Source organism: Actinoplanes sp. NPDC023714, assembly GCF_040639855.1.
Lineage (GTDB): Bacteria > Actinomycetota > Actinomycetes > Mycobacteriales > Micromonosporaceae > Actinoplanes.
In genome coordinates this window covers 33,942-91,612 of sequence record NZ_JBFAAR010000004.1, presented here as the reverse complement: position 1 = coordinate 91,612, position 57,671 = coordinate 33,942, and the positions used below count along the sequence as shown (strand labels likewise).

The following is a 57,671-nucleotide window of genomic DNA, read 5'->3' as shown; positions in this document are numbered from 1 at the left end:
GCCGATCATGAGAGCGACTGCTTCGGCGGCCGCCTGAATCGCGGTCTGATCTTCCGGACCGAACGGGCGAGGCGGTACTTCGACGCCTCCCGCTCCAGCTCGGCGGCCTGCGAATGGATGAGTTCGAGCTGCATCTCCGGGTTGGTGAACGGGATCATCGGGTGCTCCTCGACGCGGGAAGGACGCTGGGAAACCGGAACACCCATGACTCTTCGCGCGAAGGTACCGGCCCCACATGGGTCCGCCGCCCGATTCCCGGCCCCCACCCTCCTTACGAAAGGACTCCCGAGGTGCCCAGGACGCCGTAAGGTACCTGAGCACCACTACACTTTGCGGCTATGGCAAAGCCCCAGGAGAAGGTGTCGTTTCGCGAGCGCCTGAAGCAGATCGGCCAGGTGTTCTCGTTCACGGCGAAGCAGGACAAGTGGTTCGTCCCGCTGGTCATCGGAGCGGTCGCGATCCCGATCGCGCTGACCGTGCTCGTGGTGCTCCTCTCCGGGTCCTGGGTGTGGATCCCGGTCGGCGTCCTGCTGACGCTGCTGGCCGTGCTCATCGTGCTCAACCTGCGCTCGAACACCGCGATGATGAACGTCGCGGAGGGCCAGCCCGGCGCCGCGGCCTCGCTCATGGAGAACATGCGCGGTGACTGGCGGGTCCGCCCGGCCGCGAGCTCCACGACCCAGTTCGACATGGTCCACGTGGTGATCGGCCGCCCCGGCGTCATCCTGCTCGCCGAGGGCGACCCGCAGCGCGTGAAGGGCCTGCTCGGCCAGGAGAAGCGCCGCCTCGTCAAGGTCATCGGCAACGCGCCGCTCTACGACTACGTGATCGGCTCGGGCGAGGGCCAGCTGCCGGTCCGCAAGCTGCGCTCGACGATGCTGAAGCTCCCCCGCAACCTCACCGGCAAGGACGTCAACGCCCTCGACAAGCGCCTCGGCGCCCTGATGGCCCGTCCGCAGATGCCCAAGGGCGCCATCCCGAAGAACATGCGCCCCAGCAAGGGAGCGTTCCGCCAGCAGCGCCCTCGTTGATTCAGAACCATTTTCTGTACGAAGGTCGACGGCGTCCCCACCGGGATCCGCCCGCATCCTTCCCACGGCCCCCACGCGCCTCACTCCAGGCGGTGGGGGCCGACCCATATCCGCGGTGACCTCCGCGGTCCCGTGAGATAGCGCCTTCCCTCCACCACAACCGCCCCACCCCAGCGTGTTGAGTTCAGGCGCAAGAGACGCATCGACGAACCTCTCCATGATCGGGCCGGGGCGTTAACCTCGGGAGACGCGTTCCTCCGGCGGCGGTGGGCCGAACCGGACACCCGAAGGAGTTCGCCCGTGGTCAGCACCCTGGCGGTCCCCGGCAGCTATCCGACCGTGCGCGACGCCCTCGAGGTGGCGCCGGACGGGGCGGTCATCGCGCTCGCGCCCGGCACCTATCGGGAACGCCTCGAGATCCGCGGCCGGCGGCTGACGATCCGGGGCGGCGGCGAGGCGGTCCTCGACGCGTCCGGGTTGGACGGCCCGGCGCTCGAGATGTCCGCCAGTGAGGTGTCCGTCGAGGGCATGACGCTGTCCTCCGGCGACTATGCCGCTGTCACCGTCGCGGGCGGGCGGCTCGTCCTCCGGCAGTGCGAGATCACCGCCGGGTTCGGCGCCGGGGTGCAGGCCACCGACGGCGCGGTCGTCGAGGCCGGCGAGGTGCGCGTCCTGCGGGCCCAGTACGGCTTCGTCTTCTCCGACGCGGGCGGCGCCGTGGAGTCGAGCGAGGTGCGCGGCATCTCCGACGACGGCGTCATCGTGCGGCTCGGCGCCGACCCGGTGCTGCGCGGCACGACGGTGGCCGAGTGCGGATACCGCGGGATCTACGTCTACCAGTCCGGCCGTCCGGTGATCGAGCGCTGCGACGTCTCCGGCACCGGCGACGCCGGCATCGTGGCAGCGCACGGCAGCCAGCCGCGGATCGTGGAGACCTGGGTGCACGAGACGCGCGGCCCGGGCATCGTGATCGGCCCGGGCTGCACGGCCGTGGTCGACCAGTGCCGGGTGGAGCAGACGGCCGACCCGGCCGTGCTCGTCGACCCGGCGGCGACCGCGACCGTGACGCTGAACGAGAGCGGCGCCCCACTCCGCTCGGCCGGCACGACGCAGGACGCCGCCGCTGTCGACCGGCTGCTCACCCAGCTCGACTCGATGATCGGCCTGGCCGGGGTGAAGGGCGAGGTCCGCGCGCTGATCGACGAGATCCAGGTGAACGAGTGGCGGCGCACCGCCGGGCTGAGCGTCGGCGCGGTCAGCCACCACCTGATCTTCACGGGCGCGCCGGGCACCGGGAAGACGACGGTGGCCCGCGTCTACGGCCAACTGCTGAAGGCGCTGGGCGTGCTCCCGAACGGCCAGTTCCGCGAGGTGTCCCGGCGCGACCTGGTGGGGCAATACATCGGCCACACCGCCGAGAAGACCACCTCGGTCTTCGAGGAGGCGATGGGCGGCGTCCTCTTCATCGACGAGGCCTACACCCTGGCCCGGGCCGGCGGCGCCACGGCCGACTTCGGCCAGGAGGCGATCGACACGCTCGTGAAGCTGATGGAGGACCACCGCGATCAGGTGGCGGTCATCGTCGCCGGCTACACGAAGGAGATGTCCGACTTCCTCGACGCCAACTCGGGCCTGGCCTCCCGGTTCGCGAAGACCCTCGAGTTCGAGAACTACGGCCCCGACGAACTCGTGATGATCGCCGACCGGATCGCGCGCAACGACGACTACATCTTCGCGGCCGGCCTGCCGACGGCCCTGCACGAGCACTTCACCCACCTCGAGCGCGACCGCAACTTCGGCAACGCGCGCGAGGCCCGCAAGCTGCTCGAGGGCATGCGCAAGGCCCAGTCCGGCCGGCTCCGGGCGTTGGGCCGCATGCCGAGCCGCGACGACCTGCGAACCCTCATGCTCGACGACCTGAGAGCCGCGACGCGATGACCGCCCGGGTGACGAGGGCAATGACGATCATGATTACCTGGATAGGATGTCCCCACTACGGATCGTAGGGAGCGGACGTGGCGCATCCAGGGCACGGCGAGCCGGGCTACGGCGTGCCGGGCTACGGCGTGCCGGGCTACGGCGTGCCGGGCTACGGCGTGCCCGGACAGCCACCGAGCGGCCACCAGCCCTCCGGCCCGCCGCCCCACGGTCCGCGCCCTCCGAACGGCCCCCGCCCACCCACGGTCGGAGCCGGTGTCCCTCTCAGCACGGGCCAGGCGAGGCCCTGGCCGCCGCAGACAGGTCCGATGCCGCACTCCGCCCGAGGAGTCATGCAGGGCCCGCCACCCCAGCGCCCACCCAAGCCGACGGCGGTGCCCGAGGAGACGGTCACGGCGATACCCCGGCGCGGACACCTGGGACCCCTCAGCCTCGCCCAGATCCTGGTGGCCGAGGGCTCCCTCCTCGGCATCGTCGCGGCCGCCACCCAGGGCGTCATCCCGGCCCTGGTCACCACGGTCGCGGCCGCCGCGCTGCTGTTCGTCTTCTTCGCCCGCGGCCACGACCGCTGGTGGCTGGAACACCGAGCCCTGACCCGGGACCACCGGCGCCGCCGTTCCGCACGGCGCGAAGCCGAGGCCGGACCGGTACTCGCCGCCCTCCGCACCATCGCCCCCGGCCTGAGGATCCGCGACGTCCACACGACCACCACAGGCCAGGCCACCAGGGAAACCGGCACGACCGGCCTGAGCGTGACGGCAACCAATCTGAGCACGACAGCGATCGGCGAGGGCACCACGACGAGTGGCGACGGCACGACGACCGGCGGCGACGAGAAGCCGACCGGTGTGGCCCGCGACGAGGCCGGCTGGTTCGGGGTGGTGGCCCTCGACGAGCCCGGCCCGGTACCGCTCGACACCCTGATCGCCGCCCTGGCCGCCACCGATCAGCCCGGCCTGACCCTGGAACTGGTCACCCACACGGTCCCGGCCCCCACCCCGGACCTGCCGCCCACGTCGCCGGCCATCACGTCCTACCGCCTGTTCGGCGACGGCGCCCCCGCGCACCGGGAGTCGTCGCTGAGTGTCCGGCTCGACGCGAAGGCCCTCGCCGAGTCCGTGATGGACCACACCACCGACCCGTCCGAGGCGGCCCGGCTCACCGCCGCCCTGACCCGCAAGCTGGCCACGACGCTGCGCCGCCAGGGCATCCCGAACCGCGTGCTCGACGCCGGTGAGCTGCTCGCCACCCTCGCCCGATCCTGCGACATCGACGTGAGCGACCCGTACCCGGCCGAGGTGGCCGAGGAGTGGAACCACTGGCGCTCCCACCACCTGATCCACCGCACCTACTGGCTGGAGACCTGGCCGGAATCGGTCACCGACATGGGTCCACTGCTCTCCTGGGCGTCCGCCGCCCCGGCCTCGCAGACCAGCGTCGCGCTGATCCTCGACGCCACCCACGCCGACGACATCGCGATCCGCGCGCTCATCCGCCTGTCCACCCGCCCCGACGCCGACCTCGACGCCCTGGGCGAGGTGTTGCGCGAGGGCGCCCGCCGAGCCGGCGCCGAACTGCGGTCGCTCGACGGCGAGCAGGGCATAGCGGCCTACGCGACAGCCCCGACAGGAGGCGGCGCAGGATGACGGAACCCCACAGCCGCCCGCAGCGAGAAAACCCGGAGCAGTTCCCCGGCCAGCAATTCCCAGCTCAACGGTCCGCGGCCGAGCAACCAGCGCCCCAGCCTCTCCCGGCCCAGCAGCAAGCGCCCCAGCAACCAGCGCCCCAGCAATTCCCCGGCCAGCAGCAAGCGCCCCAGCAGCCGGCACCCCAGCATTTCCCGGCTCAACAGTTCCCGGCTCAACAGTTCCCGGCTCAACAGTTCCAAGCCCACCATCCCGCGGCCCAGCAGGTCGCCGCGAGCGCCGCCGCGCCGCCAGCCCAGGCTCAGGCCCCAGCCCAGGCCCCGGCCCCGAACGCCTTCCGCACCGAAACGGCGGCACCCCACCGGCCGGGACGCCCGCCACGACCGCCGCAGACCGACGACCCGGCCGACCCCACCGGACCGTCCGGGCGCACGTCCCGCCTGCGCATCGGCTGGCATGCGATCCCGAGGCCCGCCCTGCGCCGGTTGACGGCCGCACCTCAGCATCCGGACCGGGCCGCTGCCGGACTTCTGCTCGGCCACAGCCGGCAGCAGGCCCCCGTACATCTGAAGCTCTTCGATCCGAGCCCGGCGCGCCTCGCCCTGATCGGCGGCGTCTGGGCCGCGCAGCTCTTGATCTTCAGAGCTTTCGCGATCGGCGCGCGGGTCATGGTGGTGACGACCGAGCAGCGCGCGTGGTCGGGCTTCGGCGAGCGGGCGACCGGGCAGTACCACCGGCTCACCGTGCTGGCGGGCGAACCGGACACGCTGCCGCCGGGTACCCCGCAGACGCCGGCGCTGATCGTCTATGACCTGGGCGTGACCGGTCCGGCCACCGCTCCCCCGCTCGGGCCGTGGACGACGCAGCTCACGGTGCTGCGGCAGCTGGATCGGCCGGGTGTCGCGACGCTGCAGGAGGCGGGCATGACGCTGATGCAGCGGCTGGGCGGCGACGAGGCGACGCTCGCGGCCGCGACGCTGCGGCTCGACCAGCAGAACGGGCGGCTGCTGCAGTTCATGACGGACGACATGGTGGCGCTGGTCGGCGACGGCCCGGACCGGTTCGTGCAGCTCGGCCAGACCGATGTGGAGCAGCAGCACCTGGGCCTGCCGAGACGCTGAAAAGCGGACGGACCTAGCGAGCGGGCGGGCTCCAGGCCAGCTGCACGAGCCGAGCCCCGTGCCTGCGCGTCACCATCCAGGCGCGGCCGGGCGGCAGCGGCTGCGGCTTCAGGTTGCCGAAGATCGCACCCTCCTCGCGCGGCCCGGACATCAGGATCCCCGGCGACGCGAGCTCGCGGATGCGGCTCACGATCGGCTCGAAGAGCGCCCGCGAAGCCCCGCCGGTCCGGCGCGTGAGCACGACGTGCAGGCCGATGTCGCGGGCCTGCGGCAGGAACTCGAGGAGCGGCTGGAGGGGCGCCTGGCCGACCAGGTCGTAGTCGTCGACCAGGACGTACAGCTGCGGCCCCTTCCACCAGCTGCGGCTCGCCAGCATCTCCGGGGTGACGTCCGGTCCGGGCAGCCGTTCCCGCATGGCGACCGCCACCTGGTTGATCAGGTCGGTGGTGACCTGGGCGGACGTCCCGTACCCGACGGTGTGCTCGGCCGGGACGCAGCCGAGCAGGCTGCGCCGCAGATCGACGAGGAGGATGCGGGCCTGCGCCGGGGTGTGGCTCGCCGCGATCGACTTGGCGAGGCTGCGCAGGAACGAGCTCTTGCCGGACTCGACGTCGCCGAAGAGCAGCGCGTGCGGCTCGTTGTCGAAGTCGAGCCAGACCGGCTGGAGGTCGTTCTCGGCGATGCCGATCGGGATCTTCTCGCCGTCGGCGGGCGGCAGGTTCTCGTACGGAAGCTCCGCCGGCAGCAGGCGCACCCGCGGCGCCGGCGCGCCGGTCCAGTGCTCGGTGGAGTGTTTGACCAGTTCGGCGACCGCGTCGGCGAGGTCGTCGACGCGCTGCTCGCGGTCGATCCGGGGCAGCGCCGCGAGGAAGTGGTAGCCGTCCGGGGTGAGGCCGCGGCCGGGCGCCGACTCGGGCACGTTGACGGCTTCCCGCCGGTTGATGGCCGAGTCACTGGGTTCGCCGAGCCGCAGTTCGAGGCGGGTGCCGAAGACGTCGCGGATCTGCGGGCGGATGTCCATCCAGCGGTTGGTGGCGGCGAGGATGTGGATGCCGAAGCCGAGGCCGCGGTTGGCGATCTCGTGGACCGTCGCTTCCAGGTCCTCGAACTCGGACCGCAGCGTCGCCCACCCGTCGACCACGAGGAAGACGTCGCCGAACGGGTCCTCGCCGAACCGGCCCTGCGCCTTGGACCGCCGGTATGCCGCCGCGCCCTCGACGTTCTCCCGGGCGAAGAGGTCCTCCCGGGCCCGCATGAGGCCGTGCAGTTCGGCGATGGTCCGGCGCACCCGGTCGACGTCGCGGCGGGTCGCCACGCCGCCGACGTGCGGCAGGTCGGCGAGCGCGCCGAGCGGCCCGCCACCGAAGTCGAGGCCGTAGAACTGGACCTCGCGCGGCGTGTGGGTCAAAGCCAGGGAGGCTATGAGCGTACGCAGGAGGTTTGATTTTCCGGATTGTGCGGCGCCGACCACGACGACGTTGCCGGCCGCCCCGGACAGGTCGAGCCAGAGGGGGTCGCGGCGTTGCTCGAACGGCTTGTCGACGATGCCGCCGAGTGCGTGGAGTGATCCGAACCGGTCGGCGGCGTCGACGGTGAGCCCGCGGTCGGGCATCGTGACGGCGGGCGGCAGCATCTGGCCGAGGGTGGGCGCCGTGTCGAGCGGGGGAAGCCAGACCTCGTGTGCGGCGGCGCCCTGGTTCTCCATCTGCCGGACCAGCACTTCGAGGAGCGTGTCGCCGCCCTCCTCGACCTTCGCCGGCTCTTTTTGTACGGACTTTTCCGACTCATTCCGCAGGGAAGCCGCGTAGAACGTCGAGTACTCCCGGATCGGATCGCTCGCTTCAGTAGCTCCGGCCACCGGCGCCCCGTCCCTGCGGACCGGGCCGGAGACGTACGCCGCCTTGAGCCTGATCAGACCCTCGGTGCCGGTGCGGAGGTAGCCGTGGCCGGGCGAGCGCGGCAGCTCGTACGCATCGGGCGCCCCCAGAACCGCCCGGCTCTCCATCGACGAGAACGTGCGCAGGCCGATCCGATAGGAGAGGTGCGATTCGAGGCCGCGCAGCCGCCCCTCCTCCAGCTTCTGCGAGGCGAGCAGCAGATGGATGCCGAGCGAGCGGCCGACGCGTCCGATCTGGACGAACATGTCGATGAAGTCGGGCCGGGCGCTGAGCAGCTCGGAGAACTCGTCGACGATGAAGAGCAGGCTGGGCAGCGGCGCGAGCGGCACCCCGGCCGACCGCGCCCGCTCGTAGTCGCGCTGTGAGGCGTAGTTGCCGGCCTTGCGCAGCAGCTCCTGGCGCCGGTTCAGCTCACCGGAGATCGCGCCGAGCATCCGGTCGACGAGGGGGAGCTCGTCCTCCAGGTTCGTGATCATCGCGGCGGTGTGCGGCAGCCGGTCCAGCGAGGCGAACGTGGCGCCGCCCTTGAAGTCGACGAGCACGAAGTTGAGGATCTCCGGGCTGTGCGTGAGGCCGAGCGCGAGCACCAGCGTGCGCAGCAGCTCCGACTTGCCGGAACCGGTCGCGCCGACCAGCAGACCGTGCGGGCCCATGCCGTCCTGCGCCGACTCCTTGAGGTCGAGCTCGATGGGCCTGCCGTCCAGACCCACCCCGATCGGAACCCGCAGACGGTCACGATTGGGGCGACTGGCCCAATGCCTTTCAAGATCTATTTTGTACGGGTCGGCGACGGCGAGCAGTTCGGAGAGGCCCATGTCCTGCGACACGGCCGGTTGGTCGGCGAAGGAGGCGGCCGAGAGTCGCAGCGGGGCGAGTTCGCGGGCCAGCACCTCCGCCTGTTCGAGACCGAGCGCGTCCGCCCGGCCCACCTCGGCCGGACCGTCCATCGTGGTGCCGGTGACCGTCCCGTCCGCGGCGATGTCGAGCACCACCGAGCTGTCGTCGAGCAGCCGGGGCGGCGGCACCGAGAGGTCGAGCAGGGTCACACCGGCCACGCCGCCCTCGGTCATGAGGTGGTCCGAGCCGGCCGTCGAACCGCCGTCGATGATCACCACGACGTGCGGGTTCTGGATCGTGCCGGGGTCGAAGCGCGGCCGGTTCAGCAGTACGTCGTCGAGCATCGCCTCGAGTGCCGGGATGCTCGGCGCGACCAGCCGCACCGGGCCCACCGCGTCGGTCTTGCCGGGGTGCTGGGCGTGCGGCAGCCACTTCGCCCACTCCCACCGCGACCGGCGGTCGTCCGGCACGCAGATGCCGATCCGCAGGTCGTCGGGGGCGTGGAAGACCACCATCTGGGCGATCAGCGCGCGGGCGAAGGCCTCAGGCTCACCGCCCCTGACGTAGATGCGCGAGAAGTCGCGCAGCGACACCGACACCGGAAGATCTGGAACTACCGAGTACGCGGTGACGAATCGCCGCAGCGCCGTGGCGCAGAGCGGCTCCAGCTCGTCGACCGGCCGGGTCTGCGGCGGCACGAGCCGGGTCGCCACCTCCTGCGCGCCGACCGCGATCCGGACCACGCTGAAGTCGGCGTCGCCGCGCCGGCGCTCCCAGAGCCGGCCGCTGTCGATGAAGCCCCACAGCGTCTCCGGGTCGGGGTTGCGGTAGTAGAGCGCCTCCCGCTGCTGCTTGATCGTGGTGCGCAGCTGGGCCCGCAACTGGGAGAGATGACGCAGGTACTGCCGGCGCGCCTCGATCATCTCGCGCTTGCCGGGGCCGCTCGTGTTCGCGGCCATCATGGCGATCATGCCGAGGATCGAGACACCGTACATCGCACCGGCCACATAGGTGATCGGCCCGCCCCGGCCGGCGCCCATCATCAGGGCCATCGCGCCCGCGCCGGCGCCCATCGGCAGGATCATCAGCATCCGCGTCCAGGCCTTGCCGCTGGGCTGCGGGACCTCGGGCGGGGGCTCGAGCAGCACTTCACCGGCGGGCATGGCGGGCGCCGGGCGGCGCGGCGGGCGCTTGATGATCGTGACGGTCACACGGGCTCCTCACGCTTCGCGTCAATATTATCCGTCCTCTGTGCTGTTAGCCTTACCTCTCGTGCTCGCGGTGATGCAGGGAGTGATCATGACCGCATCGGGGAGCCCCAGCCTGGCCCGGGTCACCGTCGCCGCGCCGACCCGCCGCATGGATCTCGCTCTGCCCGACAACATGCTGGTCGCCGAACTTCTCCCCCATCTGCTCCGGCACGCCTCGCCGGAGGAGCCGGCCGACCTCACCGGCGGCTGGGTGCTGCGCCGCGCCACCGGGACCGCCCTCGAACCGGGCCGCAATCTCGCCGCCCAGGGCGTCCGCGACGGCGAACTGCTGCATCTGAGCCCGGCCCGCGAGGACTGGCCCGAGCTCGCCTACGACGACGTGGTCGAGGTGATCGCGAGCGGTTCCCGGCGGGCCGGCCACACCTGGAGCGACAGCCAGACCCGCCGCTGCGGCCTGGCCGTCACGGCGGGCGCGCTGCTGCTCGGCATCGGTGGCCTGGCCGCCGACGGTCCACCGTGGGTGCTCACCGCGTCGATCGCCCTCGCCGTCGGCGTGGTCCTGGTCGTGGCCGGCATCCTGCTCTCCCGGGCGGCCGGCGACGCCGGGGCGGGCGCGATCGTGGCGGCGTCCGGTCTGCCGTACGCGTTCCTCGGCGGCGCCTGGCTGCTCGCGGCGCCCGGGATCGGCGCGCCCGGCCTGCTGCTCGGCTCGTCCACCCTGCTGGTGCTGAGCGTCCTCGGCCACGTCGGCGTGGCCGGCCTGACCCGGCTCTTCGTGGCCGGGATGGCGGCCGGCCTGACCGGTCTGCTCGCCGCCTCGCTGGCGCTGGCCGGGATGTCCGCCGAGGGCGCCGCCGCGGTGGCGCTGACCGCGGCGATCGGCCTGCTCCCGGCCTACCCGGTCCTGTCCGGCTGGCTCGGCCGCCTGCCCTATCCGGAACTGCCGAACCGCGCCGAGGAGATCCTCGACGACAAGCCGGTCCCCCGCCGCGAAGACGTCTTCGCCGCCGTGGTCCGCTCCGCCGAGGTGCTCACCGGCCTGCTCCTCTCGGCCGCGCTGTGCAGCTTCGTGGCGATGACGTACCTGGCCCTCTCCGGCCCCACCGTCTCCTCGGTGCTGCTCATGGTCGCCGCGGTGGCCGCCCTGCTGCTCCGCGCGAGGCTGCTGCCGACCGCCCCGCAGCGCGTTCCTCTGCTGGTGGCGGGCTTCGCCTGTCTGGCCGGCCTCGGCGCCGGCCCGGTCGTCACCGGCACGGTCCCGGGTTACGCGCTGCTCGCCGGCGCCCTGCTCGCCGCCGCGATCGCCCTGCCCGCCGCGCTCGTCTTCAGCAGACGCCCGCCGTCGCCCTACCTCGGCCGCGCCGCCGACATCCTCGACGTGGTCGCGATCATGGCGCTGATCCCGCTGGCCTGCGCCGTCATCGGCGTCTACGACGAGATCCGCGGCCTGTTCGCCTCGATCGGCGGGTGAGGCCGTGACCTCCCGCCGCGACCAGCTCCAGTCCTACCAGTTCATGAACCAGCGGGTGATCTCCGCCTTCGTCATGCGCGAGACCGATCCGGCCCAGTCCCCGCTGCGCCGCGGCATCGGCGCCCTCTTCGGCGGCCTCATGATCGCGGTCCTGGTGGCCGCCGTGTACGGCATCTACGGCGTCCTGACCCGCAGCGGCCCCGACCAGTGGCAGGAGGACGGCTCGGTCGTGGTGGAGCGGGAGACCGGCGCCAGTTTCGTCTACCTCCGCGACAAGCTTCACCCGGCCCTCAACTTCACCTCGGCGAAGCTGGCGGCGGGGAGGCCGAACCCGCAGGTGTTCCGGGTGGTCGCGAAGTCCCTGACCGACGTGCCGCGCGGCGTGACGATCGGGATCGCGGGGGCGCCGGCCTCGCTGCCCAACGCTGACCAGCAGGTTCGGTTGCCGTGGTCGATGTGCGCGGTCCCGGAGGATCCGCCGCGGTCGGTGTTGCTTGTCGGTTCTTCTCCTGCCGATTCCGGTGCTGACGGTGCCGGCCCGGGTGGCGCCGGCTCGGGTGGCGCCGGCTCGGGTGGGGCTCCGCTCGGTGATCGGGCTCTTCTGGTGGCGGGTGATCCGGCCGGCGGCGCCAACCTGGTCTGGCAGGGCCGCAAGCACCTGATCCGGAACGCGCGGGTCACCGTCCCGGCCCTCTTCGGCGCGGTGTCACCGACCCCGGTAAGCGTGGCCTGGCTGAACGCGCTGCCCACCGGCGCCGACATCGCCCCGATAGACGTGGACGACCGCGGCGAGGCCTCGAACGCCGTGGACGGTTTCGACAACGGCGACGTGCTCTTCAACGAGACCGGCAACGGCCGCCAGTTCTACCTGGTCCTCGACGACAGACTGGCCCCGATCACGCCCCTCCAGCAGGCCGTCCTGAACGCCGCCTTCCCCGCCGACCCGCAGGAGATCTCCGCGGCCGACGTGGCCCGTTTCGACCCGCAGCCCCTCGACCCCGACGCCGACCCGGCAGTGCAGGGCCCGCAGCAGGTCCCCGATCTGGCAGCGATCAGCCAGGGTACGGCGGCCTGCGCAGTGACCCAGAACTCCCCGAACCCGCCGACCGTGCTGATCGACGTCCCCGCCGCGGCCCTCTCCACCGCGGTGCCGACGGAGGGCGCCACTTCCCAGGGCGAAGCCCTGGCCGACGCCGTGCAGGTCCCCCCGGGCCGCTTCGAACTCATCCGCTCGGCGGGAGGTCTCCAACTCATCACCGACCTGGGAGTCCGCCACCCCCTCGCCGACCCCGACGTGGCCGCACTGCTCGGATACGCCCCTCAGAACGCCACCGAGATCCCCACTCCGCTACTGAACGCCATCCCGGCCGGAGTGACCCTGGATCCCGCCGAAGCCCTGAAGCCGGTATCCGCCACAGTGGACTGACCGCCCCTACCAAAGTCCTCAGCGCCGTGGCCGCAGATCTCAAGGCTCGCAGCCCCGAAGCCCGCGCCCTCACCGGAGCGCGCCACCCGAGGCCCGCAGCCCCAAAGCGCGCGCCCCGAACCCACAGCCGGCGCCCGCAGTCCGCCGTCTCGGAGCCCTCCCCAAAGCTCGCCACCCTCGGAGCCCACGCCCCGACCCCCAGCCCGGCACCCGCAGTCCGCCGTCCCGGAGCTCTTCCCCGAAGCTCGCCACCCCTCGGAGCCCGAAACATGGGAGTCGGGAGCCGCAGTCCATCAGCGGATCGCATCGTCGAGGAGCATGATCGGCGGGCCGGGCTCGAGCGGCTCCACCCGCGCGGGAAGCGCAGGCGCCACACCGGGACGCCATCCCCGTCGTCGGCTGCGGCGCATAGCGGCCGCGGCGATCACCACAGCGACGGCGAGAAGGCTCGCGACAAGCGCCCCGACCAGGGCGTAAGCCCGGCGGCGACTCTCCACCCCGGTGTCCTCGGGCGAGACGGCTTGCACACCCGGCAAGGCACGGCTCTCCGGCGGAACCAGCTGACCGGTGATCGCCGCCATCGGATCGATCACCCCGGCGCCGAACGCGGGACCCGCCGGCGCCGGCCCGGCCGTGCCGGTCAGCAGCCGCACGACCTCGCGCGTACTGAGATCCGGCCGCCGATCGTGCACCAGCGCGGCGGTGGCGCCGACGAACCCGGCCGCCACCCCGGTACCGGTTACCTCGACGATCCCCCGCCCGGTCTGCAGGGTCGGAACCGCGACGCCGGGAGCCACCAGATCGACGAAATCCCCACGCTGCGATTCCGGCCAGATCCGGCCGTTCTGGTCGATCGCACCCACGCCGATCACGTCCCGATAGGCGGCCGGATACGGCGTCGGATTCCCTTCGTCGGCCCCGCCGAGATCCCCGGCAGCCGCCACGACGACGACACCCTGGTCGACCGCGGCCGCGACGGCGGCTTCGAGATCCCGATCGTCCTCGTAGACCGGACTGACCACGACCACGACGTCAGCCCCGTTACCGACCGCCTGATCAATCCCGGTCGCCAGCGTGTCCGGGTCGATCTCCGAGCCGACCGGGTCGTCAAGCTGCACCCGAATAGGCAGAACGCGCGAATCAGGCGCCAACCCGGTGATGCCCTCGTCGTCGCCGGGCCGGCCCACGATCACCCCTGCCACCTGCGTGCCCGTACCGGTGCAGTCGTCACCGGCCGATCCCCCGTCGACCGCGTCGATGCCGTTGAGCACACGCTGCCTCAACTGCGGCTGCCCACTGTCGACCCCGGTGGAGAGGACCGCGACACGTGCACCGGTACCGTCAGCGACCGTCTTCAGCGAGTCGGCGTCGAGCGCGTCGCGCGCCCAGGAGCCGGCGATGTCCGACTCACCGGGCTCGGCGCAATTCTGTCCCGGAGCGGCCAAAGCTTGAGCCTGCGTCCCCTTAACCGCCCGGGCCGCCTGCGCCCCCTTAACCGCCCGGGCCGCCTGCGCCCCCTTAACCGCCTGGACCGCCTGGGCCCCCTGGACCGCCTGCGCCCCATCGGCCTTCTGGGCCGCCTGCACCTCCTGGGCCGGCCGCGCCGCCTGGGCCGCCTGCGCCGCCTGGGCCGGAGCCGGCACGAGCACGACAAGCAGCGCGGCGACGACAGCGAATCCCGTGTGCCTCATGACGACTTCCCATCCAGGTCTCAGTCACGCCCGGTTTGCGACGCCTCACTCAAATTGCGGGGCGGACCGGCCGCCGGCCTCACACCGGCGACCCGTCGCCCACCACCGCGCTCATCACATGCCGGCGGCGATCTGCTGATCGACCTGCTGCATCCGCTCCGACGAGGCGCCGAGCTTGACGCCCACGCTCGCCAGCGCCGCCTTGATCTCGGTGGCGCCCTGGTTCCACTTCTGCCGCGCCTCGTCGCAGGCGGTGCCGGCCGCGCCGGTCCAGTCCGCGGCGAAGAGCTGCGTGAACGCCGTGTACAGGTCGTTGAGCTGCTGGTCCATCTGGTTCTGGAAGGTGTTGATCGAGGCGGACGCCTCGGTGATCTGGCCGAAGTTGTAGGTGATGTTCATTTCTGCTCTCCCCGATCTCGATCGCGAGCGCTCAGCCGCGCAGGATGCTGACTACGGAACCGTCGGCGCCGGAACCCGCGGAGCGGATCGCCTGCGCGGCCTCCTCGTCGTTCACGCCGTACGTCGTGGAAGCGGCGGACATCTTGCCCGCCAGCTCGTCGAGAGCGCTCATGATCTTCGACAGGCCGTCGTTGAGCTGAACCGAGACGTCCTGGAGCGCGTTGTTCGCGGTACCCGCGAAGGCGCCGCCGCTGAGGGCCTGGATCTCGCCCATCACCCGGCTCATGCCCTGCGAGATGCTCTGCCCGGTCTCACCGCAGCGGTTGGCCATAGCGGTGAGCTGTTCCTGAGTGGCATGGACTTGCCCGAAACCTGCCATTGCCCTTCTCCCCAGTCCTCGAAAGTGGGTTATGCCCTCCCGTACGCCAGCCGGGCGGACTCGGTTCGAACCGGTTTCCGGAAGAGTGCGTACTCTCCAGCGTCACCCGATCACCGCAAGCGACAGTGGTCATGATCAATACGGGGAGGCGTGATGGGCACCGAAAACCCCTATCCGGAGCAGACCTCGGCAAACGCCGCGGCACCGTGGCTGCGTGGCGGTCCGGCGATCGCGGTCGATCTGGACGGCCTCCGCGAGTACGCACGACTCCTCGCCAGTCAGCAAGCTGACATATCCGCGCGTTCCGGATATCTCGCACCGCTGACCGAGATGCCGGCCCGGGCCTTCACGGGCGACGTGCTGGGTGAGGCCGACGCGGTCCGTGCCGGCCTTCAGGCGAACGCGGCCGAGCTCGGCACCTATCTCGGCAAGCTGGCCGAGTCGCTCGGCAATGTGGCGAATGCGGCGCAGACCATCGCCGAGAGCTACCGATCCACCGACGCGGTCGCCGCCGCCTCCCTCGACGACGTGCTGTTCGCGTTCGGCGACAAGACCGTCCCCCGGCCGGCCGGGCTTCCGGACGAGCTCGGCACCACGTATCTCGAGCAGCAGATGGCCGGCGCCGCCACTCCTCCGCCCGCGGACAGCATGTCCTGGCGGGAGGGTCCGATCACCCCGGTCTCCGCCTATCAGACCCTGCAGATTTCGACCGGGCCGAACGGCGAGCGCCGTGAGGTGTCCACAGTGAACGCGCCCGGTGGCGTCTCGACCGCCACGACCACGATCTTCGGCCGCAACGGCGAGCCGGTCTCGGCCTCCACGACACGCACGTCGAGCCGCGTCGATGGCCCGATCCGGACCACGACGGTGGAGACCTTCGGCGAGGACGGCACGCTCACCGCGACGACCAAGACCTCGATCGCGTACGACGGAACCGACATCGCCGAAAAGAGCACCGAGACGGTGGACGCGGAGGGGCGGACCACCAGCCTGACCACGGAAAAGGTTGATCCGGTCACGCGGGAGAGCACCACGAGCACGTATCGCCCGAGCGAGAGTGGCGTGCTCGAGGAGACCAACCGGGTGACGACCGGAACCCGCACTTCCGGCCCGAGTGTGAACGGCTGAGCCATGGGTGAATATTGGGGCGCCACCGCCGATCCGAACTACGGGTACAGCCCGTACAGCGGGCAGACGCGTTACGGCACGCATCCGTCGTCGCAGATCCCGTTCACCGCGCCGCCCGGCGCCGGCAATCCGCTCACCGTCGAGGCGGTCGCCGTGAAGATCCGGAACCTGCACCCGGAGCAGATGGCCGCCCTCGCCGACCAGTGGCAGAACACCTGGTCGTTCATGGCCGACATCAGGCACTTCGTCGTCCAGCAGAGCACCGTGCTGCAGGACGAGCACTGGCAGTCCCCGGCCGCCCGCGACGCGTTCCTGCGCAAGGGCCCCGGCGAGGCGCTCACCTACCTCGACGTCTGGATGGACGCCGCCCAGAACAACGTGACCGCCCTGCGCCACCTCGTGAACGTCTCGCTCGACGCCCGCCGCGACCTGGACCAGCTCCTGGCCCGCTACGAGCGCGAACTCCAGGACGCCCAGAACGTCAGCTTCGGCGAGAACCTGGGCTCGTTCCTCACCAGCGGCGTCAGCTGGAACGCCGCCCGCGAGGAGGAGATCGCCGAGGACCAGAAGGAGATCCGCGAGCGGTACCGCCGCGAGGCCCAGACCCTCGCCCACCGCTACGGCGACCAGTTCTTCGACTACATCGCCGTGGTCTCCAGTGGCGTAGGTCCACCGGTACAGCCGATGAACGCCGTACTCAGCCAACCGGCTGCCCTCCCTCCCGCCGGAATCCCCGGCGCCCAGAACCTCCCGGCCGAAACCGGTCCGGCCTTCGTCACCGAGCCGGTCGCCAACCAGCCCGGCCTCAACCCGCCGGGTGTCACGCCCCCGGGTCTCACTCCCCCGGCCCTGACCCCACCGGCCCTGCTGCCCCCCGGCGTCGTACCTCCGGGCGTCACCCCACCCGCCGTGAACCCGCCGGCAGTGATCAGGCCTCCCGGCACGACGCCTCCGGGCCTGACCCCGCCAGGAACCGTGCCGCCCGTACTGCGGCCGCCCGGCGTGGTACCGCCCGCAGTCCGTCCCCCCGGCACACTCCCGCCCGGCGCGTTCCCGCCCGGCGGCCAGGCCCCCGGCCCGGGCGGCCTACCCCCGGGAGCCCCCACGCTGCCGCCCGGATCGCTGCCGCCCGGCACCACACCCCCGGGAACGCTGCCGCCCGGAACGACCCCGCCCGGAGTGACCCCCGGAACCATTCCCCCGAGCGTCATCCCGCCCGGGCAGCCCTTCCCGCCCGGCACCCTGCCTCCCGGCACCCTCCCTCCTGGACAGATAGCCCCGCCGAGCACAATCCCGCCGGCCACGATCCGCCCACCGCTGCCCGGCCAGTTCGGCCGCCACGGAAGCGCTCCCGGCCAGCTACCGCCACCCGGCAGCGCCCCGCCTCCGGGCCGCTCCCTGCGCCGCCCGGGCGGCCCGCCGTCCACCTCCACTTCGCCGTCCGCCTCCACGCCACGGGCCCCGCAGGCAGGCCGCCACATCCGCCGCCCCGGCCAGCCCTTCCCGCCGCCGTCGACACCCCCGCCCGGCCGCCCCGGAAGCCGCCCCACCACACCGGTACCGCAGCAGCCCGGCCGCCCCGGCACCGCCGGCTCCCAGCGCCCAGGCCCGCTGCCCGGCGGACCGAACGGCCCCGGCACGCCCGGAGGACGCCTCGGCGTCACCCCGAACGCCCCGACAACCCCGCCCGGCCAGCGCCGCGGCCCCCAGACGGGAGGCCCCGGCACTACCGGCGGCCGTCCCGCAGTCCCGCCCGGCAGCCCCGCCGGGCCCAGCGGACGCCCGGGATTCCCGCCCGGCGGCCCCGGAAGCCAGGGCGGCCGAGGCGGTCCCGGCACCCCGCCCGGCGGCCCCGGAAGCCAGGGCGGCCGGCGTGGTCCCGGCACCCCGCCGGGAAACCCGGGCACCGCCCGCTCCGGAGGCACGCCGGGCGGTCAGGGCTTCACACCACCCGGAGGCGCACCCCGCACCACAGGCGAGGGCCGCCCCGGACCGACCCCCGGCACTCCAGGCATCAGCCGCCCTGGACCGGGCCGCCCCGTCGCCCCGGGCGTCTGGCGCCCCGGTGACCCCGGCAGCGCCCGGCCCGGCGACCCCGGCAGTGCCCGGCCCGACGCCGCCGGCTACGGCCGGACCGGCAACCCTGGCTACGGCCGGGCCGGCGGCGGGTTCTCCGACGACGGGCTACCGCCCGGCGGGACCGGACGTGCCGGCGGTCCGACCTCGTCTCAGCCAGGACGTGCCGGCGGTCCGACCTCGTCTCAGCCAGGACGTGCCGGCGGTCCGACCTCGTCTCAACCGACGCGTGCCGGCGGTCAAGCCTCGTCTCAGCCGGGACGTGCCGGTGGTCTGCCTCCGGGTGGACGGAGTGGGCCCGGTGGCCTCGACGGACCGGGCGGATGGCTTGGGCCGGGCGAGGGCGATCGGCCACTCGCCGGACCGGGTTCGAGGCAAGCGGGACCTGGGCGAGCGGGACCTGGGCAGGCCGGACCCTGGCAGACCGGGCCCGGGGAGTCCGGATTCGAGCAGCCTGGATCGTCGAGTGGCCAGCGGCGTGGCCTGGAGCAGGGCGGCAACCCCTTTGGTGGGGAGTCGCGCTCTGCAGCTCCGCCCGTACTGAAAAATCCCGCCGCTGAGCGTGAGTGGCGTCCCGGCAGTGCGGAAGAAACCGGGTCTGCGGGCGCAGCCCGCGGGACCGGGGCGAGGCCCGGAACCGCGCCGCCCGTCATCAACCGGCCGACTTCACCGGCGGCACCGGACGCTGCGCCGCCGAGCACATCGGGGCGGGAGCAGGGCGGATCAGGGCGAGGCCAAGGTGGATCAGGGCGGGACCGGGGCGGACCCTGGGCGGACTGGCTCGGGACGGGAGAGTCGCGGCCGCAGGCGGGACCTGGCGTGATCGGCGCTCCCGAGCGGTCCCAGCCGGCTGAGGGGCCGTGGGGTCTGCGCAGCCCGGCGGCCACGAGGCCGGAGGGGACGGTCACGCCCGAGCTGGACAGGCGACGTTTCGGAGGAGATCCGGCTCCGACGCGGGAGCCGGACGATCTGGTCACTCATGAGCAGGCCTTCGGAATCAGGACGCCGGGTGGCGGCGTGGTCGGTGGTTCGACCGCTCCAGACTCCGCCGACGAGAATCGCGATGGCCAATGAAAATTGCTTCTACCGGCCATCACTTCTTTTCATCGCCGGCGCCCTGTCAGCTCCGCGGAATCTTTGCCACGATGGATCTCGCGGCACGGTCGTGCAGACCGCGTCCCTGACCATCCATGATCATCGCGGGGATGAAGAGCCCGAGCAGCACACCGCGGATCAGACCGCGGCGCAGGCCGATCACGCCCCCGTCGGGATAGGAAGCTCCAGCCCGGCTGGATGCCTCCCCCATATAAGAGGTGCAGTGGATGCGCGCGAGGCGCATCCCGGGCGTCTGCCCGAAGAGACCTAGGAAGAAGGTGTTCGCCACGACGAGAACGAGGACCGGAGGCCATGCCTTCTCGGACGGGCTGGCATAGAAGCTCGCGATCAGCAGACAGAGGATCCAGTCGATGACGATGGCCGCCAGTCGCGGACCGAGTCCCGCGGGCTCGATGCCGGCCGGTGTCACGGGGGATTCGTTGACGGAAGCAGCCACGTCTTCCGAGCGTACGCGATAGTGTCCGGGTGATCAGCGTGCGTATCGCCGTGCCCTCTCGGCCCAGTCCGTAACACGGCGGAAACAATAGGGATACGCCGGGGCAACTCCGTACCCATAACGTCGCGACCAGCCTTGCCAGGTGGCGGCCCATGCCGCCCGGTATCGGAAAACTGTGCCAGGAGGACGTGTGTTCGCCAATCCCGAGGAACTCCTGCGATACCTCAAAGACGAGGACGTCAAGTTCGTCGACGTACGTTTCTGTGACCTCCCGGGTGTGATGCAGCACTTCAACATCCCGGTCGAGTCGTTCGACGACAGCGTTGCAACCGACGGCCTCGCCTTCGACGGGTCCTCGATCCGCGGCTTCCAGGCCATCCACGAGTCCGACATGATGCTGCTTCCGGACGTGGCGACCGCCTTCATCGACCCGTTCCGCATCCAGAAGACGCTGGCGCTGAACTTCTTCATCCACGACCCGTTCACCCGCGAGGCCTACTCGCGCGACCCGCGGAACGTGGCGAAGAAGGCCGAGGCCTACCTGGCGGCGAGCGGCATCGCCGACACCGCCTACTTCGGCGCCGAGGCGGAGTTCTACATCTTCGACTCGATCCGCCACGAGACCTCCGCCCACCAGGCGTTCTACTACATCGACTCGATCGAGGGCGCGTGGAACACCGGCCGGGTCGAGGAGGGGGGCAACCGCGGCTACAAGACCGCGTACAAGGGCGGCTACTTCCCGGTCTCCCCGGTCGACCACTACTCCGACCTGCGTGACGCCATGGTGCGCCGCCTGGTCGACACCGGCTTCACCGTGGAGCGCTCGCACCACGAGGTCGGCACTGCGGGCCAGGGCGAGATCAACTACAAGTTCTCGACGCTGCTGCACGCCGGCGACCAGATGCAGCTGTTCAAGTACATCATCAAGAACACCGCGTGGGAGCACGGCAAGACCGCGACCTTCATGCCGAAGCCGCTCTTCGGTGACAACGGTTCCGGCATGCACACCCACCAGAGCCTCTGGCTGGCCGGCGAGCCGCTGTTCTACGACGAGACCGGTTACGCCGGCCTGTCCGACACGGCCCGCTGGTACATCGGCGGTCTGCTGCACCACGCGCCGTCGCTGCTGGCGTTCACCAACCCGACCGTCAACTCGTACCGGCGCCTCGTGCCGGGCTACGAGGCCCCGGTCAACCTGGTCTACTCGCAGCGCAACCGCTCCGCCTGCACCCGTATCCCGGTGACCGGCAGCAACGCGAAGGCCAAGCGCGTCGAGTTCCGCGTGCCGGACCCGTCGTCGAACCCGTACCTCGCGTTCTCGGCCCAGATGATGGCGGGCCTCGACGGCATCAAGAACAAGATCGAGCCGCCGGCGCCGATCGACAAGGACCTCTACGACCTGCCGCCGGAGGAGTGGGGCAGCGTCAAGCAGGTGCCGGGCTCGCTCGACGCGGTGCTCAACTCGCTCGAGGCCGACCACGAGTTCCTCACGGCCGGCGGTGTCTTCACCGACGATCTGATCTCGACGTGGATCGACTACAAGCGCACCAACGAGATCGACCCGGTCCGTCTGCGCCCGACCCCGCACGAGTTCGAGATGTACTACAACGTCTGATCCGCGCTCGCGGGTAAGGCTTGAGGGAACGGCGGCCACGTTTGTGGCCGCCGTTTTCCGTTGGTTTCCCGGCAAGGCAATCCCGGGCAGCGCCCTCCTGACAAGGCGGCGCCCTCCCGGCGGGGTGGCGCCTCGCGCGGGGTGGCGCCTCGCGCGGGGCGGCGCCCTCTCACGGGACGACGCCCTCTCACGGGACGACGCCCTCTCACAGGACGACGCCCTCTCACAGGACGACGCCCATGCCCGGAAATCGCGTCGCCCGGCGGGGGCGGTGGCCTATAGCGTTCCGCCGATGAGCACCCCTACGACGACGCTGTGGCGGCCCACCGGGCCGGCGGAGCTTGAGCTGGTACGCGCCTCCGGGTGGCGGGCCTGGCCGCCGCGCCTGGCCGACCAGCCGATCTTCTATCCCGTGCTGAACGAGGACTACGCCATCAGGATCGCGCGGGACTGGAACGTGCCGCATTCCGGGGCCGGGTTCGTGACGCGGTTCGAAGTGGACAGCGCGTTCCTGAGCCGCTATCCGGTGCGGCAGGTCGGCGGCGACACGATCCTCGAGCTCTGGGTGCCGGCCGGGGAACTCGACGAGTTCAACTCTCACATCGCCGGCACTATCGAGGTCGTCCACGAGTTCCGGTAGGTCAAAGAGCGGTCAGTAGTAGGTGCGCCTGCCGAGGCGCTGGGCCGTGGTCCACAGGCGTAGGGAGCGGCGTTCGGCCAGGGCTATCGCGGCTGCCAGGTCGGGTGGCAGGGCCGCGCTGATGAAGCGGCTCACCGGCGCCGCCAAGGGGTTCTCCCGGGCGGGTCCCGGCACCACCACGCCGAGGTAGGGGCGGCGCAGCGTTCGCGGGGCCACCACCGACAGGATGCGGCGCAGATGGCCCGGCTGGGCGACGATCGCCACCGGGCCGTCGTCGCCGAAGTGGCCCTCGTGTTCGGCGCGGAGGAGGTTCGTCACGGTGTCGATCGAGTGGCGTTCGACGTGGATGGTCTCGTCGGGGATGCCGGCCGAGAGAAGCCAGGAACGCATGAGGTCGGCCTCGGGGACCCCCTGGAAGGTCTCGCCGGGGGCGTCCGGTGTGCTCCACGGGGTGCCCTTGTGGTCGATCGGGGATTTGTAACCGGCGCAGACGATCCGGCCGGGCAGCCGCAGGGAAGCGGCTGCCCGGCAACGGGCCTCACCTCGCGGGGTGAGGCCGGTGGCGTCGGCGTTCCGGCCGTGGCCGGGGATCAGGACGTGCGCCACCTGGGACAGGGTCAGACCGGGCGTTCCCGCGAGTACCTCGAATCGCACATCACCCATGATCGTCCAGCCGGCAGGAAGGAAATGGCCGAGACCAAACGATAGGGGCGAGTCAGAGCAGGCGACCCAGATCCAGGAAGACGGTCTCACCCGTCGCGTCGTCCAGGCCGTCGTTGTCGGTCACCGCATAGGTCCGGCCGTCACCGGCCACGGCCAGGCCCTCGACCTTGTCCTGCACCCAGCCGCCGCCGGCCTTGAGCTGCGGCAACAGGTCTTTCCGCAGCTTCTTGGCGACGGTCGGCACGCCGGACCAAGAGGCCGGGACGCCGGGCCAGGAGGCCGGGACGTCGAAGGTGTAGATCTTCTTGACGGCGGCGAGGGTGCCCCGCTGGTTGTCGCGCTCGATCACGGCGAACGTGTCCTTGTCGACGGCCACCAGCTCGGAGAGGCCGACCCAGCCGGTCGGGGCCGTGTCGAGCGGGTAGAGCAGCCACGACCAGGTCTTCGTCGTCGTGTCGTAGCGGCCGATGCGGGCCGTGTTCGCCGGGTCGCCCTTGATGGCGCGCTGGACCGCGACCCAGACGTACCTGCCCGACTCGGCCACGCCTTCGAGGCCGTTGCTGGTGACGGCGGCCGCGACGTCGGCGGAGAGCGGAATCTCCTCCTGGACGGCGCCGGCCGCGTTCAGGCGGACCAGCAGGTTCGGCGAGGACGCGGAGGCCCCTTCGACCGCCAGCCAGTAGCCGCCCTGCTTGCGGGCCACGAGACCTTCGGCGTCGTACCCGATGGGCTTGCCGTCCTTGGTGACGACCAGCTCGCGGGAGATGACGCCGTCGGTCGACAGGGTCAGGATCCGGGTCGGGGTGTAGACGGAATCGGTCACCGAGACGAGCTTGTCCCGGCTGCCCGGCACCGGCGAGAGCGCCGAGAGCGCGCCCCACGGGATCACGTCACCGGAGGAGCGCGACGAGATCTGCGTGTCCGGACCCGAACCGAAACCGAAGATCTGCACCCCGCCACGGATGCCGATCGACGCGTCCTCCTCCTCGGTGGAGACGACGACGAGGTTCCGGGACGGCACCGCGACGACACCCTCGGGAGCGTTCGAGGTCGGCATCAACTGCTTGAAGCGCGGCTTCGAGGGGTTGGAAACGTCATAGGCCGCCGTGAAGTTGCCCCGCTCCGAGTTGACGAAGACGTACGGAATCCCCTTGAGACGGGCGAAGGTGACGTTCTCCACCTCGATGCCCTTGGCATCCGACCGCTTGTCCGGGTACTGGCCGTGCTCGACCCCGATGTGCTCGAGGGTGTTGCCGGCATCCCAGACGACCTTGCCGGTCTTCTTGTTGAAGATCGACCAGCCGCGCGAGCCGCCCTCGTAGTCACCCTCGTTGGCCGTCGCGAACAGGTCGTCGGTGATCCACGCGACGCCGTCCGGCTCCCGCTTCGCGGTGATCGAGCCGGTTAGGACGATCTGGTCGTCATCGAGAGTGTCGACGCCGGAAACGGTCACGGAGCCGGCGGAGAAGGAGGAGACGACCCGCCCGGACCGCAGCGACACCACGGCCAGATGGTTGTTCTCCTGCAACGAGACGACGGCCTCGTCCCGCGCGTTGATGCTGACATATTCCGGCTCGGGGTCCGTCGGCGCGATCTCCGAGAGGCCCGACAGAGAAACCTTCGAGACCTTCCATGTACGAGTGTCGACCACGGCGAGCCAACCGGCGGGCGCCTGCGGGATCGCGCCGTCGTTGACGTCCTCGTCGCGCTCGTTCTCGATGGCGATCGCGATGTACCGGCCGCTCGGCGCCACGGCGACCGAGTCGGGCTGGCCGCCGAGCTCGATGGAGCGGACGGTCCTGCGCGAACGCGAGTCGATCACGACGAGCTTGCCGGACGGCTCGGTGAAGCTGGTCCGGGTGTTGACACCGGCCAGCAGCAGGTTGCCGAGGTGCGCGACCGAGGTGGGCTCACCGCCGACGGCGAGGGTGCCGGCGGGCTTCGGCCGGGACGCGTTGGTGATGTCGATGAGGCCGAGGCGCTTGCCGGGGCTGTCGGTGTAGACGACAGTCCGGCCGTCCTCGGTGACGGTGGAGATCTCCGCCGCGGCCGTGTCGTCGATCGACGAGTTCAGGTATGCGGGAAACGTCGAGAGGCGCTGGAAGCTGTTGACGTAGCCGTGGGCGGAGGCAGCGGCGGGCGCGCTGGCGACCGCGGCCGCGGTCACGGCCACAGCGGAGACAACCGCCGAGGTGGTACGGCGAATGGACATGCAAGCTGACTACGCGATGATCTTGTCCAGTTCATGGACGTCAGACGAACGGCGGGTGCCGAGGGGTGTCCAGAAGAGCAGAGCCAGGCTGAACCAGACATAAATGTTGCCGCCGATCAGCTCCAGCGGCGGCCGGGGACGCTTCTCCCACCACCAGGTCAGGTGCGAGGTCATCACCACGTACCCGGAGATGCCGAGATATGGCCGGCCGAGCTCGACGCATCGGATCAGAGCCGGGATCAACCAGACACAGTGGTGGATCCAGGTGACCGGGCTGATCAGGCAGCCGAGCACACCGGTGAGCGCCAGACCCCCGACGACGTCGGACGGGGCCCGGCCGACCCGCCACGCCCAGACCGCCAGCGTGACCAGCACGCACGCCAGCCAGATCTTGGACTCGACCACGTCGAGCGGCAGCCGCGCCAGCATGCCGCGCTCGGACTGGTTGGAGAGGTAGTGGAGCAGCCCGACCCGGTTCGTGTCCCACAGCGCCGACGTCCAGAACTCCCGCGACTCGTCCGGGAACAGCGCCCCGGCCAGCAGCGTCGCCCCGGCCGCCGACCCGATCGACGTCAGCAACGCCCGCCACCGCCGGGTGACCAGCAGGTAGAGGATGAAGACGCCGGGGGTCAGCTTGATCGCCACCGCGATGCCGATGCCGACGCCGGCCCACTTCCGGCCGCGGGCCACGCCGAAGAGCATGTCGGCGGTCACGAGCGCGAGCAGCAGCGTGTTCACCTGGCCGAAAGTGATCGTCTCGCGCACCGGTTCGAAGAGCAGCCCGAGGCAGATCGCGATGGCCCACCCGATGCGGTCGTTCCAGCCCAGCCTGTCCAGAATCGGTCGCGCCAGCCACCAGACGATCAACGCGGTGGTCGCGATGGTGGCGAGCGAGGCGACGATCGCCACGAGCAGGATCGGCAGATACGCCATCGGCGACATGACCAGGCCGGCGAAGGGCGGATAGGTGAATCCGTACGGCGTGCCCGGCCGCAGGAAGTCGTAGACCATGCCGCCGTCGCGGAACCAGTACTGGATCGCGCCGTGGTAGACCTTCGAGTCGAAGTACTCGTTACGGAGCCCGGTGAGGACGATCGCCCCCACCGTGATCGACGCGAGGACGCAGAGAGTGACGATTCGCTTCATTCAGGACTTTCCACGCTAGACAGCCGGCGAGCACGGTCATGACGACGGCACCCTGCGCCTTGGTGACGAGGGCCAGGTTGTATCCGTCCGGCAGGCAGAGCGCCGCGGCCACCGCACACGGCGCGACCAGCCACAACGTCTCCCTCCGCACGGTCGCGGCGAGCACCGCGAGCGGCCAGAGGGCGTACCACGGATGGAAGACCGGGGCGAGCAGCACGGTCGCGGCCAGGGCGAGCCCGGCGAAATGCACCGGATCCGCGCCGGAGGCGGAGAAGGCTCTCAGCCAGAGCATCACCAGCACGACGGCCAGGACGATCATGCCGATCACCCGGGTGGCCGGCACGGCGCTCGGCACGCCGAACAGCTCCAGCGTGAGCCCCACCGCGGTCGGCGGCGAGGTCCACTGCACCGACACGCCACTTCCGGACAGGCTGGTCACCCATCCGAGCCCGAGCCCGGCGCCGAGCGAGACCGCCGCGAGGGCGGCCAGGGCACCGGAACCGAGCACCAGCGCCGACCGCCACCAGCGCAGCGGCAGGAGCAGCACCGCGAACGGCAGCACCACGACGGCGGTCGCCTTCACCCCGACGGCGAGCCCGAGCAGCACCCCCGCAGCGATCATTCTCGGCCAGGCGGTGGCTCTTGAGGCCACCGTCAGACCGGCCACCAGCAACGCGACCATGACGGCGTCGTTGTGCGCCCCGGAGATCAAATGGATGGGCACAAGCGGACACGCCAGAACCAGCCACACGGCCCGCTGCGGCGGCACCCCGGCACGGCGCGCGAGCACGGGCAAGCAGAAACCGATCACCACGACGCCGCATACCGCGATCAGCCGCAGCAGCGCGACGGTGCCGGTGAGCCCGCCGCCCGGAAAAAGGTCGCCCAGCTTCGCGGCGAGAGCCGCGAGCACGAGAAACACCGGGCCATAGGGCGCCGGCGTCTGCCGCCAGGTGGGCGCGACGGCGTCGGCCCAGGGACACCCCAGAAGATCAAGACCGCCACTGTACGGGTCGAGCCCGGCGCTCTGCTGCCATCCCTGACATGCGTACGAGTAGACGTCATAGCTGGCCAGCGGCAGGAACGGGAGCAGCGGCACCGCCCAGATCGCCGCTGTGACATAGGCCCACCGCAGGGACGGCACGTCACGCCGCCCGGCCCACCAGGCGCCGATCAGCAGCAGCGTCCCGAGCAGCCAGCTGACCGGGAGCAGCACACCGTTCTCGCCGGCGAAGATGGTGCCCGGCGTCACGTTCGGTTCCCACGGGTCGGTGGCGCCACCGGACCAGGCGGCCGCCGCCAGGAGCAGACTGCCTGCCAGCCCCGCATATCGGACGAGGAGTGGACGCGGCATGGCGACGACCCTACCGTGACAGGCTGCAACCACCGGTGAACCGGTAGGGTCGGCGGGATGTGGGCCCGGCACCGGCTGGAGTGGATCACCGCGCTGGTGGCGGCGATCCTCGGCGTCGTCTACCTGATCCTGCCCCCGATGGGCTCCGATCTGGCCGCCCAGGTGGCCCGGGCCGGCTTCTTCGCCGATCACGGCCTCACCCCGGTCGACCTGCGCTGGTACGCCGGGGTCGAGCAGTTCGGATACAGCCTCGTCTCGCAGCCGGTGATGGCGCTGCTCGGCGTCCGGGTCACCGGCGTGCTCACGCTCGTGGCCGGCCCGGTGCTGCTCGCGGTGCTCTTCCGGCGCACCGGCGCGGCCCGCCCGGCCCTCGGCGCGATCTTCGGGACGGTCGCCTTCGCCGGCAACCTGGTGAGTGGCCGCGTCACCTACGGGCTCGGCATCTGCTTCGCGGTGGCCGCGCTGGTCCTGCTCACCGCGAAGCGGAGGCCGCGCCTGCGCCTCCTCGCCGCCGGGGCCGCCTTCCTGGCCGGCGCCACCAGCCCGGTGGCCGGCCTCTTCACCGGCCTGGCCGGCGTCGCCCTGCTGCTCACCCGTCCCGGCACTCGAACGACGCCGGACAGCGTCGTCGCTGCGACGGCGGAGGGACCGGGCGAGAGCGGCGCCTCGGATGGCGGAGGCAGCAGGTGGGGCGGCACCTCGGACGGCGCACGCGGCGCCTCTGACGGCGGGACCGGCGGCGGGTGGGGTGGTCTGCGGTGGCGGGACGGGCTTCTGCTCGCCGTCCCGGCCGCTGTGCCGCTGGCGATCACGAGCCTGCTCTTCGGGGACGGCGGGTGGATGAACATCAGCCGCACCGATACCGTGCGGGCGGTGGTGACCGGGCTGGTCGTGGCGGTGTTCGTGCCGTACCGGGCGGTGCGGATCGGGGCTCTGCTGTCGTCGGCCGGGGTGCTGGCGGCCTCGCTGATCCATACGCCGGTCGGGCTCAACGCGACCCGGCTCGCGGTCATGTTCGGGTTGCCGGTGCTGGCCGCTTACGGTTCGGTCCCTCGTACCCGGAAAAAAGCGCCACTCGCGGTGACCCTGCTGCTCGCGGCACTCGTGTGGTGGCAGCCGCCGGTCGTGCTCGATGACGTGCGGGATATCGGGAACCCGACCGCCGATCCCGGCTATTTCGCGCCGCTGCGGGCACGTCTCGCCGAGCAGAAGCTGACCGGACGAGTGGAGATCCCGCCGACCCGCGCGTATTGGGAGGCGGCCTCGATGGGCGACGTGCCGCTGGCGCGGGGATGGCTGCGACAGGCCGATATCGATCGGAACCCACTGTTCTTCACGACCGTGCCGGGCGCCGCCGGAACCGGGGTGGCGCTCACCGCCGACAGCTACCGGACGTGGCTGGACGAGCTGGCCGTCCAGTACGTGGCGGTGCCCGACGCGGAACTGGCCTGGCCCGGCCGGGCCGAGGCGGAGCTGGTCACGAACGGTCTGCCCTATCTCACACCGGTCTGGAGCGACGCGCACTGGCGGCTCTACGAGGTGACCGGCGCACGCCCGATCGTCGACGGGCTGGTGGATCAGGATGCCGCGTCGGCGACGTTCGACGCGGCATCCGCCGGTGAGGTGCGTGTCCGGATCCGATATCACCGCTGGCTGACCGTCACGGGCGGCGCCTCGATCGGGGCAGACGGGCTGTGGACGACGGTGCGGGTACCGGCCGCCGGGCGTTACACGATCGGCAGCAGCCTGCTGTGAGGGTCAGGTCCGCTGGCGGGCCGCGCGCTTGCGCTCACGCTGCTCGCGGGTGTAGCGCTTCCGGTTCTCCAGGTCGCGTTTCCACTGCTCACGGGCCTCGGCATCGCAGCCCTGAACGGCGCCCTTGGTCTGCGCCGGGCCGATCAGCGAGCGGAACGCCCAGTTGTCGAACGTCCGGTGAAACCAGTCAGAGAACTTCGACACGATCGCTCGCCTCCGAAAGCTTTGCGGGCCAATGATTGGTACACCAACTATCGTTAGATTAACCGACGAGCTGAGGAGATCCGCAAGTGAGTGACGACCCCCTCGCCCTGGAGCAGCAGGTCTGCTTCGCGCTGTCGGTGGCGGCTCGCAGCGTCGTGGCGATCTACCGTCCGCTGCTCGAGCCGATGGGGCTGACACACCCGCAATATCTCGTCATGCTCGCACTCTGGCAGCACGCCCCGCTCTCGGTTCGCCGGCTCAGCGAGCTGCTCCAGCTCGACCCGGGAACCCTCTCCCCTCTGCTGAAGCGGCTCGAGGCGATCGGATACCTGCGGCGCGAGCGGGACACCGCCGACGAGCGCAGCCTCGCGATCACGCTGACCGAGCGCGGCCGGCAACTGCGCGCCGACGCCGAGCGGATCCCGCCCGCGGTCGTGGAACGGCTCGGGATGCCCATCGAGGAGTTGAAGACCGTTCACGAGGCGCTCACCCGGGTCATCGCCGCCGCTAGCCGTTGAATGCGATTCGCCAATCGGCTACTGATCCGTCACCCGGGTAGGTCGATCGGCGGCAACGTCACCCGTAGCGGGCGTTTCATACTGGCTCACCACGCGATTCACTGAATTCTCTCAACCCAGCCGGGTTTCGGCGAGAATGACGGGAGTCGACCGGCAGATGTGGATCTGCGGCAACTGTGGCGAGACGAACGACGGTGAACCAGGCGTCTGCGAGACGTGCGGACGACCGTCCCGGAGCACCGAACCGACCCGCTGGGACGCGATCCCGCCGATCCCGCAGAGACTGACGCGGCCGGCCGGGCAGCAGCCGCCGGGAAACCAGCCGGCCGGAAACCAGCCGGCCGGGAACCAGCCGGCGGACCGGCGGGCGGTGGCGAAACAGCCGATCGAGAACCGGGAGCCGGTCGAACGGCGGGAACGCTGGGAACCCCGGAACGCTCCCGGCTTCCGCGGCGGCCCGCCCCCGGCGCCGCGCAACGCGCCTCCCGCGGTCGCCGGCACACCCTGGCCACCGCCGGTGAAACAGCCCGCCGACGCCGCCTGGAACCCCGAGCCCGCCGGCGCCACCTGGATCCCCGAGCCCGCCGACCCGCCGCCGGACCCGGACGAACCGGCCATCCGGCGCCGCCTGCTCCCGGCCGTCCCGATCGTCGTCCTGATCGCCGCCCTCGCGGCGGCCGCGATCCTCGGCGGCCCCCGCCTCTTCGACTCGGCGAGCACCGAGCCCCGCAACCGCCCGGCCGGCCAGCGCCTGGGCGACGCGCCGCCGCCGAACCGGGAGCAGATCCCGATCATCCCGGACAGCGAGCGGCCGCTCGAGCGCGCCACCACAGAGCCGCCGGGAAGCGAGGAGCCCGGAGGTGAGGAGCCGGGAACCGAGCCGCCCGGGCGCACCGGACTGGTCACCGTCGACCCCGAGGTGACGCACGACCGGGCGGACGCCGTCGCCGCCATGCTGGAGACCTACTTCACCGGCATCAACGCCAAGGACTACGCCGGGGTGGCCGAGGTCCTCGACCCGGACGGCGAGCTCGACCCGGACGACCCCGAGCAGATGGCCCGGTTCAGCGACGGGACGGCCACGGCCCGGGACTCGGACGTGGTGCTGCACGATCTGACCGACCTGGGTGCCGGGCGGCTGGGCGCGGACGTGTCGTTCCGCAGCAGGCAGGAGGCCGGGGACGGACCCGAGGACCGGCCGGACGAGACCTGCACCGACTGGCGAGTGAGCTACACAATCACGATAAAACCGAAATATCGGATTTTGCGTGCCGAGGGCACCTCGAACCCGTGCTAACCCTCCAGCACGCGCTCCATGGCCGCCCGTGACCGGCGCGTCAAGCGGAGGTACCGGTCGACGAACTCACCCGGGTCGCCGCCGTCCAGCAGGAGCACCACGCCCGCCAGCTCGACCCCGTGCCGGGGCAGCTGATCGGTGGGCCGCCCGCGGACCAGCGTGAGCGCGTTGCGCACCTGCGACGCGAGGGTCCAGCCGGCCGCCATCGCGTCCGCGTCCGCCGCGTCGACGAGACCCGCCTCGCACTCGGCGGCGAGCGCCTCCTTGGTGCAGGTCTTGCGCAGCTCCGGGTGCTCGTGCGCGTACCGCAGCTGAAGCAGCTGGACCGCCCACTCGACGTCGGCGAGGCCGCCGCGGCCGAGTTTCGTGTGCGTGTTCGGGTCGGCGCCGCGCGGCAGCCGCTCGGTCTCGACCCGGGCCTTGATCCGGCGGATCTCGACGACCTGCTCGCGGGTGAGCCCGCCGTCCGGGTAACGGACCCGGTCGGCGAGCGCCTCGAACTCGGCGCCGAGCGACGCGTCGCCGCAGACGAACCGGGCCCGCAGCAGCGCCTGCGACTCCCAGACCTTCGACCAGCGGGCGTAGTACTGCTGGTAGGCGGAGATGCTGCGGACGAGCGGGCCCTGCCGGCCCTCGGGACGCAGGTCGGCGTCGACGCCGAGGGGTGGGTCGGGGGCGGGCGACTGGAGCAGCCGGCGCAGCTCCTCGGCGATCGCGTGGGCGGAGGCGGCGCTGCTGTCCGCGGCACCGGCCGGCGGGGCGTAGACGAAGAGCACGTCCGCGTCCGAGGGGTAGCTCATCTCGTACCCGCCGAGCCGCCCCATCCCGACGATCGCGAACCGCAGGCCCTCCGGGCCGGGCTTGGCGCGCCGGGCGATCCGCAGGGCCGCGCTGAGCGTCGCGTCGGTGACGTCGGAGAGTGCCGCCCCGATCGCGTCCACGTCGAGGGGCCGGTCGGGGGCGAGATCACCGCCCCGGCTCAGGATGTCGGCGCAGGCGATCCGGAACAGTTCCCGCCGGCGCAGCGCGCGGACCGCGCCGATCGCCTGGAGGGGGTCGCCGGCGTGCCGGTCGCCGGCCGAGGCGAACCCGTCGAGCAGGGCCTGACGCGGCCGGGGCTGGAGCTCGCCGTCCTCGGCGAGCAGCCGGAGCGCCTCCGGGTCGCGGGTGAGCAGGTCGGTCGCGTACCGGGAGAGGCTCAGGACGCGGGCCAGCCGCCGGGCCACCGGGCCGCCGTCGCGCAGCAGACGCAGGTACCACGGGGTGCTGCCCAGCTTGTCGGAGACCTGGCGGTAGTTGAGCAGCCCGCGGTCCGGCTCCGGCGCGTCGGCGAAGTCCTGCAGGAGCATCGGCAGCAGGGTCCGCTGGATCGCCGCGGTCCTGGTCACGCCGCCGGTCAGGGCCTCCAGGTGGCGCAGGGCGCCGGCCGGGTCGGCGAACCCGAGGATCTCCAGGCGCTTGCGGGCCGACTCCGGGGTCATCCGCAGCTCCTCGGCGGGCACCCGGGCGACCGCTTCGAGCAGGGGCTGGTAGAGCAGCTTCACGTGCAGCCGGCGGACGTTGGCGGCGTGCCCGACCCAGTCGGAGCGGAACGATTCGACGGCGTCCCGCCCCGGCATGGCGGTGTAACCCAGGGCCGCCGCCAGCCATCGAAGTCCCGCGGCGTCGTCGGGCACGGTGTGCGTACGTTTGAGCTGTTGAAGTTGCAGCCGGTGCTCGACGCCGCGCAGGAAGCGATAGCCGCGCAGGAGTGTCTCGCCGTCCTGCCGGCCCACATAGCCGCCGGTGACCAGCGCCCGCAGCGCCGGGAGCGTGCCCGGCGCGCGCAGCGTCTCGTCGATGCGGCCGTGCACGAGCTGGAGCAGCTGCACCGCGAACTCGATGTCGCGCAGGCCGCCCGGACCGCGCTTGATCTCCCGGTCCACCTCCTTGGCCGGCACGTTCTCGATGATCTTGCGGCGCATGTCGCGGACGTCGGTGACCGCCTCCGGGCGCTCGGCCGCGTGCCAGACCAGCGGCGCGAGGTCGGCGATCCAGGCCTGCGCGAGTGCGAGGTCACCGGCCGCCGGGCGCGCCTTGAGCAGCGCCTGGAACTCCCAGGTCCGCGCCCACCTGCGGTAGTAGGCCTGGTGGCTGGCGAGCGTGCGGACCAGCGGCCCGCGGCTGCCCTCCGGCCGCAGCGCCGCGTCGACCGGCCAGGCGACCAGCCCGCAGATCTCGATGAGCCGGGCCGCGATCGTGGTGCCGGCCGTCAGATCCTCGTCGCCGGCGGCCACGAAGATCACGTCCACGTCGGAGACGTAGTTCAGCTCGTTGCCGCCGCACTTGCCCATCGCCACGACGGCGAGGCGCGGCTCCGGCGTTCCGGCGGGCAGGTCGGCCAGCGCGATCGCGTAGGCGGCCGCGAGCGTCTCGTCGGCCAGGCGGGACAGCGCGGCCATGGTGGGTTCCAGGCCGCGGCCTCCGGTCAGGTCGGCCGCGGCGATGCGCAAGAGCGAGATTCGGTACGCCGACCGCAACTGCGGGACGGTCTCCGCCGGGAACGCCAGCCGCCCTTCGGCGTCCGGCGGGAGGCCGCTCTTCGAGGTGGCGAGCGTCTTCCACTCGTCGGGGTTGGCCACCAGGTGATCGCCGAGCGCCGACGACGCCCCGAGGACGGCCAGCAGCCGGCGCTTGAACCCCTGATCGCGGGACAGCTCGCCGAGCAGCTCGGCGGTCGCCTCGTTGTGCACCAGCGCGCTGCCCGGACCGGCCACCCGGTTGCCGTTGCTGCGCTCGGCGGCCCGGCCGGCCGAGTCGGCGAGCCGGTGCAGCTGGCGCAGGGCGAGGTTCGGGTCGGCGGTCCGGGAGAGCGCGTCGAGCAGGTCGGACGCGGCCGGGCCGGCCGGGGCGTGCGCCTCGGCGTCCCAGAGCCGCAGGCCGTCGGCGCCGAGCAGGTCGGTGGCGCGGGCGCCGTCGTCGGCGAACCCGTACCGCGCGAGCCGGCTGGGCCTGGTCATCACTGCCCCAGCAGCGGCAGGGTCCGGCCGGCGCCGGTGATCGGTATGTCGGCGTCCGGCAGCTCGCCGAGGGCCAGCGCGGCGAACCGCTGCGCGAACGGCTGCCACACCTCCTCCACGTCGGCGAGCGCGCCGGTGGTCGCGGCCACCACCGACTCGGCGTCGTAGCCGAGCTCGTCGAGCGCCGCCGTGTCGCTGCGGGCCCAGGCCTCGATCATGTCGGTGTCGCACTCGATGTGGAACTGGGTGCCCCAGGCCCGGTCGCCGATCCGGAACGCCTGATTCGGGTACCGGCTGGACGCCGCGAGCAGCACCGCGTTCAGCGGCAGCTCGGTGATCTCGTCGCGGTGCCACTGGATCACGTCGGGGATGAGCGGCACCCACTTGAACAGCGGGTCGGTGTCGGCCGCGTCGCGCTTGCCGATCAGGCCGGGGCCGACCTCCGGGCCCGAGGGGCTGCGCTCGACCCGGCCGCCGTGCGCGACCGCGAGCAGCTGACCGCCGAGGCAGACGCCGAGGGTGGGGACGCGGTAGCGCACCGCCTTGCGCAGCAGCCCCTCCAGGGCCGGGAACCAGGGCGCCCCGGGGGTGCCGTCCTCGGCGGCGTACGCGTTCTGATCGCCGCCCAGCACGATCAGCGCGAGGAAGCCGTCGAGCGTCTCCGGCAGCTCGTCGCCGGCGTGCGGCCGGAGCACGGTGAGCTCGAGGCCGGCCTCGGTCAGCCAGTCGCCGAGGCGCCGGAGGTCGTCGCTGGGATCGTTCTCGATGACTAGTGCGCTGCCCACAGCACGAGGCTATCGGGTCCTTCCCGGGTGTGGTGCGCTCGCCCGGCGGCCGCGTCCTGTTTCAATGAGCCATGCTCGCTGCGGTGATCACCGAGTTCGGCGGACCCGAGGTGTTCGCCGTCGCCGAGCTGCCCGAGCCGGTGCCCGGTCCCGGCGCCGAGGTCGTCGACGTGACGCTGGCCGGGGTCAACTACGCGGACGTCCACCTGCGCCGGGGCGCCTCGGGCCGGCCTCCGCTCCCGGCCGTGCTCGGCGCCGACGTGGTGGGCCGGCTCCGCTCCGACGGCCGCCGGGTGGCCGCGCTGCTGCGCTCCGGCGGCGGATACGCGCAGGTGGCGGCGCCGCTGCGGCGCTACGCCGTGGACGTTCCGGACGAGGTCAACGACCAGCAGGCGCTCGCCGTCCTGGAGCAGGGCCTGACCGCCTGGCACTGCCTGCACACCCTGGGCCGGGTCGACGGCGACGACCGGGTCGTGGTGACGGCGGGCGCGGGCGGCGTCGGGAACCTCGCGGTCCAGCTCGCCCGGTGGGCCGGCGCCCGGGTGGTCGCGCTCGCCTCGTCCGCCTCCAAGCGCGAGGCCGCGCTCTCCCTCGGCGCCCACCTCGCCGTCGACTCACGACACCCCGATCTGGGTACGGCGGTGAGCCGTGCGCTGGGCTCCCCGCCGACCCTGGTGCTGGACGGTGTGGGCGGGAGGACGTTCGACCAGCTCCGGGCGGCGCTCGCGCCCTTCGGCCGGATCGTCGCGTACGGCGAGGCGGACGTCTCCGCTACCGTGCCGGTGGACGACCTCATGACCGCCTCGACGGGCGTCCACGGCTTCCGCCTCCAGCGCGTCCTCGACGACGAGGAGCTCTACCGCTCCAGCGCCGCCCGCCTCTTCCACCTGGCCGGCCGCGGCGTCCTGCGCGCCCGGATGGGCGGCCGCTACCCGCTGAGCGCCGTCGGCCAGGCCCACGCCGACCTGGAGAGCCGCACCACCGCGGGCAAGCTCCTCATCGACGTGCGCCGCCTCACCTGATTCCGGCCCGTATCGACCAGCGCCGGCGTCCCCGCACCCGCGGCACCCGCCGCAGATCTTGGCCGCCCGACCACCGATTCCGGTTGCCAAGCGTTCAAGATCGCCCAAAACGGGGCCAAACGTCCAAGATCCCGGAACCGGGAGGCCGCCCCTCCACGCCCGCCCGCCTACATCCGACCAGCCGCGTCCCGTCCCGCTACCGCCGGCCCCGCCCCTCCCATTCTCGATCTTGGACGTCTGGCTACCGATTTCGGTGAGCAAACGTCCAAGATCACGGAAGTGGTGAGCAAACGTCCAAGATCACGGAAGTGGTGAGCAAACGTCCAAGATTGCGGAGGGCGGAGGGCGGGCGTTCGAGATCTTGGGGACGCGGAGGGCCGGCGCCGGTGATCGACCAGGGGTGTCGTCAGGAGATGCAGGCGCAGACGATCAGGGCCGCGCCGAAGTGGGACGCCGCGCTCACCAGCGCGCCGCCGTGGCGCTCCGGCGTGCAGATGACCTCGCCCAGTTTGCCCGGGGTCATCCAGTCCAGGACCAGGAACGCGAGGCCCATGATGCCGATGCCCACGAGACCGAAAAGGACCGTCGAGGCCAGGCCCTGGCCGAACGAGTCGTAGCTCGTGAAGATGGCGGTGAACACGATCGCCGCGATGCCCAGCTGGTTCGCAGCGAGCAGCAGGGACGCGTTGGGGTTGCGCTCGACGAAAATCAGGTCCTTGAGCTTGCCGGGCGTGAGCACGTCGATCAGCAGGTAGCCGATCGCCATCAGGCCGATGCCGACCAGACCGAAAACGATGCTCCGCCCGGCGCCTTCAAGCAGGTCTTCCAGCACGGCTTCTCCCTTGTCGCACGATGTCAGCACCCGACCGTAGCGGAGACGATCTACCACGGCGAAACGCACGGCCGAACTTTTCCTCCGGGCCGGGCTGTGACACATTCTCGCGGTCCGGCGCTGTAACCACGGGAGCCCGCCTACCCGGCGGTTCCGGACAGCGCCGGGCGGGGTCGGCGCTCATACGGGGATGGGCGGAGGTCGCATGCCGGCATCGGAGGAGCTCGACGCTGTGGTGCGTGCCGCGCAGGCCGGCGACGAGAACGCGTTCCGGCAGCTCTACCGCCTGCAACAGCCGGCTCTGCTGCGCTATCTCCGGGTGCTGGTCGGCGAGGACGCCGAGGACGTCGCGTCGGAGGCGTGGCTGCAGATCGCCCGTGACCTGCGCCGGTTCAAGGGTGACGGGGACGGGTTCCGGGGCTGGACCGCGACGATCGCCCGGCACCGCGCCATGGACCTGCTGCGCGCCCAGCGCCGGCGTCCGCAGCCGTCCGGGCCGGCCGACGACCACCTGGCCGAGGTGCGCGCCGACGACGACACCGCCGAGCGCGCCCTCGAGCTCGTCACCACCGACGCGGCGCTGGCCCTGATCGCGACCCTGCCGCAGGAGATGGCCGAGGCCGTCATGCTGCGCGTCGTGGTGGGGCTCGACGCCAGGACGACCGGGCGGATCCTGGGCCGGAGCGCCGGCGCGGTCCGCACCGCCGCCTATCGCGGACTGGGCCGGCTCGCCCAGCGCCTCAACGTCCCTGAGCAGCGCAAACCACCGCCGGTGACACATCTGGCGGCCTCGGCGCTGAAGGAGATGGGATGAGCAGCCAGGAGAGAGGAGGCCCGATGGACCGGAAGACCGCGGAGAGTCTGCTGGCCGATCTCCTTTCCGCGGCGAAGGCGCCGGGCACCGAGCGGGAGCTGGCCGGGGAGGCCGCCGCGATGGCCGCGTTCCGGGCCGCCGCCCACTCCCCCGCGCCCGCTCGCCGGGGCAACCCGCTGCTCAAGCTGCTGACCGTCAAGGTCGTGGCGGTGGCGTTCGCGACCACCGCGACCGTGGGCGGGGTGGCGCTCGCGGCGTCGACCGGCGCCCTGCCCAACCCGATCTCCGCGCCCTCCTCGGCCGAGCCGTCGCCCTCGCCGCCGGCCGCCACCTCGCGCTCCCCGCACGCCGAGCCGTCCCGCACCCCGCCGCAGGGGACGGGAACGGAGACCGAGAGGGAGGCCGAGCCGCACCGGTCACTCGGCGAGCTGTGCCGCGAGTTCGGCGAACGCGACCGGGACGGACGCCGCCGTGCCCTCGACGACGACCGCTTCGGCGACCTCGTCCGGCGGGCCGGCGAGAAGGACCGCGACCGGGTCGAGCGATTCTGCTCCGGCCTGCGCCGCCCGGCGGCCGGGCCGAGCGGGAGCGTCAGACCCGGCTTCGGTACGCCGCGCCAACCGGATTCCGACGACGACCGCTACCCGGGCGACGGTCATGAGAACGACCGGGACAGGGCCCGGGAAAGGGACCGTTACCAGGGCGGATGAGACCGGCACCCGGTGGATCGGATCAGGGGAACGGGCGGTCCATCGGGTGCCTTGAAAGGTCGGCTGACAACGGGGTACGCCCCCACCCCAGCGCAGGCAGCCGAACCAGCCGGGCGGCGGTGATCCTCACTCTCCACGGGGAGGATCGCCGCCGCCCGGCGTTCACGATCTCAGAGCGCGCCGAGGTAGCGCTGGCGCTCGTACGGCGTGACCTCGCGGCGGAACTGCTCCCACTCGGCCCGCTTGTTGCGCAGGAAGAAGTCGAAGACGTGCTCGCCGAGCACCTCGGCGATCAGCTCCGAGCCGGCCATCACGTCGATCGCCTCGGAGAGGTTCTCCGGCAGGGCCTCGTAACCGGCGGCCTTGCGCTCGGCCGGCGAGAGCGACCACACGTCGTCCTCGGCGCCCGGGGGAAGCTCGTAGCCCTCCTCGATGCCCTTCAGGCCGGCGCCCAGCATGACCGCGAAGGCCAGGTACGGGTTCGCCGCCGAGTCGATCGAGCGGACCTCGACGCGGGCCGAGCTGGGCTTGCCGAACGCCGGGACGCGGACCAGCGCCGACCGGTTGAGGTGGCCCCAGCTCACGAACGCCGGGGACTCGGTGATCCGGTCCGGCAGCTGGAGCGGGAAGAGCCGCTTGTACGAGTTGACCCACTGGTTCGTGATGGCCGTGTACTCGCGGGCGTGCACCAGCAGGCCGGCGATGAACGAGCGGGCCGTCTTCGACAGCTTCTGCGGGTCTTCCGGGTCGTAGAAGGCGTTGCGCTCGCCCTCCATCAGCGACAGGTGGGTGTGCATGCCGGAGCCGGGCTGGTCGGTGTACGGCTTCGGCATGAAGGTGGCCTTCACGCCCTGGGAGAGCGCCACCTCCTTGACCACGTGCCGGAACGTCATGATGTTGTCGGCCGTGGTGAGCGCGTCGGCGTAGCGCAGGTCGATCTCCTGCTGGCCGGGCGCGACCTCGTGGTGGCTGAACTCGACCGAGATGCCGATCCGCTCCAGGGCCAGCACGGCCTGGCGGCGGAAGTCGCGGGCGATCGCGTGGGTGGTGTGGTCGAAGTAGCCGCCGCTGTCGACCGGGACCGGCACCGAGCCGTCGTTCTCGCCGTCCTGGATCAGGAAGAACTCGACCTCGGGGTGGGTGTAGAAGGTGAAGCCCTTCTCGGCGGCCTTGGCGAGGGCGCGGCGCAGCACGTGGCGCGGGTCGGCCCAGGCGGCGCTGCCGTCGGGGAGCAGGATGTCGCAGAACATCCGGGCGCTCTCGCCGCTGACGCCGCCCTCGAACGGGAAGACCTGGAAGGTGGTCGGGTCGGGCATGGCGACCATGTCGGACTCGTAGACCCGGGCGAAGCCCTCGATCGCCGAGCCATCGATGCCGATGCCCTCTTCGAACGCCGACTCCAGCTCCGCCGGGGCGACCGAGACGCTCTTGAGCGTGCCCAGCACGTCGGTGAACCAAAGACGGACAAAACGGATGTCGCGCTCCTCGAGCGTCCGAAGCACGAACTCCTGCTGTCGGTCCACTTCCACCCCTCGTGCCGTATCGATCCTGTCCGCCGAGACTACGCTGCGCACGGCCTGTGACGTCGGCCCGGGTCGCGATCCAAAGGGCGTGACACGGGGAACAATATGGGCCATGCCCACGCTGCGCATCGCCCTTGCTCAAGTGAACTCGACAGTCGGTGACATTCACGGCAATGCCGAGGCGGTACGCCGCTGGTCGCGCGAGGCGCACGACGCCGGCGCGCACCTGGTCGCCTTCCCCGAGATGATGCTGACCGGGTACCCCATCGAGGATCTGGTCTTCCGGAACTCCTTCGTGGCGGCCTCCCGCGACGCCCTCCGGAAGCTCGCCGCGGACCTCGCCGGCGACGGCCTCGGCGACCTGGCCGTGGTGGTCGGCTACGTGGACGCCGACGGGCCGGCGCACACCAGCTCGGACGCGGTCGCCGGGAGCGGCCGGCGGGACGCCTCGGCGCTGCTGCACGGCGGCCGGGTGGTCGCCACCTACTTCAAGCACCACCTGCCCAACTACGGGGTCTTCGACGAGGACCGGTACTTCGAGCCCGGCACGTCGCTGACCGTGGTACGGCTCGGCGGGGTCGACGTCGCGCTGACCGTCTGCGAGGACATCTGGCAGGCGGGCGGGCCGTTCACCGCGGCACGCCGGGCCGGCGCCGGGCTGGTCGTCAACATCAACGCCTCACCGTACGAGCTGAACAAGGACGACGTGCGCCTGCCGCTCGTGCAGCGCCGGGCGGCCGAGGCCGGCGCCACGGTGGCCTACGTCAACGCGGTGGGCGGCCAGGACGAACTGGTCTTCGACGGGGACTCGATGATCGTGTCCCGGGACGGCGAGCTGCTCACGCGTGCGGGCCAGTTCAGCGAGGGTCTCCTCGTACACGATCTGGATCTGCCCCTCGCGGACGCCGCGCCGAACGAGGCTCGCGAGACCGATGCGGCGAAGCCGCGAGTCGAGCAGTCGATCCCGGACGAGATGACCATCGAGAGGGCCGAGGTCGCCCTGACTGCCGGGATCTCCGGCAGGAGGGAGGGCGGCATCGCCGAGCGCATCGAGGACGAGGCCGAGGTCTGGGCGGCCCTGACGCTCGGATTGAAGGACTACGTCAACAAGAACCGGTTCCGATCGGTCATCCTCGGCCTCTCCGGCGGCATCGACTCGGCAGTGGTCGCCGCCATCGCCGTGGACGCCCTGGGACCGGACCGCGTCTTCGCCGTCTCGATGCCCAGCGGCTACTCCTCCGAGCACTCCAAGGACGACGCCGCCGAGCTGGCGAAGCGGACCGGCATCGACTATCGGACCGAGCCGATCCAGCCGATGGTCGACGCGTTCCTCGCGAACATGTCCCTCTCCGGCGTCACCGTCGAGAACCTCCAGGCCCGGGTCCGCGGCGTCATCCTGATGGCGCTCTCGAACCAGGAGGGGCACCTGGTCCTGACCACCGGCAACAAGAGCGAGCTGGCGGTCGGCTACTCGACGCTCTACGGCGACTCGGTCGGCGGGTTCAATCCGCTCAAGGACGTGCCGAAGACCATGGTGTGGAAGCTCGCGCGCTGGCGGAACACCCGGGGTGGCGCACCCATCCCGGAGAACTCGATCACGAAGCCGCCGAGCGCCGAGCTGCGCCCGGACCAGAGGGACTCGGATTCGCTGCCGGACTACGAGGTGCTCGACCCGATCATCCGGGGTTACGTCGACCACGACCTCGGCCGGGACGCGCTGATCTCCCAGGGCAACGACGCGGCCCTGGTGGACCGGGTGCTCCGGATGATCGACCTGGCCGAGTACAAGCGCCGGCAGTCCGCTCCCGGCACCAAGATCTCGGGCAAGGCGTTCGGCAGGGACCGTCGCCTCCCTATTACGAACTCATTTCGAGAAGGCCTGTGAAAACCTCCACTGACCTCTGACTTTTCGGGTGTCCCCGGTGCGACCATTTGCGGTACCCGGGGACCGCATCCGAGCGGCCTCGAGGGAAGGAGATTTGCGAAATGTCTGAGATTCCCACCTTGTACGGCGGCCCGCCGACCCGTCGCGTCCGCACCCGCGACCTGATCGCCGCGAAGGTCCGCGGCGACCGCTGGCCGATGCTGACGTCCTACGACATGTACACCGCCTCGATCTTCGACGGGCAGGGCGTACCGGTCCTCCTGGTCGGCGACTCGGCCGCGAACAACGTCTACGGCCACGAGACCACCCTGCCGGTCACCGTCGACGAGATGCTGCCGCTGGTCAAGGCCGTGGTCCGGGCCACCAAGACCGCACTGATCGTCGGCGACCTGCCGTTCGGCAGCTACGAGGAGGGGCCCACGCAGGCCCTGCGCACCGCGGTCCGCTTCATGAAGGAGGGCGGCTGCCACGCCGTGAAGCTCGAGGGCGGCCGCCGGATGGCCCCGCAGATCGAGGCGATCACCGGCGCCGGCATCCCGGTGATGGCCCACATCGGCTTCACCCCGCAGCGCGAGCACACCATCGGCGGCTACCGCGTGCAGGGCCGGGAGGACGAGGGCGCCGAGGTCATCGCGGACGCCCGGGCGGTCACCGAGGCGGGCGCCTTCGCGGTGGTCCTCGAAATGGTCCCCGGCGACGTCGCCAAGCAGATCACCAAGGAGCTGCCGATCCCGACCGTGGGCATCGGCGCCGGTCCGGACACCGACGCGCAGGTGCTGGTCTGGCAGGACATGGCCGGCCTGCGTACCGGCAAGGCGCCCCGCTTCGTGAAGCGCTACGCCGATCTGGCCGGTGCCCTCTCCGAGGCCACGCGGCAATTCGCCGCGGAGGTCAGGAGCGGCGAGTTCCCGGCCGCGGAGCACACCTTCTGATTCGTACGGGGGACCGGGTGCGCCCGGTCCCCCGTCAGTAGTGGCCGTTGTTCTGGAAATACGTCCAGGCCCCGCACGGTGTCTTGTACCGGCCCTTCACGTACCCGAGACCCCACGTGATCTGGGTCGCCGGGTTGGTCCGCCAGTCCGCGGCGACCGAGCCCATCTTGCTGCCCGGCAGCGCCTGCGGGATGCCGTACGCGCCGGAGCTGCGGTTCTCGGCCCGGTAGTTCCAGCCGCTCTCCTTGTTCCACAGCTGGTTCAGGCAGGGGAACTCGGCGATCCCGAACCCCTTCTCCAGCATCAGGGTGCAGCCGATCGCGCGGCTGCCGCTGAACTCCTTGCACGAGCCGGGGATCGGCCCGTTGAACGGAACCGGGCCGGCGCTCGCCGCCTTCTTCTTGGCGATCCGCTTCTTCTCCAGCGTGCGCGCCTCACCGGCGGCCCGCTTCGCCTCGGACGCGGCCTTGCCGGCGGCCTCGTTCTCGGCCTGGCGGCGCATCGCGCGGGCGGCGGCGTGCTGGTTCTCCCGCTGCTTGAGCAGCTGCATGTCACCGGCCTCGACCTGGGAGAACGCGACGGCGGCGGTCGCCGTGTCCTGTTGCCGCCCGAGGTGGACGCCGCCGGCCAGACCGGCGAGCAGCAGCGCCACCGAGGCGGTACGCGCACCCACCGTGGTCAGGGCTCGATTCACCGTGCATCCCCTCGTCGCTCTGCGGATCGATTGATCGCAGAGACTACGACGAAGCACGGCCCATCGCTGTGCAGCGATGGGCCTCGGTGTGGCGCCGATCACATCAGGACTTCTCGAAACGGACCGTCCGGGTCGCCGGGTCGGCGGCGGTGAGCTTCACCCGGATCCGGGTGCCGAGCGGCAGATCGCCCTGGCAGCGGGCCCGGACGGCCGGCTCGTCGATGGCGATCGTGCCCTGCGGCGGCCGCTTCTCCGACGGCCCCTCGCGATCCAGCACCGCCGCCTCGAAGATTTCACCCACCCGATGCTCCAGCAACACCGCCTCGGCGAGATCGATCGCGCCGCGGTCGGCGGCCGAAGCGGCCCGGTCGGTGGCCGACATCGTCTTCGGCAGGTCGGGGAGGGCGTCGCGGGCCCAGTCCGGGATGGGCCGGTTCTCGTGCAGGGCCAGGCAGATCTCGGTGGCGTAGCGGTCGGCCAGCCGTCGCAGCGGCGCGGTGACGTGCGCGTAGGGGGCGCCCACGCCGCCGTGCCCGGTCAGTTCGGGAAGGCCTTCCCCGTCTCCCCTATCGGACATTTCCGATTTGTCGGGCAGGTCGAATGCCGTGTAGGCCGCTCCCCTCAGCAGATCCGCGGCCTGCTCCAGGAACGCGGCGCCCCGCGGGTTCGCCGGATCCACCGAGCCGACGACCGCGCCCACCGAAGCGCCGTCCGGCCACGCGATCCCGAGCGGCGCGGCGGCGGCCCGCAGTTTCTCGACGGCCTCCGGTTTCGGGGCGGGCATCGTCCGCAGCAGCCCCACCCCGCCCGCCAGCATGATCGCCGCCGCGGCCATGCCGGTGAGCAGCGAGATCTGGGCGTTGTGCTCCTCCACCGGCAGCGGCGCCCGCAGCACCAGCCGCCATCCGTCGCCGTCCCGCTCGACCTCCTGCGACGGCAGCGGAAGGTTCACCGCGCCCCGGTCCGCCGCCCGCCGTGCCAGCAGTGTCCCGATCTCCGGCAGCAGCACGAGCGACTCCGGCGCCGAACCCGCGTCGATCTGCTGCTGCACGGTCGCATAGTCCAGCTTGGCCCGGCTCCGGACCCGCGCCCGCTCCAGCGCGACGGCGACGGTCGCCCCCTCCGCGTCCAGGTCGATCGTCCACACCACGGCGGCACGGTCGGCGTCCGGGAGCAGGCTCACCGCGCCTTCACTGAGCACCGGCGGGTGCAGCGGGACACGGCCGTCGGGCAGGTAGACGGTCTGTCCCCGTACCCAACTCTCGGCCGCAACCGCCCCACCTGCCCGGACGAACGTGGCGACATCCGCGATCGCATAGCGGACGCGGTAACCCCCACCTTCCCGCCGGCTCAGATGCATGGCCTGATCGAGATCCCGCGACGAAGCCGGATCGATCGTCACAAACGGCACGTCCGTCTGATCGTTCTCGGGCAGAGGCGTGGACCTGGCCGCCTCCTCCGCCTCCGCGAGCACCCCGCCCGGAAACTCCTCGGGCAGGCGCAACTCCCGCCGCAACCCGGAGAAGTCGATCTGCGGCGCAATGACCTTCTTGATCGGCACCCGACATTCCTATCAGGCCCCGCCACGCAACCGGGCCACGCCGATTCGGCGTGGCCCGCGCTGGTCCTTCTTTCAGCTACCGCTTGCGCCCAACCCTTGCCGGGGTACGGCCGGAGCTCCCGCCCGCATTCGCCCCCGTAGCGCGAGTCGTGCGCGAGGCCTTGGCGTTGCCGGCCGGACTGCCCGCCTTGGCAGCAGCCGACTTGTTGGCGGCAGTACGCCCGACTGTTCCGGTCGAAGCCTTCGGCTTGGCGGCCCGAGAGTTGGCAGCCTTGGCTTTGGTCGCCGTGGCTCTGGTCGCCGTGGCCTTGGTCGCGGTCGCCTTGGTGGCGGTCGCCTTGGTCGCGGTCGCCTTGGCAGCCGTCTTCTTGGCCGCGGTCGCCTTGGCGGTGGCCTTGGCAGCGGTGGCCTTGGTCGCGGTGGTCTTCGCAGCCGTAGCCTTGACCGCCGCCTTCCTGGCCGGAGCAGCCTTGGCGGTGGTGGCCTTGACCGCAGTCTTCTTGGCCGCGGTCGCCTTGGCAGTCGTAGCCTTGGTCGCCGTGGCCTTCGAAGCCGTCGCCTTGACCGCCGTCTTCTTGGCCGGAGTCGCCTTGGCAGTGGTGGCTTTGGTCGCCGCCTTCTTGGCAGCCGTGGCCTTGGCAGTCGTGGCCTTGGTCGCCGCCTTCTTGGAAGCCGTCGCCTTAACCGCCGTCTTCTTGGCCGGAGTCGCCTTGGCAGTGGTGGCCTTGATCGCCACCTTCTTAGCCGGAGCAGCCTTGGCATTCGTGGCCTTGGCCGTGGTGGCCTTGGCAGTCGTGGCCTTGGCCGTGGTGGCCTTGGTCGCCGCCTTCTTAGCGGTCGTGGCCTTGGTCGCCGTGGCCTTGGTCGCCGTGGCCTTGGTCGCCGTTGCCTTCGAAGCCGTCGCCTTGGCAGCCACCTTCTTAGGCGCAGTCGCCTTGGTAGCGGTCGCCTTGGTCGCCACCTTCTTGGCCGCAGTCGTCTTGCCGGCCGCAGCCTTGGTCGCGGTCGCCTTCGTCGCAGCAGCCTTGGTCGCGGTCGCCTTACTTGCCTTCGCCGCCGCGGTCGGCTTGGTGGCGGTCGACTTAGTGGCGGTCGACTTTGCGGGGGCGGCCGGCCGCGCTGTCTTCTTGCCGCTCACCTTCTCGGCCTTGCCCGCTCCCGCAACCGCACCCGCAGTCGACTTCGTCGCGGAACCGGAACTGCCGCGGGTCGCCTTGGCAGCCGGCGCACGAGTCGCCTTCGCGGCCGTCGCACGAGTCGCCTTCGCAGCCGGCGCACGAGTCGCCTTCGCGGCCGGCGCACGAGTCGACTTGGCAGCCGGCGTGCGGGTCGTCTTGGCGGCCGGCTTGGGCTCCGGGGCCGGCACCGATCCGGCGCTCTCGGCGGTCACCCCGGCGGGCGAGACCGGTTTGACGGAGGCTCGGCCCTGGGCCACCTTCGCCCCGGCGGTGCGGGCCGGGCCGGCCTTGGCCACCCGGGCTCCGGTGGGACGGGCCGCCGGTGAGGGCACGCCCGCGATGAACGCCGTACTCACCGAAGCGTCGAAGTCGTCCGGCACCTGGGCGATCTCGGAGACCTCGGGCAGCGACGACGAGGCGGCTACGTCGGACCGGCCGGATTCCTCGTCCTCGAACCGGTCCGCGTCCGCGTCCTCGTCGTCGTCGGAGGTGGGCGGCTCGCCGGCGTCCGGACCGTTGCCGCCCCTGCCCACCGCGTCGAGGTCGGGGCGGTCCGAACCCCACTGGTCGGAGCCGGCTGCGGGGGTGGCCGATCCGGCGTTCGACGGGAACCACTTGCCGACGAAAGGTACGTCCTCGACCTGCGCCGGGTCGATCTCGTCCATCTTGCGCAGGTCCTCGGTGGAGACGGTGACCTGACCCTTGCCGGGTGCACCGCTCAGCGCGGCCGCGACCCGCCGCGCGGCGGCCGGCCGGGCGGCGGTCGTCTTGGCCCGCCCGGAACGCGCGGCCGGAACCACGGCGCCCCGCACGGCCTTCGGCGCGGCAGCCTTCGGCGCGGCAGCCTTCGGCGCGGCAGCCTTCGGTGCGGCGGGCTTCGGCACGGCGGCCTTCGGCGCGGCGGGCTTCGGCACGGCGGCCTTTGCCGCGGCGGCCTTCGGCGCCTGCTTCTGCTTCACGACGGAAGGTTTCGCTGCGGCGGTGGTCCGGCTCGCCGGGGGTACGGCCCGAGCGCCCTTGGCAGCGGCCCTCTCCACCGACCGGACCGCCTGCTTCGGAGCGACCGGCTTGGCAGCAGCAGCCTTGGTCCGGGCAGCGGGCTTGGCAGCCACAGACTTCGCAGCGACCTTGGCCGAAGCGGTTTTGGCAGCAGCGGCCTTGGCGACCGGCCGAGCAGCAGCCTTGACCTTCGCGGCCGCCGAAGCCTTGGAGACGACGGCCTTGGAGGAAGCCTTGGAAACAACGGCCTTGGAAGAAGCCTTGGAAACAACGGCCTTGGAGACGGCCGCCTTGGAAGAAGGAGCAGCGGCCTTCTTGGAAGCCACGGCCTTCGAGGCAGCGGCAGAGGCGGAGGCAGCACGCGGCTTCGCACCGGCCACCTTGGACACGATCGCCTTGGAAGCAGCCCCCCGAGCCGGCGCCTTGGCAGCGACCGCCTTGGAAGAAGCGGCGCCCTTGGAAGAAGCAGCCTTGGAAGAGGCAGCGGGCTTGGCAGCGGCAGAACCGCGCGCGGCCGCACCACGCGCGGCCGGCGCGGCCGCCGCACGGCCTCCCCCACCCCCACGGGCGGACACAGCAGGTCTCATCGTCGCCTTTTTGGCAGCGGGCATCGAGGTGTTCCTCCTTGCGAATGACTGCGGGCACGTCTGCGCCTGGAGAGGGCATTCACTCCGGCATGGACAACGAGCCATCGACCGGAGAGGTCCGGACGGATTTAGCTGGCTTCCCCTGTCCAGCGGGCATCCTCGGCATCCCATTCGGCATTGCGCTTCTCGACCGTGTCGAGTGCCCGCGTCGCTTCGTCCGCCGTGGCGTAGGGACCGAGCCGGTATTGGGCGGGACACACCTGGTCGCCGCTCTCAACCCGGTGGTCGCGGAGGCACCAGAAGTAGCCTGCTCCGCCGAGCCCACTGTCGTTCATTCCATCACTGTGCCGCCAAAACCGGCCATGCGCTACCGATTCGGGCAAAAAGTCCCAAATTTCCATGCAAAAAAGGCACCGCCCCACAAGGGACGGTGCCTTTGCCGCGAAATCAGCGCAGGAAACGCGAAATCAGCGCAGGAAATCAGCGCAGCGAAGCGGCCACCAGCTCGGCGATCTGCACGGCGTTGAGAGCCGCGCCCTTGCGCAGGTTGTCGTTCGAGATGAAGAGGGCCAGACCGTTCTCCACGGTCGGGTCCACCCGGAACCGGCCCACGTAGGACGGGTCGCGGCCGGCCGCCTGCAGCGGGGTCGGCACGTCGGACAGCTCGACGCCGGGTGCGCCGGCGAGCAGCTCGCGGGCCCGCTCCGGGGACAGCGGCCGGGAGAAGCGGGCGTTCACCTGGATCGAGTGGCCGGTGAAGACCGGGACCCGCACGCAGGTGCCGGACACCAGCAGCTCGGGCAGATCGAGGATCTTGCGGCTCTCGTTGCGGAGCTTCTGCTCCTCGTCGGTCTCGCCGCTGCCGTCGTCGACGAACGAGCCGGCCTGCGGGATCACGTTGAACGCGATCGGCTTCGGGAAGACCTTGGTCTCCGGGAACTCGACGGCGGAGCCGTCGTGGGTGAGCTCGGTGGCCCGGTCGGCCACCTTCTTGACCTGCTCGTCGAGCTCGGCCACACCGGCGAGCCCGGCGCCGCCGACCGCCTGGTAGGTGGTGGCGACGAACGCGACGAGGCCGGCCTCGTCGTGCAGCGGCCGGAGCACCGGCATGGCCGCCATGGTCGTGCAGTTCGGGTTGGCGATGATGCCCTTCGGCCGGTTGGCGGCCGCGTCCGGGTTCACCTCGGCGACCACGAGCGGGACGTCCGGGTCCATCCGCCAGGCGGAGGAGTTGTCGACGACGACCGCGCCGGCCTCGGCGACGCGCGGGGCGTATTCCTTGGAGCCGCCCTTGCCCGCCGAGAAGAGCACGATGTCGAGACCGCGGTAGTCCGCGGTGGCCGCGTCCTCGACGGTCACCTCGCCGGAGCCCCACGGGAGCGTGCGGCCCGCGGAACGCGCCGAGGCGAAGAGACGGAGCTGGTCCACTGGAAACTGGCGCTCGGCCAGGATCCGGCGCATGACGGCACCGACCTGTCCCGTCGCACCCACGATGCCGATCCTCATGGACAACAAAATACGGCCTGAACTGCGAACCAAGAAATCTTGTTGTTCACTATGTGAGATTGCTGTCTCAAAAGTAGAGACAGCGGGTCTAGCTTCGAGGGCATGGCGACGTACACACACGGGCATCACGAGTCGGTCTTGCGCTCGCACCGCTGGCGCACCGCAGAGAATTCGGCGGCCTACCTCCTGCCGCATCTTTCCTCCGGAATCTCGCTGCTGGACGTCGGATGCGGTCCCGGCACCATCACGTCCGACCTCGCGACGCGGATCACACCGGGCCGGGCCACCGCGCTGGAGCGCACCGCCGAGGCGCTCGATCTGGCCCGGGCCGAGGTGGGCCGGCGCGGCCTCGCGAACGTGGACTTCGCGGTCGGCGACGTGCACGCGCTGGACTTCCCGGACGACACGTTCGACGTGGTGCACGCCCACCAGGTGCTGCAGCACGTCGCCGACCCGGTGGCGGCGCTGCGCGAGATGCGGCGGGTCACCCGTCCGGGTGGCGTCGTGGCGGCCCGGGACAGCGACTACGCGGGCTTCCACTGGTTCCCGCTGGTGCCCGAGCTCGACGAGTGGCTGGCCCTCTACCAGCGCGTCGCCCGCGGCAACGGCGGTGAGCCGGACGCCGGTCGACGGATGCTGGCGTGGGCCCGGGAGGCCGGGTTCACCGACGTCACGGCGACGGCGAGCGTCTGGGGTTTCGCGACCGACGAGGACCGCCGGTGGTGGGGTGGCATGTGGGCGGACCGCATCCTCGAGTCCGAGATGGCCGAGACCGCCCTGCGCACCGGCGCCGCGACCGAAACTGATCTGCGCCGCATCGCCGCGGGCTGGCGTCGGTGGGCGGACGACCCGGACGGCTTCTTCGCGATCCCGCACGGCGAGATCGTCTGCCGCGCCTGAGGCGCCCGCGTCTTTCAAAGATCCACAGCCTTCGTACGCCGGAAGCACCGTAGATTCACCTGCACCATGGATGTGACGCAGACACTGCTGCTCGTCGTCGCCGGTTTCGCCGCCGGCGGCGTCAACGCGATCGCCGGCGGAGGATCGCTGATCACCTTCCCGACCCTGATCGCGACCGGCCTGCCCTCGGTCGACGCGAACGTCACCAACTCGGTGTCGGTCTTCCCCGGCTACGTCTCGAGCGTCGCGGGCAGCCGGGCCGACCTCGCCGGCCAGGGCGGCCGGGTGAAGCGGGCGCTGGTCGCCGCGGTGCTCGGCTCGGCCGCCGGGTGCGCGCTGCTGCTGCTCACCCCGGCCCGGGCGTTCGAGGTGGTGGTGCCGTTCCTGGTGCTCGGCGCGGCGGCGACGCTGGCGTTCCAGGAACGGCTGCGCGGCCTCGTCGGCCATCCCCGGCACATGTCGCCGCGGCGGGCCGCGCTCACCCTCCAGATCGTCGTCTTCGTCGGCGCTGTCTACGGCGGCTACTTCGGCGCGGCGCTCGGCGTCATGTACGTCGCGGCGCTCGCGCTGATCCTGGACGAGCCACTGAAGCGGATCAACGCGCTCAAGAACGTGCTGTCCGCGACGGTCGGCCTCGTCACCCTGCTGGTCTTCGCGGTCTTCGCGGACGTGCACTGGCTCGCCGTGCTGGTGCTCACGCCGGCCACGGTGGCGGGCGGGTACGCGGGGGCGAAGCTAGCCCGGCGCATGCCCGCCCGCGTGCTCCGGTACGTGATCGTCACGTTCGGCACGGCCATCGGCCTGCTGCTGTTTTACCGTGCCTTCCTCGGGTAGTTCGGCCGGAAGCCCGGCGGCGGGGGTGCGGTCCGCCGCCGGGCCGCCGACCGGCCGGTAGCCATCCGGCCGGGAGGAGAAGCCTTCGGGGATCCGGGCACGGGCAGCGTGCGCGACGAACTCGTTGCCCTCCGGATCGGCCATCAACCAGCTGTCGTCGCCGGACTGCCGGCCGCCGAGCCGGTGCATCACGATCGCGCCCACCGCGAGCAGGGCCTCCGGCCCGTCCTCGGTCAGCCGGACGTGCCATCGGATCCGGTTCGGCGCGCGTTTCGGCTCGGCCTCGTGCTGGAAGACCAGGAACTCCCAGGGGAACCCGGTCATCCCGGTGACGACCGAGGAGGCGCCCTCGTCGTGCACCTCGCCGCCGAGCAGGCGGCTCCACCAGTGCGCGAGCCGGTTCGGGCCGTGGCACCGGACCACCAGCTCGAACACTCCGGGCGGCCGGCCCTCGGCGGGCGGCCAGCCGGTGAACTCGTTGCCCTCCGGGTCGGCCAGCACGTACCAGGGGTCCGGACCGGGATGGTGGGTCACCGAGCCACCCGCCTCCAGGAGATCCTCCGGACCGTCCGCCCGCAGACGGACGCCGAAGTGGACCCGTGTTCTTTCGGAACGCGCCGGCACGCCCGCGGTCACCCGTACGATCGCTCGTGAATGATCAGTGAGCCGAGCCTGATCACCCAGCGCGACCCCCCAGAAGGCGGCGAGCCGCGCGGCGTCCGCCGCGGCGATGCTGACGCCCTCGATCGCATAGGTGATGTGCACACGGCGGCTTACCGGGGTGGGAGCCCGTCTAATCCTCGGAGGATCGGATTTACCCGAAAGGATGACGGCGGCATCCACCGATCATCCCCGTCCACGATGGCCTGTTCCGGCCCGGGAGATCAGCGGGCGCGGCGGATCAGATCCGGTGAACGCAGTGAGTATCCGATCCGCGAAACAGGAACGTGCGAGTTGCAGATCCGGGGTATAGCCCGCCGCGCGCGGCTCGTCGCCGATCCGGCCCTCCGGGGCCCGCTGGGGACACCGCGTGAGACGAGGATGGGCACGTCCGAGGCATGACGTGAGCGTGTCCACATCGGTGGTGAGGCTTCGACGTCGATCGCTGGAGCGGTGTGAGAATGTCGTCCGTTGACGTGCAAGTTGCACAACTCTTAGTGTCGGTGTCGTGACTGGGGGTGGACCCTTGAGGAAACGGGGCGACCTGGCCACGGGGGAAATGCTGACAAAGCATCCGGGATCGAGGAGCGCTCGATGACTGTCACGATCGGGATCAACGGGCTCGGACGGATCGGGCGAAGCTTGACCCGGATCGTGGCCGCCATGCCTCAGCCCGGCTTGGAGATCGCCGCGGTGAACGACATCGCGTCGACCGAGAAGCTGGCCTACGGGCTACGGCGGGACAGCATCCGGGGCTCGTTCCCGGGCACCGTCACCGCCCGGGGCGACTACCTGGTGGTCAACGATCACACGATCCGCGCCTACCACCACGAGCGCCCGGAGCGGATCCCGTGGGCCGAGGAGGGCGTCGACGTCGTCATCGAGGCGACCGGCCGGTTCCGGGCCGGCGCGGCGGCCCGCTCGCACATCACCCACGGCGGCGCGCGCAAGGTGGTGATCAGCGCGTCGGCCGACGACCCGGACGCGTTCCTGGTCTTCGGGGCGAACCACGACAGCTACGACCCGGCCGTGCACGACGTGGTCTCCCCCGCGTCGTGCGGCGTGAACGCGCTGACCGTGATGGCGAAGGTGCTGCTCGACCGGTTCGGCCTCGGGTCCGTGCACACCTCGGTCATGCTCGCGACCCAGGGCTGGCAGCGGGTGCAGGACACCGTGATCGGCACGTCCCGGGACGACCCGCGGCTCGGCCGGGCCGGCGCGGACAGCATCATCCCGCACAACCACGTGGTCGGCGACCTGGTCCGGGTGGCGCTGCCGGAGATCGGCGAGATGCGCTACAGCTACTACTGCGTGCCGACCCCGATCGGCTCGCTCGCCGAGATCTCCGGCCAGACCGACCGGCCGGTCACGGTCGAGGAGGTCAACCGGGCGATGGCCGAGGCCGCGGCCGGGCCGCTGCGGGGCATCCTCGCGTACGACCCCGACCCGACCGTCTCGATCGACGTGAAGAACAACCCGGCCTCCTGCCTCTTCGACCCGTCCGGGACGCAGACCACCGCGGACGGCGGCGTGAAGGTACGCGGCTGGTTCGACAACGAATGGGGCTTCTCGAACCGATTACTCGACCTCGCGAAGCTGGTGGGCGAGCGCTTACCCGTACCGTCGAGCCACGTGAGCTGGAGCGCGGCCTAGCCGCCCGCGCCGACGCGTGGGTCAGGCGGACTTGGGGCGGTACGCCCAGTGCCAGGTCTCGCGCGGCACGTTCTCCACGAAGCCGTAGTCCTTGGCGTGCCGGCGCATCCAGGTGAGGGCCTTCGCGTTCAGGTCGAGGTCGGTCGCCATGCCCCAGCCGTGCTCGCTGGTGCCGGGCTTCGCGGCCAGGCCGCCCTGGGAGTAGAGGCCCTTGCGGCGGGCCAGGTCGACCTGCTCCGAGTAGGGGCGGTAGGAGTCGGTGATGCCGATGTCGACGCCGTCGCGCTTGGCGTCCTCGATCATGCGGTTCAGGTTCTCGGCGGCGGGGGCCCAGAGCTTGTGTCCGGTCTGGCCCACCCGGCCCAGCGCCTCCTCGGGGATCTTGCCGTTGCCGTACGCGACCAGGTCCTCCGGCACGCCCTTGCTGTTCAGCTTGTAGACCTTGTCGGTGGCCGGCGTGCCCGCCGCCGACGTCATGGCCGACTGGAGCTGATTGGCGAACGCGGCGCCGCTCGTGGAACCGGGACCGGAGGTCGCCGTCCGCTGCTGGGTGGCGGTGGCCTGCTGCGTCTGCATCGCGATCATCCGGCTCTGGATGTCGGCGATGCGCTGGTTCACTCCCTCGATACCCACGTCAGAACCGTTCGGCTCCCGGGCGGAAACCTGAGGCCGCCGCCCGGGAAAGAAAGAAAATCTAGGAGGCCAGCTCGATCGTGTGCTGCGTGTGCGCCACCTTGGCCTGGAGATACCGGACATTGGCCGCCGAAGCGTGCACCCCGGTAGGCCGGACCGACCGCACCGAGATGCCGAGATCGCGGAGCTGCCGCGACTTGTCCGGGTTGTTGGTCAACAGATCGATTTCGGTCGCGCCGAGGGTGGTGAGCATCTGCGCGGCCGCCGTGTAGTCACGCTCGTCGTCGGCGTGGCCGAGCGCCCGGTTCGCCTCGTAGGTGTCCATGCCGAGGTCCTGCAGCGCGTACGCGTCGAGCTTCGCGTAGAGCCCGATGCCCCGGCCCTCCTGGCGCAGGTAGAGCAGGTAGCCCCCGGCCGTCGCGATCCGCTCGACGGCCTCCCGCAGCTGAGGCCCGCAGTCGCAGCGCTGGGAGCCGAAGACGTCACCGGTCATGCATTCCGAGTGCATGCGTACGAGGGGAGCCTGCGAGGAGGGGGACGAGACGTCGCCGAGCGCCAGGGCGAGGTGCTCCTTGCCGTCGGCCAGGCCGGTGAAGGTGATCACCTCGGCGGTGGTGCGGTAGCCATCGGCGAACTCGAGCGGAACGGTGACGCGCGTACGGACCGGCATGCTTTCTCCCCTGCACTTGATGCTTCAAGTCAAGTACGGATCGACCCGGCCGTGCGGTTCATGAGAGCGGGGAGGTTGCGGTTCCGATGTTGAGCTCGGAGGTGCTGTTCTTCCGGTTCGGCAGGATGTTGGTGATCAGCACGACGAGGCAGCCGATCGTCGCGTACAGGGCCAGGACCAGCAGGTGGCCGCCGATCGGGGCGTCCGGGAAGTAGAGGTTGTCGCGGACCGCCTGCACGCCGGCGCCGGTCGGCAGGTTCTCGCCGAGCCGCCGCCCGAAGGTGGGCAGGAACTCCGGGAGGATGCTGGCCCCGGAGATCACCGTGCCGATCGTGAAGTAGAAGATGCCGACCAGCGCGCCGGCCGGGCCGATCAGCGCCACCGCGCCGGCCGTCGAGCCGGTGATCGCCAGCGAGATCAACGAGAAGATCAGCAGCATCTCGGTCTGATTCGCGCCCTCGCCGACGTTGAACCAGCTCATCGACCAGAGCACCGCGGCGGCCGAGCCGATCGCGTAGAGGATCAGCAGGGAGAGGTGGAGGACGCCGCGCTTCCACGACCGGCGGGCCTTCGGGATGAGCCGGCCCAGACCCATCGAGGCGATCGAGCCGCCCAGCGACAAGGCCTGGGTGAGGAAGCCGAGCGAGACGCCGTTCACGTCGTCGGCCGGCAGCGGGACCACGTCGGTGACCGGGGGCGGCGTGATCAGCGCCTCCGCCTGGGCCACGCTCACCTCGGCGAGCGCGGCGAGCTGCTTCGCGGTCTGCTGCTGCATCACGCTGGTGTAGGTGGCCCTCAGCAGGGTGGCCGCCGAGGCGCCGGCCGCGCTCGCGACGTAGAGCATCGGCGTGTCCTCGGTGAGGTCGACGCCGCCGTACACGTCGCGCTCGCGGATCGCCGTGGTGAGCGCGTCCACCGAGCCGAAGTCCCGGACCGCGAACTTGTCCTCGGCCTCGAGCATCGTCCGGACCTGCTCGGCCGGCTCACCGGTGGCGACCAGGCCGACCGGCAGCCGGTGCGGCGCCGCCTTGTGCCCCATGCCCAGGTAGTAGGCGGTGAGCAGAAGCTGGACGAGCATCCCGATCACGCAGACCGCGAGCGCGAAGCGGCGGAAACTGGTCACCGTCCGAGCTTCGCAGCTCGGCTGGGCGAATCAGGCCAGATCGGACGGATTGGTGTTCGCCCCGCAGAGCAGGACCGCCACCCTCTCGCCGGCGGCCGGCTGATAGGAACCGGACATCAGAGCCGCATGCGCCGCCGCGGTGCCGTGCTCGACGGCGATCCGGTAGTCGTCCCAGAGCTGACGGCGCGCCTCGACGATCGCGTCGTCCGAGACGAGCACCGAGGTGATTTGTCCCGCCTTAGCCATTTCGAAGGCGATATCTCCGACGCGCCGTGCCCCCAGCGAATCGGCCGCCACTCCGGAGACCGGCACATCCACCGGCGAGCCGGCCTCCAGAGCGGCGTGCAACGCGCGCGAGGTGGAGGGCTCGACCGCGACGACGCGCACCGCAGGCCTCATCGCGGCGATCACCCCGGCGATCAGGCCACCTCCGCCGACCGCGACCAGCACCGTGTCGACCTCCGGCACATCGTCGAGCAACTCGAGGCCGATCGTCCCGTTCCCCGCCACCATGTCCGGGTCGTCATAGGCATGGCAGAAGAGCGCATCCGTACGGGACTGCGCCGCCGCATAGGCCTCGGCGTACTCATTGCCGGTCTGCACCACCCGCGCGCCCAGCTTGCCGAGCTTCGCGACCTTGACCGCCGGCGCCGTCACCGGCACGAACACCTCGGCCGGCACACCCAGCTCGCGCGCCGCCCAGGCCGCCGCGAGGCCCGCGTTCCCCCCGGACGCCGCCACGATCCCGGCGTCGGTGAGCTCGCCGCGGGCCGAGGCCGCGAGGATCCGGTTGAACATGCCCCGGGTCTTGAACGAGCCGGCGTGCTGCAGGTGTTCAAGCTTGAACCAGCGGTCCGCCCCGGCCGCGACCACCGGCGTGCGCCGAACCCGCCCGCCGATCCGACGAGCCGCCGCCCGCACATCCTCAACGTCGATCATGCAGAAGACTCTAGGCCGTGCCCCACGAGACACGGCGCGAGCAGACAGCTCAGCTGCCGAGCAGCTTCAGGTGGCGACCGGCGAGCGTTGCCGAATTTGGCTGTACTAGATCAAGGCGCCGCACACCCGCGGCGCGCGGCCCGGCCGCTGCCGCAGCATTCCTGACGCACGACAAGGCCGAGTGCTCCGGCGGGAGCGCTCGGGCTTCTGGGATGAGAGGGTGTCATCCCGACCACCGACGACCCAGGCGAAGCCGAGCAGACCTGCTCCTGGGCGCCGTGGGTCGACGGCGGACGGGATGACACGAGGGGGTAGCTCGGCGGACATCGTTCGGGCCAGGTAACAGGGCGAGAGAGAGTTGCCTCGCGTAATTAGCGGATCTTCGCGGGTCGGTGGCCTTAATGCTGAAGGCTAGGACCGCTTCTTCATCAAGGCCCACACGCTCACGATGGCACCCGCGCCGCCGAGCGCATTGATGTGGTGATCTACGAACTTCTCGACGTCGAAGGTGGGATCGGCCGCATGGAGATAGCTCGCCAGGTGCTGGACCACGGCAATAACGATGTAGCAAGCGGTCAAAATCGCCCACGCCTGCTTCAGATCCACAGCATGTGGCGCGGTTACTGCAGGACTGATCGTTGTCTCGGGCGCCGTAGGCGAAGCATCTGAGTTCCGCTCGGGTCGATCTACAACAGGCGTGCCAGCGAGATCGAGATCTACTCCGGCTGACGAGATCACATCGACAAGTTCCTGATGCAGGTGCGTGATTGCCCCAAGCTTGCTACTGAAGTCCAGGCGCGAATTTACTTTGGTGAGGACACCTTTGATCGCTTCTTGGGCCAGGCGACGGGTCTGTGGGCTGGAGAGGATCGACTCGGCGACCCCGTCGAGCTCGGAGAGGTCCATCTCGCCGACACGGGCACGCATGGCTTCTTGGGCCAGGCGACGGGTCTGTGGGCTGGAGAGGATCGACTCGGCGACCCCGTCGAGCTCGGAGAGGTCCATCTCGCCGACACGGGCACGC

At 71.3% G+C, this 57,671-nt stretch carries 48 protein-coding genes; 21 read left to right on the top strand and 27 right to left on the bottom strand.

Annotated elements, in window-relative coordinates; translation table 11 throughout:
- Positions 1–5: 5 nt before the first annotated feature.
- Entirely contained in the window at positions 6–158 is a 153-nt protein-coding gene (locus AB0G10_RS19720; RefSeq protein ID WP_360923301.1) for a hypothetical protein, read from the bottom strand.
- 180 nt (positions 159–338) lie between these two features.
- Here AB0G10_RS19720 and AB0G10_RS19715 point away from each other — a divergent pair, with 180 nt between their 5' ends.
- The 3 genes from AB0G10_RS19715 to AB0G10_RS19705 all read left to right on the top strand — a co-directional run bounded on the left by AB0G10_RS19715 (position 339) and on the right by AB0G10_RS19705 (position 4,615).
- Positions 339–1,031: a DUF4191 domain-containing protein gene (locus AB0G10_RS19715; protein WP_360923298.1), complete on the top strand. Its 693-nt coding sequence runs from the start codon at positions 339–341 to the stop codon at positions 1,029–1,031.
- 300 nt (positions 1,032–1,331) lie between these two features.
- Positions 1,332–2,969, top strand: coding sequence for a right-handed parallel beta-helix repeat-containing protein (locus tag AB0G10_RS19710; protein WP_360923295.1), 1,638 nt, complete (start codon positions 1,332–1,334; stop codon positions 2,967–2,969).
- Between the two features lie 308 nt (positions 2,970–3,277).
- The gene (locus tag AB0G10_RS19705; protein WP_360923292.1) at positions 3,278–4,615 is read left to right on the top strand and encodes a type VII secretion protein EccE; all 1,338 of its coding nucleotides are present in this window, start codon (positions 3,278–3,280) and stop codon (positions 4,613–4,615) included.
- On the opposite strand, the gene AB0G10_RS19700 is transcribed toward AB0G10_RS19705, so the two are convergent.
- A complete protein-coding gene (locus AB0G10_RS19700) occupies positions 4,579–4,857 on the bottom strand; it encodes a hypothetical protein (protein WP_360923290.1) in 279 nt (92 codons plus the stop codon). The two genes, AB0G10_RS19705 and AB0G10_RS19700, sit on opposite strands and share 37 nt — an antisense overlap.
- A gap of 243 nt (positions 4,858–5,100) precedes the next feature.
- Here AB0G10_RS19700 and AB0G10_RS19695 point away from each other — a divergent pair, with 243 nt between their 5' ends.
- Positions 5,101–5,736: a hypothetical protein gene (locus AB0G10_RS19695; RefSeq protein ID WP_360923287.1), complete on the top strand. Its 636-nt coding sequence runs from the start codon at positions 5,101–5,103 to the stop codon at positions 5,734–5,736.
- Positions 5,737–5,749: 13 nt separating this feature from the next.
- On the opposite strand, the gene eccCa is transcribed toward AB0G10_RS19695, so the two are convergent.
- Positions 5,750–9,682 carry a type VII secretion protein EccCa gene (gene eccCa / locus AB0G10_RS19690; RefSeq protein WP_360923284.1) on the bottom strand — a complete coding sequence of 1,311 codons (3,933 nt, stop codon included), beginning with the start codon at positions 9,680–9,682 and terminating at the stop codon, positions 5,750–5,752.
- An 88-nt stretch (positions 9,683–9,770) separates the two neighbouring features.
- Here eccCa and eccD point away from each other — a divergent pair, with 88 nt between their 5' ends.
- Both eccD and eccB read left to right on the top strand, forming a co-directional pair.
- Positions 9,771–11,153, top strand: coding sequence for a type VII secretion integral membrane protein EccD (gene eccD / locus AB0G10_RS19685; protein WP_360923281.1), 1,383 nt, complete (start codon positions 9,771–9,773; stop codon positions 11,151–11,153).
- Positions 11,154–11,157: 4 nt separating this feature from the next.
- On the top strand, positions 11,158–12,579 hold the full coding sequence (gene eccB, locus AB0G10_RS19680; protein WP_360923278.1) for a type VII secretion protein EccB: 1,422 nt from the start codon (positions 11,158–11,160) through the stop codon (positions 12,577–12,579).
- Between the two features lie 293 nt (positions 12,580–12,872).
- On the opposite strand, the gene AB0G10_RS19675 is transcribed toward eccB, so the two are convergent.
- The 3 genes from AB0G10_RS19675 to AB0G10_RS19665 all read right to left on the bottom strand — a co-directional run bounded on the left by AB0G10_RS19675 (position 12,873) and on the right by AB0G10_RS19665 (position 15,048).
- Positions 12,873–14,228, bottom strand: coding sequence for a S8 family serine peptidase (locus AB0G10_RS19675; RefSeq protein WP_360923275.1), 1,356 nt, complete (start codon positions 14,226–14,228; stop codon positions 12,873–12,875).
- Between the two features lie 156 nt (positions 14,229–14,384).
- Positions 14,385–14,669, bottom strand: a complete 285-nt coding sequence (locus tag AB0G10_RS19670) for a WXG100 family type VII secretion target (protein WP_360923272.1) — start codon at positions 14,667–14,669, stop codon at positions 14,385–14,387.
- Between the two features lie 31 nt (positions 14,670–14,700).
- Positions 14,701–15,048, bottom strand: coding sequence for a WXG100 family type VII secretion target (locus tag AB0G10_RS19665; RefSeq protein ID WP_360923269.1), 348 nt, complete (start codon positions 15,046–15,048; stop codon positions 14,701–14,703).
- Positions 15,049–15,201: 153 nt separating this feature from the next.
- Here AB0G10_RS19665 and AB0G10_RS19660 point away from each other — a divergent pair, with 153 nt between their 5' ends.
- The gene (locus AB0G10_RS19660; protein ID WP_360923266.1) at positions 15,202–16,176 is read left to right on the top strand and encodes a hypothetical protein; all 975 of its coding nucleotides are present in this window, start codon (positions 15,202–15,204) and stop codon (positions 16,174–16,176) included.
- A 3-nt stretch (positions 16,177–16,179) separates the two neighbouring features.
- A complete protein-coding gene (locus tag AB0G10_RS19655) occupies positions 16,180–19,326 on the top strand; it encodes a hypothetical protein (protein WP_360923263.1) in 3,147 nt (1,048 codons plus the stop codon).
- Positions 19,327–19,372: 46 nt separating this feature from the next.
- On the opposite strand, the gene AB0G10_RS19650 is transcribed toward AB0G10_RS19655, so the two are convergent.
- A complete protein-coding gene (locus AB0G10_RS19650) occupies positions 19,373–19,804 on the bottom strand; it encodes an RDD family protein (RefSeq protein WP_360923260.1) in 432 nt (143 codons plus the stop codon).
- A 190-nt stretch (positions 19,805–19,994) separates the two neighbouring features.
- On the opposite strand from AB0G10_RS19650, the gene glnA (AB0G10_RS19645) reads away from it, so the two are divergent.
- A complete protein-coding gene (glnA, locus tag AB0G10_RS19645; protein ID WP_360923257.1) occupies positions 19,995–21,419 on the top strand; it encodes a type I glutamate--ammonia ligase in 1,425 nt (474 codons plus the stop codon).
- A gap of 292 nt (positions 21,420–21,711) precedes the next feature.
- Positions 21,712–22,059: an ADP-ribosylation/crystallin J1 gene (locus AB0G10_RS19640; RefSeq protein WP_360923254.1), complete on the top strand. Its 348-nt coding sequence runs from the start codon at positions 21,712–21,714 to the stop codon at positions 22,057–22,059.
- Positions 22,060–22,071: 12 nt separating this feature from the next.
- On the opposite strand, the gene AB0G10_RS19635 is transcribed toward AB0G10_RS19640, so the two are convergent.
- The 4 genes from AB0G10_RS19635 to mptB form a co-directional block, all read right to left on the bottom strand.
- Positions 22,072–22,713: an ElyC/SanA/YdcF family protein gene (locus tag AB0G10_RS19635; protein WP_360923251.1), complete on the bottom strand. Its 642-nt coding sequence runs from the start codon at positions 22,711–22,713 to the stop codon at positions 22,072–22,074.
- A 61-nt stretch (positions 22,714–22,774) separates the two neighbouring features.
- Complete coding sequence (locus AB0G10_RS19630) at positions 22,775–24,934, bottom strand: esterase-like activity of phytase family protein (protein WP_360923248.1); 2,160 nt, start codon at positions 24,932–24,934, stop codon at positions 22,775–22,777.
- A gap of 9 nt (positions 24,935–24,943) precedes the next feature.
- Positions 24,944–26,080, bottom strand: coding sequence for a glycosyltransferase 87 family protein (locus AB0G10_RS19625; protein WP_360923245.1), 1,137 nt, complete (start codon positions 26,078–26,080; stop codon positions 24,944–24,946).
- On the bottom strand, positions 26,007–27,434 hold the full coding sequence (mptB, locus tag AB0G10_RS19620) for a polyprenol phosphomannose-dependent alpha 1,6 mannosyltransferase MptB (RefSeq protein ID WP_360923242.1): 1,428 nt from the start codon (positions 27,432–27,434) through the stop codon (positions 26,007–26,009). Before mptB ends, AB0G10_RS19625 begins: the two co-directional genes overlap by 74 nt.
- A 57-nt stretch (positions 27,435–27,491) precedes the next feature.
- On the opposite strand from mptB, the gene AB0G10_RS19615 reads away from it, so the two are divergent.
- Positions 27,492–29,189, top strand: coding sequence for a hypothetical protein (locus AB0G10_RS19615; protein ID WP_360923239.1), 1,698 nt, complete (start codon positions 27,492–27,494; stop codon positions 29,187–29,189).
- Between the two features lie 3 nt (positions 29,190–29,192).
- On the opposite strand, the gene AB0G10_RS19610 is transcribed toward AB0G10_RS19615, so the two are convergent.
- On the bottom strand, positions 29,193–29,393 hold the full coding sequence (locus AB0G10_RS19610) for a hypothetical protein (protein ID WP_360923236.1): 201 nt from the start codon (positions 29,391–29,393) through the stop codon (positions 29,193–29,195).
- Positions 29,394–29,479: 86 nt separating this feature from the next.
- On the opposite strand from AB0G10_RS19610, the gene AB0G10_RS19605 reads away from it, so the two are divergent.
- Together AB0G10_RS19605 and AB0G10_RS19600 are read left to right on the top strand one after the other, a co-directional pair.
- Positions 29,480–29,911, top strand: coding sequence for a MarR family transcriptional regulator (locus tag AB0G10_RS19605; protein ID WP_360923233.1), 432 nt, complete (start codon positions 29,480–29,482; stop codon positions 29,909–29,911).
- Positions 29,912–30,047: 136 nt separating this feature from the next.
- On the top strand, positions 30,048–31,208 hold the full coding sequence (locus AB0G10_RS19600; protein WP_360923231.1) for a hypothetical protein: 1,161 nt from the start codon (positions 30,048–30,050) through the stop codon (positions 31,206–31,208).
- Here the strand turns inward: AB0G10_RS19600 and AB0G10_RS19595 are convergent.
- Both AB0G10_RS19595 and AB0G10_RS19590 read right to left on the bottom strand, forming a co-directional pair.
- Positions 31,205–34,207 (bottom strand): bifunctional [glutamine synthetase] adenylyltransferase/[glutamine synthetase]-adenylyl-L-tyrosine phosphorylase, encoded by a 3,003-nt coding sequence (locus tag AB0G10_RS19595; RefSeq protein WP_360923228.1) that lies wholly within the window; start codon positions 34,205–34,207, stop codon positions 31,205–31,207. The two genes, AB0G10_RS19600 and AB0G10_RS19595, sit on opposite strands and share 4 nt — an antisense overlap.
- Positions 34,207–34,992 (bottom strand): type 1 glutamine amidotransferase, encoded by a 786-nt coding sequence (locus AB0G10_RS19590; RefSeq protein ID WP_360923225.1) that lies wholly within the window; start codon positions 34,990–34,992, stop codon positions 34,207–34,209. The genes AB0G10_RS19595 and AB0G10_RS19590 overlap by 1 nt, the downstream gene beginning before the upstream one ends.
- A gap of 71 nt (positions 34,993–35,063) precedes the next feature.
- Here AB0G10_RS19590 and AB0G10_RS19585 point away from each other — a divergent pair, with 71 nt between their 5' ends.
- Entirely contained in the window at positions 35,064–36,014 is a 951-nt protein-coding gene (locus AB0G10_RS19585) for a zinc-binding dehydrogenase (RefSeq protein ID WP_360923223.1), read from the top strand.
- Positions 36,015–36,420: 406 nt separating this feature from the next.
- Here the strand turns inward: AB0G10_RS19585 and AB0G10_RS19580 are convergent, their stop codons facing one another.
- Complete coding sequence (locus tag AB0G10_RS19580) at positions 36,421–36,846, bottom strand: DUF350 domain-containing protein (RefSeq protein WP_360924935.1); 426 nt, start codon at positions 36,844–36,846, stop codon at positions 36,421–36,423.
- Between the two features lie 205 nt (positions 36,847–37,051).
- Between AB0G10_RS19580 and AB0G10_RS19575 the strand changes: the two genes are divergently transcribed.
- Positions 37,052–37,660: an RNA polymerase sigma factor gene (locus AB0G10_RS19575; protein WP_360923220.1), complete on the top strand. Its 609-nt coding sequence runs from the start codon at positions 37,052–37,054 to the stop codon at positions 37,658–37,660.
- A 23-nt stretch (positions 37,661–37,683) separates the two neighbouring features.
- Entirely contained in the window at positions 37,684–38,370 is a 687-nt protein-coding gene (locus AB0G10_RS19570) for a hypothetical protein (protein ID WP_360923217.1), read from the top strand.
- A gap of 170 nt (positions 38,371–38,540) precedes the next feature.
- On the opposite strand, the gene glnA (AB0G10_RS19565) is transcribed toward AB0G10_RS19570, so the two are convergent.
- Positions 38,541–39,893, bottom strand: a complete 1,353-nt coding sequence (gene glnA, locus AB0G10_RS19565; protein ID WP_360923212.1) for a type I glutamate--ammonia ligase — start codon at positions 39,891–39,893, stop codon at positions 38,541–38,543.
- A gap of 112 nt (positions 39,894–40,005) precedes the next feature.
- Here glnA (AB0G10_RS19565) and AB0G10_RS19560 point away from each other — a divergent pair, with 112 nt between their 5' ends.
- Positions 40,006–41,778, top strand: coding sequence for an NAD+ synthase (locus tag AB0G10_RS19560; RefSeq protein ID WP_360923209.1), 1,773 nt, complete (start codon positions 40,006–40,008; stop codon positions 41,776–41,778).
- A gap of 101 nt (positions 41,779–41,879) precedes the next feature.
- The gene (gene panB / locus AB0G10_RS19555) at positions 41,880–42,710 is read left to right on the top strand and encodes a 3-methyl-2-oxobutanoate hydroxymethyltransferase (RefSeq protein WP_360923206.1); all 831 of its coding nucleotides are present in this window, start codon (positions 41,880–41,882) and stop codon (positions 42,708–42,710) included.
- Between the two features lie 34 nt (positions 42,711–42,744).
- On the opposite strand, the gene AB0G10_RS19550 is transcribed toward panB, so the two are convergent.
- The 5 genes from AB0G10_RS19550 to AB0G10_RS19530 form a co-directional block, all read right to left on the bottom strand.
- Positions 42,745–43,404 carry a lytic transglycosylase domain-containing protein gene (locus AB0G10_RS19550; protein WP_360923203.1) on the bottom strand — a complete coding sequence of 220 codons (660 nt, stop codon included), beginning with the start codon at positions 43,402–43,404 and terminating at the stop codon, positions 42,745–42,747.
- Positions 43,405–43,507: 103 nt separating this feature from the next.
- Positions 43,508–44,965, bottom strand: a complete 1,458-nt coding sequence (locus tag AB0G10_RS19545; protein ID WP_360923200.1) for an RNB domain-containing ribonuclease — start codon at positions 44,963–44,965, stop codon at positions 43,508–43,510.
- Positions 44,966–45,041: 76 nt separating this feature from the next.
- Positions 45,042–47,531 carry a hypothetical protein gene (locus AB0G10_RS19540; RefSeq protein WP_360923197.1) on the bottom strand — a complete coding sequence of 830 codons (2,490 nt, stop codon included), beginning with the start codon at positions 47,529–47,531 and terminating at the stop codon, positions 45,042–45,044.
- Between the two features lie 326 nt (positions 47,532–47,857).
- A complete protein-coding gene (locus tag AB0G10_RS19535) occupies positions 47,858–48,130 on the bottom strand; it encodes a hypothetical protein (RefSeq protein ID WP_360923195.1) in 273 nt (90 codons plus the stop codon).
- A gap of 79 nt (positions 48,131–48,209) precedes the next feature.
- On the bottom strand, positions 48,210–49,235 hold the full coding sequence (locus AB0G10_RS19530) for an aspartate-semialdehyde dehydrogenase (RefSeq protein ID WP_360923192.1): 1,026 nt from the start codon (positions 49,233–49,235) through the stop codon (positions 48,210–48,212).
- A 102-nt stretch (positions 49,236–49,337) separates the two neighbouring features.
- Here AB0G10_RS19530 and AB0G10_RS19525 point away from each other — a divergent pair, with 102 nt between their 5' ends.
- Complete coding sequence (locus AB0G10_RS19525) at positions 49,338–50,135, top strand: class I SAM-dependent methyltransferase (protein WP_360923189.1); 798 nt, start codon at positions 49,338–49,340, stop codon at positions 50,133–50,135.
- A 66-nt stretch (positions 50,136–50,201) separates the two neighbouring features.
- Positions 50,202–50,969 (top strand): sulfite exporter TauE/SafE family protein, encoded by a 768-nt coding sequence (locus AB0G10_RS19520; RefSeq protein WP_360923186.1) that lies wholly within the window; start codon positions 50,202–50,204, stop codon positions 50,967–50,969.
- Here the strand turns inward: AB0G10_RS19520 and AB0G10_RS19515 are convergent.
- Positions 50,871–51,734, bottom strand: coding sequence for a VOC family protein (locus AB0G10_RS19515; protein ID WP_360923183.1), 864 nt, complete (start codon positions 51,732–51,734; stop codon positions 50,871–50,873). The two genes, AB0G10_RS19520 and AB0G10_RS19515, sit on opposite strands and share 99 nt — an antisense overlap.
- A gap of 489 nt (positions 51,735–52,223) precedes the next feature.
- Here AB0G10_RS19515 and AB0G10_RS19510 point away from each other — a divergent pair, with 489 nt between their 5' ends.
- Entirely contained in the window at positions 52,224–53,282 is a 1,059-nt protein-coding gene (locus tag AB0G10_RS19510) for a type I glyceraldehyde-3-phosphate dehydrogenase (RefSeq protein WP_360923180.1), read from the top strand.
- A 21-nt stretch (positions 53,283–53,303) separates the two neighbouring features.
- Here the strand turns inward: AB0G10_RS19510 and AB0G10_RS19505 are convergent, their stop codons facing one another.
- The 5 genes from AB0G10_RS19505 to AB0G10_RS19485 all read right to left on the bottom strand — a co-directional run.
- Complete coding sequence (locus tag AB0G10_RS19505) at positions 53,304–53,915, bottom strand: M15 family metallopeptidase (RefSeq protein ID WP_360923177.1); 612 nt, start codon at positions 53,913–53,915, stop codon at positions 53,304–53,306.
- A gap of 61 nt (positions 53,916–53,976) precedes the next feature.
- Positions 53,977–54,585 (bottom strand): GTP cyclohydrolase II, encoded by a 609-nt coding sequence (ribA, locus tag AB0G10_RS19500; RefSeq protein WP_360923174.1) that lies wholly within the window; start codon positions 54,583–54,585, stop codon positions 53,977–53,979.
- Positions 54,586–54,643: 58 nt separating this feature from the next.
- Entirely contained in the window at positions 54,644–55,708 is a 1,065-nt protein-coding gene (locus tag AB0G10_RS19495) for a hypothetical protein (protein WP_360923171.1), read from the bottom strand.
- A 30-nt stretch (positions 55,709–55,738) separates the two neighbouring features.
- Positions 55,739–56,647 carry a threonine/serine dehydratase gene (locus AB0G10_RS19490; RefSeq protein WP_360923168.1) on the bottom strand — a complete coding sequence of 303 codons (909 nt, stop codon included), beginning with the start codon at positions 56,645–56,647 and terminating at the stop codon, positions 55,739–55,741.
- Positions 56,648–57,058: 411 nt separating this feature from the next.
- Positions 57,059–57,671 (bottom strand): hypothetical protein (locus AB0G10_RS19485; protein ID WP_360923165.1); only part of this gene is annotated, 613 nt, incomplete at its 5' end.

Bases quoted from the DNA above. Each gene is read 5' to 3' on its own strand.
- AB0G10_RS19720 (WP_360923301.1), bottom strand. From the start codon at position 158: ATGATCCCGTTCACCAACCCGGAGATGCAGCTCGAACTCATCCATTCG.
- AB0G10_RS19715 (WP_360923298.1), top strand. From the start codon at position 339: ATGGCAAAGCCCCAGGAGAAGGTGTCGTTTCGCGAGCGCCTGAAGCAG.
- AB0G10_RS19705 (WP_360923292.1), top strand. From the start codon at position 3,278: ATGCCGCACTCCGCCCGAGGAGTCATGCAGGGCCCGCCACCCCAGCGC.
- eccD (WP_360923281.1), top strand. From the start codon at position 9,771: ATGACCGCATCGGGGAGCCCCAGCCTGGCCCGGGTCACCGTCGCCGCG.
- AB0G10_RS19670 (WP_360923272.1), bottom strand. From the start codon at position 14,669: ATGAACATCACCTACAACTTCGGCCAGATCACCGAGGCGTCCGCCTCG.
- AB0G10_RS19665 (WP_360923269.1), bottom strand. From the start codon at position 15,048: ATGGCAGGTTTCGGGCAAGTCCATGCCACTCAGGAACAGCTCACCGCT.
- AB0G10_RS19660 (WP_360923266.1), top strand. From the start codon at position 15,202: ATGGGCACCGAAAACCCCTATCCGGAGCAGACCTCGGCAAACGCCGCG.
- AB0G10_RS19655 (WP_360923263.1), top strand. From the start codon at position 16,180: ATGGGTGAATATTGGGGCGCCACCGCCGATCCGAACTACGGGTACAGC.
- AB0G10_RS19640 (WP_360923254.1), top strand. From the start codon at position 21,712: ATGAGCACCCCTACGACGACGCTGTGGCGGCCCACCGGGCCGGCGGAG.
- AB0G10_RS19630 (WP_360923248.1), bottom strand. From the start codon at position 24,934: ATGTCCATTCGCCGTACCACCTCGGCGGTTGTCTCCGCTGTGGCCGTG.
- AB0G10_RS19625 (WP_360923245.1), bottom strand. From the start codon at position 26,080: ATGAAGCGAATCGTCACTCTCTGCGTCCTCGCGTCGATCACGGTGGGG.
- mptB (WP_360923242.1), bottom strand. From the start codon at position 27,434: ATGCCGCGTCCACTCCTCGTCCGATATGCGGGGCTGGCAGGCAGTCTG.
- AB0G10_RS19615 (WP_360923239.1), top strand. From the start codon at position 27,492: ATGTGGGCCCGGCACCGGCTGGAGTGGATCACCGCGCTGGTGGCGGCG.
- AB0G10_RS19600 (WP_360923231.1), top strand. From the start codon at position 30,048: ATGACGGGAGTCGACCGGCAGATGTGGATCTGCGGCAACTGTGGCGAG.
- AB0G10_RS19595 (WP_360923228.1), bottom strand. From the start codon at position 34,207: ATGACCAGGCCCAGCCGGCTCGCGCGGTACGGGTTCGCCGACGACGGC.
- AB0G10_RS19585 (WP_360923223.1), top strand. From the start codon at position 35,064: ATGCTCGCTGCGGTGATCACCGAGTTCGGCGGACCCGAGGTGTTCGCC.
- AB0G10_RS19575 (WP_360923220.1), top strand. From the start codon at position 37,052: ATGCCGGCATCGGAGGAGCTCGACGCTGTGGTGCGTGCCGCGCAGGCC.
- AB0G10_RS19570 (WP_360923217.1), top strand. From the start codon at position 37,684: ATGGACCGGAAGACCGCGGAGAGTCTGCTGGCCGATCTCCTTTCCGCG.
- AB0G10_RS19560 (WP_360923209.1), top strand. From the start codon at position 40,006: ATGCCCACGCTGCGCATCGCCCTTGCTCAAGTGAACTCGACAGTCGGT.
- panB (WP_360923206.1), top strand. From the start codon at position 41,880: ATGTCTGAGATTCCCACCTTGTACGGCGGCCCGCCGACCCGTCGCGTC.
- AB0G10_RS19535 (WP_360923195.1), bottom strand. From the start codon at position 48,130: ATGGAAATTTGGGACTTTTTGCCCGAATCGGTAGCGCATGGCCGGTTT.
- AB0G10_RS19530 (WP_360923192.1), bottom strand. From the start codon at position 49,235: ATGAGGATCGGCATCGTGGGTGCGACGGGACAGGTCGGTGCCGTCATG.
- AB0G10_RS19525 (WP_360923189.1), top strand. From the start codon at position 49,338: ATGGCGACGTACACACACGGGCATCACGAGTCGGTCTTGCGCTCGCAC.
- AB0G10_RS19520 (WP_360923186.1), top strand. From the start codon at position 50,202: ATGGATGTGACGCAGACACTGCTGCTCGTCGTCGCCGGTTTCGCCGCC.
- AB0G10_RS19510 (WP_360923180.1), top strand. From the start codon at position 52,224: ATGACTGTCACGATCGGGATCAACGGGCTCGGACGGATCGGGCGAAGC.
- ribA (WP_360923174.1), bottom strand. From the start codon at position 54,585: ATGCCGGTCCGTACGCGCGTCACCGTTCCGCTCGAGTTCGCCGATGGC.
- AB0G10_RS19490 (WP_360923168.1), bottom strand. From the start codon at position 56,647: ATGATCGACGTTGAGGATGTGCGGGCGGCGGCTCGTCGGATCGGCGGG.